Raw genomic sequence first — 56,074 nt, forward strand, 5'->3', positions numbered from 1 at the left:
ACGGCCAGTGCCCCCGGTTCCGGCAGTGCGCACAGTCCGGGCAGCACGGCCGGTCTCAGCAGCACGCCCAATCCCGGCAACGCGCACAGTCCAGGCAACGACGCGCCCGGTCTCGGCAATGCGCCCGGTCTCGGCAATGCACCAGGTCTGGACAGCGTGTCCAGTCTCGGCAGCACGCCCGGTCCCAGCAATGCGGCCAGCCCCAGCAGCATGCCCGATCCCGACAATGCGCGCGATCCTGGCAGCGCCGCCAGTCCCGACAGCACACCCGGTCCCGACAATGCACCTGGTCCTGGCCATTCGCCCGATTCTGGCAGCACGCCCAGTCTGAGCAGCATGCCCGATCCCGGTAGCACACCCAATCCCGGCAAGGCACCCAATCCCGGCAGCACGGTCAGTCCAAGCAACGACGCGCCCGGTCTCGGCGGTGCGCACAGTCTCGACAGCATGCCCGGTCCCGGCAGCACCGCTAGTCCCAGCAATGCGGCCAGTCCCAGCAGCACGTCCGACCCCGGCAACGCCGCCAGTCCCGCCAGTGCGCACAGTCTCGACAGCGCGGCCAGACCCGGCAGTGCGCCCGGTCTCGACAGCATCCCCGATCACGGCAGCACGGCTGGTCCCAGCAATGCGGCCAGTCCGAGCAGCGCGCCCGATCCCGACAACGCGCCCAATCCCGGCAGCACGGCCAGTCCCGGCAATACGGCCAGTCCCGGCAGCACGGCCAGTCCCGACAGTGCCCCCGTTTCCGGCAGTGCGCACAGTACCGACAGCACACCCGGTCCCGGCGATGCACCCGGTCCTGGCAATTCGCCCGATTCTGGCAGCACACCAAGTCTGAGCAGCATGCCCGATCCCGGCAGCGCCGCCGGTGCGGGCAGTGCGCCCAATCCGGACAGTGCGCAAAGTCTCGACAGTGCGGCCAGTCCCAGCAGTGCGCCCGGTCTCGACAGCATGCCCAGTCCCGGCAGCACCGCCGGTCCCACCAATGCGGCCAGTCCGAGCAGCACACCCGACCCCGACAACGCGCCCGATCCCGGCAGTGCGCACAGTAGCGATAGTGCGCGTCCTGGTGGGGCGGCGGATACTGGCGAGAGTCCGAGTCCTGGGCAGTCGGTGCACGGCACTACAGCGGGAGGGATGGCGGGGCAGTCGACGACTAGTACGTCGAGCGGGGTGGACGCGGCGGATAGCGCCGGATACTCGGGGGTGTTTCCGTCGGGCGCGCGAACCCGACGGGGCGAGGATGGTGAGCACAAGTCGGCCAGGTACCTGCGCACCGAGGAGCACGGTGCGGAGCTCATCGGCGAGGTGGAGAAGACCGTGCCGCCCGTACTCGGGGCGCAATGATGACGCAGTGGACCTTGTCCGCCGAGCAGTTCGCGGCGGCCTGGTTCGGCACCGGCCTGGATCGCATGCCCTTTCCGTTCCGTTTCACCAGCCGCTTTCCCGGACTCCACGAATATCGCGCCTACCAGCGGCAATTCCGCGCGGAGCTGGCCAGTGAAGACAATGCGCCGCTGCAGCGCGCGATCGGGGTGCTCGCCAAACCCGAGTGGCGCATCGAGCTGTTCGGCATCGATAACACGCGCGGCGCGATCGAACTGCGTGCCATCGGCTGCGCCACCCGCACCGGGCCAGGCGTCATCGCGCTACAGGCGCCCGCACCGGATGGCGGCAAGGTTCGGCTGCGTCGCGTCCGCGTCGACCAACTCGCCACCGAACTGATCCGCCTGCTCCCCGATCCCGCACCCGGCACCGCGGCCGAAAAGAGTTATCTCCTCGACGATCTCAACGACGACCGCCCCGACCTCTTCGGCAACTCCCCGGCCCGCGCCATCCAGGATCGCTACCGCCGCTTCTGGCGCCAACCCTGCGATACCAGCGGCGCCGTCACCGTCCTTGTCGGCCCCCGCAATGCCGAACCCCTGCGCACCGGAAAGCTTCGCTGGATCGACACCAAGACCGGCCGCTACTGCGAAGTCCCCGCCAACCGCGCCCTCATGATCCGCCCATGCACCGGCGCCGACATCACCCGCTACCTCGACGACTCCATCGTCCGAGCCAAAGCCCGCGTCGACCAATAGAACTCGGCGCATTCAGAGCTGTCGCATACCCAGTGACTACCTCGCACAGGCTATACCTTGTGCGAGGTAGTCGCTGGGTATGCGACAGCACCGGGGCGGGCGGCGGAGAGGTGGGCGGAGACGAGGGTGTGGAGGAGGGAGTCGAGGTCGAGCCAGGGGAAGCTGGGGCGGTCTTGGCGCAGGGTGATCAGGCCGTGCATGGCTGCCCAGAGGCAGGTCGCGGTGGCGGTGGGGTCGGTGCTGCCGCAGGCTTCGGCCGCATCGGCCAGGAGTCGGAAGAGCGGTAGGCCGGGCATTTGGGCATCGGTGGGCTCCCAACCCGGAGTGCCTGCCGTGCCGAACAGCACGCGGTAGTGGCCCGGATTCTGTAGGCCGTATTCGCAATAGGCGCGGCATATTTCGGCGAGGCGGGTGGGTCCGTCCGCCGACGAGGCGACCGACAGCGCCGCCGCCAATTCGGCGAAGCGGACTTCGTATACCGCGGTCAGCAACTCCCGTCGGTCGGCGAAGTGCAGGTACACACTCTGCGGCGCGATTCCCGCCGCCCGCGCGACCGCGCGCAGCGAGAGTGATTCCTGGCCGTCCAACGTTTCCAGCAGGCGGCTGGCCGCCGCCACGAGTTCCTCGCGCAGGCGGCCGCCTTCGCCGCGGCGGTTGCGATCTCGCGCGGTGGTTTTCTTCGCCGTCACCTTGACAGGTTAACAAGACAGGTGTCAACTGACAATTATCAGTAGACAACTGTCTTGTTAGGAAATCCCATGTCGGTCACCGTGACTCGCATCGTCCACGCCAGTGTCCTGCTCGACTTCGGCGGCGCCAGGATCCTCACCGATCCGTGGCTGTCCGAACGCCGCTTCTACTACCAGGGCGAGCCGCGCAGCATCGCCACCGCCGCCGATCTCCCGGAACTCGCTGGCATCGTGATCAGCCACGCCCACTACGATCACTGCGATCTCGGGGCGCTACAGAGCTACCCGGATAAGAATGTGCCCTTCGCCGTCGTGCGTGGCCTCGCAAAACAGATGCGAGCAGCGGGATTTCGCAATGTCGTCGAGTTGGACCCCTGGCAGACAACACATCTCGGCCCGGTCGAAGTGACAGCGACGCCCGCCAGCCATGGCATCCCGGAAGTGACCTTCGTGCTGCGCGCCGACGGCCACAGCGTCTTCTTCGGCGCGGACACCCTCCGCATCGCCGAACTCGACGAAATCGCCGATCACTACAAGGATTTGGATCTGGCCCTACTCCCCATCAACGGCCTGCGCATCCGCCCGGCCTTCAACCATCAGGTCGTCATGGACGCGACCGAAGCCGCCGACCTCACCCGCGCCCTACACCCCCGCCTCGCCGTACCCATCCACTACGCCTTCACCAGCGGCCCCCTCGGCGATCGTCTGATAACAAAGTCCATCCGCAACCGCCCCGACCTCTACCGCGACGCCACCGCCGACGTGGCCCCCGATACGACAGTCCACATACTCGAACCCGGCCAGCAGCTGCCCCTCTGAACCGAGCCGATCACTGGCCAAACAAGCCGAAACCAATCCAACTCGCCGAAGCGATCGGACGGTGGACGCACAGACAACCGAAGAAGAATCGGCACAGATACGTGATCGATTGCACGACAAGCTATTCGCGGCGGCGAACCCGTACCGACCGGTGTGCTGCCGATAACGTGCCGCTACGAAACACCGTGCGCACGCTCGGATAGCTTCGAGTACATCACCGACGGATGCATGCATGACTGGAAACTCCCCCAAGCGAATTCGCCTGGGAACCCGAGCGCACCGCGACCGAATTCCCAGGCGAACACAGGCTCAGCCGAGCAGATGCCAATCCTCGAGCCCGTTGTAGAGCGGCAGCTCCCGAGCCAGCTTGGTGACGCGAGCACGCAGCGCGTCGACATCGGAGCCGCCCGCCAGTGCGGTGGCGATGATGTCGGCGACCTCGGTGAATTCGGCATCTCCGAAGCCACGGGTGGCCAGCGCGGCGGTGCCGATGCGCAGTCCGGAGGTGACCATCGGCGGGCGCGGGTCGAACGGAACGGCATTGCGGTTCACCGTGATTCCGATTTCGTGCAGCAGATCCTCGCCCTGCTGACCGTCGATCTCGGAGTTGCGCAGGTCGACGAGCACCAGGTGCACGTCGGTGCCGCCGGTGAGCACGCTGATGCCCTTGTCCTTGACATCCGTGCCGCCGAGCCGCTCGGCCAGAATCTTCGCACCGGACAGGGTGCGCTCCTGGCGTTCCTTGAATTCGGCACTCGCCGCGATCTTGAATGCGACGGCCTTCGCGGCGATCACATGCATGAGCGGACCGCCCTGCTGGCCGGGGAACACCGAGCTGTTGAGCTTCTTGGCGTACTCCTGCTTGGCCAGGATCAAGCCGGAGCGCGGACCACCGAGGGTCTTGTGCACGGTGGAGGACACCACATCGGCGTAGGGCACCGGCGAAGGATGCAGACCGGCCGCGACCAGACCGGCGAAGTGCGCCATATCGACCCACAGCTTCGCGCCGACCTCATCGGCGATCTCCCGGAACGCCGCGAAGTCCTGGTGCCGCGGGTAGGCGGACCAACCGGCGACGATAACCTTCGGGCGCGAGCTGAGCGCGGTCTTGCGCAGCTCCTCCATATCGATGCGGTGGTCTTCCTTGCTGACCCCGTAGGAGTGCACCTCGTAGAGCTTGCCGGAGAAGTTCAGCCGCATGCCGTGGGTGAGGTGACCGCCGTGCGCGAGATCGAGGCCGAGCAGCCGGTCGCCTGGCTCCATCAGCGCCATCAGCACCGCGGCATTCGCTTGCGCGCCGGAATGCGGCTGCACATTGGCGAATTCGGCGCCGAAGAGTTCCTTGGCGCGATCGCGGGCGAGGGTCTCGACGACGTCGACGTGTTCGCAGCCACCGTAGTAGCGACGGCCGGGGTAGCCCTCGGCGTACTTGTTGGTGAGCACGCTGCCCTGCGCCTGCAGCACCGCGCGCGGCACGAAGTTCTCCGAGGCGATCATCTCGAGGGTGTCGCGTTCGCGGGCGAGTTCGCCTGCCATCGCGGCAGCGAGCTCCGGATCGAGCTCACCGAGGGATTGGGTATTGACAGAGGCGGTCGTCTGCGTCACCCGGTCGAGTCTATTGGCCGTCCGCGCCGCGCCGATCAGGGGGTTCTGTGTCTCGGTATGCATCGCAACCTCCGTGGTCCTGGTGCCAAGGAGTGCGCACCCCAAGGCCCATGAGCCCGGCACCCAGGCGCGCGGTGCGGGGCGAGGGTGCTTCCCGGTGGTTGCTTCCACCTCGAGTGCGCCAGTCGCGGTCCGATCATCTTATCCAGGGGTCTGTGACGAGCCGAGATCCGTCAAGCCCCGGGTACGGCGGACCGCAACAGGGCGGTGAGGTGGACTTGCGCATCGTCGAGCGGCCGGGTCGATTTCAGCGCCCGGGATTGAATGATGGCGCCCTCCAGCGCACTGATGACGAATCCGGCCAGCGACCGCGCCTGCTCGGCCGATAAACCGTTGTCGCGCAAGGCTTTTGCGAGCTGATCGGTCCAGTCGATGAATACGGTGCCCGCGGCCGCCTGCACCCGCGGTTCGGATTCGGCGAGTGCGGCGCCGACGATCGGGCAGCCCGTGGTGAACTCGGACTTTTCGAGTGTGCGCTGCCACCATCCGATGAGCGCGGCGATCCACTGCTCGGCGGTCCCTGAGCCGGTGATCTTGTCCATCACCGCGGCGAGACGCTCACCCGCCGTCTTGGTCGCGACCTCGACCAGCTCACCCTTGCCGGATGGAAAGTGCTGGTAGAGCGAGTTACGGGAGGCGCGGCCGCGTTCCAACAGGGCGGCGAGCCCGGCGGCGTGCACCCCCTGTTCGCGCACCAGATCGATGGCGCTCTCGATCAATCGGTCGCGCGGCCCCGGTGTCATGGCCATCCTCCTTTGCTTGCGTGAACCGATCGGTCCATGCTCCAATCATGACAGATGTGAACCGATCGGTTCATCGAAAGGACAGATTTTCATGAGTGCACCGACCGATCTGGCGCAGCTTTCTGGACTCGAACTGCTGCGCACCGCGATGACGACCGACGAGCGGCCACCGTTCATCGGCGACCTGCTCGGCATGGAGGTCGAGGAGCTCGACTTCGGCAAGGCGGTCTTCGGGCTGCGGACCAGGGCCGATTTCGCCAATCCACTCGGCACTACGCACGGCGGCATTTGCGCTACCCTGCTCGATTCGGTGATGGGTTGTGCGGTGCACACCACGCTCGATGCCGGTGTCGGCTACACCACCTTGGAACTGAAGATCAACTACATCCGCGCGGTACCGACCGACGGCCGTCGCCTGATCGCGACCGGCACCACCATCCACGTCGGCCGCACTACCGCGACCGCCGAGGGGCGCGTCGTGGACGAGCAGGGCAAGTTGGTCGCGCACGGCTCCACGACCTGCGTCATCTTCCGCTGAAGGAGCACAGCTATGGGTCGACGCAGCACTGAAGCCGCCGCGCGCAAGTTCCGTCGGGAACGATTCATCGGGCGCTACCTCGCCAATCCCGCTGTCGGACTGCTCGATCGGATCGGCATCCGCTCCTCGATGCTCGCCGAGTTGGAGACCATCGGCGCCAAATCCGGTCAGCCGCGTCGCGTGCCGGTCACCGTTTCGATCGACGACGAGGGCGCATGGCTGATCTCCCAGCACGGCCACCGCGCGGGCTGGGCCCGCAATATCGCGGCGAATCCGCAGGTCCGGCTGCGACAGGGCCAGCGCTGCTACACCGGCACCGCGGCCTTCGTCCCCGATGACGATGTGGTCGCCCGCGCACGGTCCTTCGCCAAGAGCAGCGCCGCCGAATCGGCCACGGCTTGGACGATCAAGGCGCTGGAATCCGACCCCATCTCGGTCCGCATCACCTTCACCGCAGGCTGAGGATGCATTCACGCTCGCCGAACGGGGCACGCGAGAGCGCAGTATCCAAGTGCACACCCGTTGTGGCGCACGGTGCGCGTTCCGCCCGGCTGCCGAGGCCGTCGCATTGCTGTCCGAGTTGGGGCCGCGGCCCGGTGACAGCACTCACCCCTGTACCGGGTGTTCACCGCGAACCGCTTGCCGACCCGGCGCGCGGCACCGTGCGCGAGCGCTCTGACGATCACTTCCGGCAGCAGCCGCAGGTCGAGCACGCCCACTGTGCCGGGGGCGCAAGTTCTTGGGGATAGACCGGCGTTAACGCCAGGGCCCGCGCCACCGGTTTCACTGGCGAGATTGTCCACGCCACGACCCCGAGGAAAAGCCATGCTGAACCTGGTCTCGATCCCCACCTCCCCGCTCGATGCCCTACTGCGCACCCTGTCCCAGTTGATCTGCACCATCTCGAGCGGTGGCGGCTGCGCCGTCATCCAGTAATCACATGGCCCGGAGCGCGCCGGGGGTGAGGGGTTCGTCGAGGAGGCGGCGGAAACGGTCGGCACGGTCGTCGGCGTCGACGGCGCGGTCCAACCAGCTACCGAGCAGGCGGTAACCCTCGACATAGGTGCTGATGTAGGCGCGCCAGAGCGGTGAGGACAGGAAGCGCAGGGATTGGCGGGCGCGTTCCTGGGTGGTCAGGCTCCAGCGCTGCAGGAATTCGGCCACTTCATCGGCATCGCGGCGCCGATCGTGCAGCAGCAGTGCGGCGTCCTGCCTGACCCCGAGCAACTTCGCCGAGGCAGTCGAAAGCTGTTCGGCGCGTTCGCCTTCGAAACGCAGACCGAGATCGGCGTAGATCTCCTGCGCCCACTTGCCCCAACCGGCTCCGACGATCGAGCGCAGCGCCAGATCCGCCAGCCCCTCCGCCATCAGGCACTGCGGGGTATTCACCAGGAACAGTGTCTGCTCGGCCTGGCCGTTCGCGACCAGACCGGCCTCCTTGCGGCAGTGTTCGGTGTGATGTCCCGGATAGGCCTCGTGCGCGATGAGGCCGGGCAGATGCGCCATATGCTGTTTGAGATCGGAGTTGATCGCCACCCGCGAGTGGTAGTTGCCCAGGTAGTAATTGAAGCCCGACCAGGGCTTATCCCCCACCACCTCATAGGTGACGTGCTCGTGGTCGGGCAGCGGATAGCGCTCGCGCACCCGTTCCCGCAACGCACTGGAGAACGCCTCGACGCACACACTCAACCGCTCCGGCGGAATCTCATCGGCCTTGCGGAATGCGGTCACCCGCTCGGCGAGCGGTCCGTCACCAGGCAGCACCTCGTCCATCAGGCGGTGCGCGTCGCGGTAGTCCTCGACATCACCGGGTGCGATATCGACATCGAAATACGCGCGCACCTCGTCGACGAACCCGATGTCGTCACCCGCGAACTTGCGACCCGAGCATTCCAGCGCGCGCAGGTGCACATCGAGGAATTCGGTCCGCTGCCGCGGCAATCCGGCCGCGGGCAGTTCCGCACGCAAGGCCGCCGCCCGCCGCGCCAACTCGCGCGGCTCGGGAGCGGGCGCGTTCTCCACCTCGCGACGCAGCGCCGGATCACCGGTATAGGCGTCGACGAAACCTTCCTCGAGCCGGTCGAATGCCAAGCCGAGCCGCAGGTACTCGGTCACGAGGGGATGCGCTTCCATGTCCGCCGACATTAGCCGCTGACGGCCATGTCATCGACCGGTTACCACCCCGTATCGGCACCCCGCGTTTCACACGATGTTGACGCAGAGCAGAATTCGGTTATGCGAGAGCTGGACCGAATCTCATACAGTCGGCGCGCGACGTATGCGTGTTTGTCTGAACGGAGTGTCGGGTAAGTGGCACGAATGAGCGAGCCGAGTCCCTATGTGGAATTCGACCGGAAACAGTGGCGGACCCTGCGTAAGTCGACTCCCCTGGTACTCACCGAGGAAGAACTGATCGGTCTTCGCGGCCTCGGCGAACAGATCGATCTGGAAGAGGTCGCCGAGGTCTACCTCCCGCTCGCTCGCCTCATTCACCTGCAGGTCGCCGCACGTCAGCGGCTATTCGCCGCGACCGCGACCTTTCTCGGGGAGACCCATCCCGATCAGCAGGTGCCATTCGTGATCGGTGTCGCGGGCAGTGTCGCGGTCGGTAAATCCACCACCGCCCGCGTACTCCAGGCCCTGCTCGCGCGATGGGATCACCATCCACGTGTGGATTTGGTCACAACAGACGGATTCCTATATCCGACCGCGGAACTGAATCGCCGCGGCATCATGCACCGCAAGGGTTTTCCGGAAAGTTACGACCGCCGCAAACTTCTGCGCTTCGTCACCGAAGTGAAATCCGGTGCGGCCGAAGTATGTGCGCCGGTGTATTCACATATCTCCTACGACATCGTGCCGGGCAAGTTCCACTGCGTGACTCAGCCCGACATTCTCATCGTGGAAGGTCTCAATGTGCTGCAGACCGGTCCGCGCTTGATGGTCTCGGATCTGTTCGACTTCTCGATCTACGTCGACGCGCGCATCGAGGACATCGAGAACTGGTATGTGCAACGGTTTCTCACCCTGCGCGAGACCGCCTTCGCCGATCCGAACGCGCATTTCCACCACTACGCGGGCTTCACCGACGACCAGGCGACGGCCGCCGCGAAAGAGATCTGGAACTCCACCAACCGGCCCAATCTGGTGGACAACATTCTGCCCACCCGTCCACGCGCGACGCTGGTGCTGCGCAAGGACGCCGACCACAGCATCAACCGGCTGCGGTTGCGCAAGCTCTAGCCGCAGCGTCACAGCTTCCAGGCGGCGTCCAACCGGGCGGCAACGTCGATATCGCGCACCGCGGCGATATGCGGTTTGCGGATTTCGGTGGCGAGATAGCGCGCGACGAAGCGTCGGATCTCGTGATCGACGCTGGCCAGGATGCGCAGCAGCTGTCCGCGTTTGGTGGCGATGGCCACATTGATGCGGACATCGCTCGGGCGCGGTTCGGCGATATCGATGATGACCCGCAGCGGTTCGGCCGTGCGCACGGTCAGATGCAGGTGGATATTGCCGTCGATGTGGAAGCGATGCCGGTCAACGGCGAGATCGAGCAGCAGATCGACATCGAGCGGAATGACCAGTTCGAAGGAGATGACCTCGTCGACGAACCGTTGCAGTTTCGGCTCCCCGAGTTGCACTTGGGCGGCGACCTTCGCCAACTTGGCCGGCCCGACGCCGATCGGGCCGAAATCAAAGGCGGCACCGGTCAACTGGGCGAACGCACCGGAGATGCGCTGCTCCGAGGCGGCGTATTCCAGGAAGCGCCGACCGAATTCCTCATAGCCGATGTACGCCCCCTTCGGGGCTGGTACGGCACTCGTCGACTCGTCCACAAACCGGACGGTACGCGAATGTCGTTGCCTCAGATACCGAACCGGCGATGTCGAGCGGCGTAGTCGCGCAAGGCGCGCAGGAAGTCCACCCGTCGGAATTCCGGCCAGTACGCCTCGGTGAACCATATTTCCGAGTATGCGCTCTGCCACAGCAGAAACCCGGAAAGCCGCTGCTCACCGGAGGTTCGGATGACCAGATCGGGATCCGGCTGACCGGAGGTGTAGAGGTGCTGGCCGATGGAGTTCACCGATATCGACTGGACCAGGTCCTCGCCGGTCTCCCCCGCCGCGATCTCCTGGCGGACCAGCTTGCGGACCGCGTCCGCGATCTCCTGTCTACCGCCGTAGCCGACGGCGACATTCACGTGCACACCGTCGCGTCCGATGGTGCGTTCGGCCGCGGTGCGCAGCCGCTTGGCGACGAGTTCCGGGAAGCCGTCGAGCGTGCCGACGATGCGCACGCTCCAGTCCTGTTCGGGCGCGGACAGTTCCTCGACGACATCGGTGATCACCTCGAACAGGGTCTCCAGTTCGTCGGGATCGCGCTGCAGATTCTCGGTGGACAGCAGATAGACGGTCACCATCTCGATGCCCTCGTCCGCGCACCAGCCGACCAGTTCGGCGATTTTCAGCGCGCCGACCCGATGTCCGTGGCTCACATCGGTGAAACCGTTTTCTCTGGCCCAGCGCCGATTACCATCGCACATCACCGCGACGTGCCGAGGATGTTGTTTGCCGGCCAGCTGCTTGGACAGCCGCGCCTCGTAGATGCGGTATGGCAAACCACGCACCTGACTCGGAAGCTCCACGGCGACCAACCCTACGCCTCAGCGGCGCGATCCCGGCATCGACTGTGTCCGATCGCCGCGTGACGAACCACCGCAACTTACGATACCGTAGGTTACTGACGGGTATCACTAGGAGGTAACTCGTGTCCGAAATGGTCGACGCGACCGATGCGACGCCGGTGGCGATCCCGGGCACCTCGGCACTGCTCAAGCCGCGGATGCGGGGCTGGATTCACACCTGGGCGGTCGGCATCGCGGCAATCGCGGTGCTCGTATTGGTCTCGACAGCGGCAAATGTGTCGGCGACGGCAGGGTGGTCCACCCTGGTCTACGGGCTGACCGTATGCGGGTTGTTCGGCATCAGCGCCGTCTACCACCGGGTGACCTGGGCGACCGCGAAGGCGCGCATCCAGATGAAGCGCGCCGATCATTCGATGATCTTCCTGTTCATCGCGGGCAGCTATACGCCGTTCGCATTACTCGGCCTGCCGGGACGCACCGGACAGATACTGCTGCTGGTGGTGTGGCTCGGCGCACTGGCCGGGGTGGCATTGAAGCTGTTGTGGCCGACCGCTCCACGCTGGGTCGGGGTGCCGCTGTATCTGCTGCTGGGATGGGCGATCGTGCCGGTGGCCGGGCAGCTCAATACGAATATCGGGATCGCGCCACTGATCCTGTTGCTCATCGGTGGTCTGGTCTACAGCGGCGGCGCGATCCTCTACGCGACCAAGTGGCCGAACCCTTGGCCCATGGTCTTCGGCCACCACGAGTTCTTCCATGCCGCGACCGTGCTCGCCGCGCTGTGCCACTACGCCGCGATCTGGTTGGTCGTACTGCGCTGAGAACGTCCGGACCGCCACATCGGGTGCCCGGCACCTCCAGCGGGCAGGCCTAACATCGTGGACGTGCCGAATTGCCCTTTGCGGCAATAGAGTTGGGGACGGATCCGGATCCGGAAGATGGCGGGGCGATATGGCACAGCAGAGGATCGAGACCAGTGGAACGCAGGCCGTGCGCGAACGGGGGATCGGCTACCGCTGGGGCGTTGCGATGGCACAGCACCGGCGGATCGTCGTCGCGACGTGGTTGCTGCTGATCGCCGCGTGCGCGGTCGCCTACCCGCAGCTCAACGGCCGCTTGGAGGCCATGGAATTCCATGCCGACAAGGCGGAATCGACGCGGATCACCGAAGTGCTCGCGGCGCACTATCCCGATCTGGGAGCCGAGCAGCTTGCGCTGGTCTTCGATTCGGAGCAGCGGACCGTCGACGATCCGGCCTACCGGGCGATCGTGGAGCGCGCGGTCGCCGAGCTGCGCGGCGTGCCCGGCGTCCGAGTCGCGGTGGGGCCGTTCCAAGGCGATCAGAAGTCGCAGATCTCGGTGAGCAGGCATGCGGCGCTCGCGGTCATCGGAATCAACGGCTCGATTCCGGCGCGCGCGGAATTGGCTGGTGACCTGCAGGAACGCGCGGGGCACTTCGCAGGTGACGGGGTGAGCGTCGGGCTCACCGGCTTCTCACCGGTGCTGCGCGATCTGATGGAGATCGAGGTGACCGATTCCGGACAGGCCGAGGCGCTCGGCCTGCCGGTGGCGTTCGTGCTGCTCATCCTCGCGCTCGGCACGGTTGTCGCGGCATTGGTGCCGGTCATGGTGGCGTTGAGCGGACTGTTGCTCGCGTTCGGCGGCCTGTTTCTGCTGTCGCATGTGATGGCAACCAGTTCGCTGCTGCTCGCGGTCGCGACCATGATCGGCACCGGTATCGGGCTGGACTACGCGATGTTCGTGGTCAGCCGGTTCCGCGAAGAGCTCGCGAAGCCGGGTGGCAGTTCCGCGGCCGGTGTGGCACATGCCTGTGGGATCGCGATCGCCACGGCGGGTAAGACGATCGTCGCGTCCGGCTTCATCGTGATGATCTCGCTGTGCTCACTGGTGGTGGTGCGTGCGCCGGTGTTCCGCGGTATCGCGGTCGGCGTCGCGATCGCGGTCGTTGCCACGCTGACGGTTGCGCTCACGCTGCTGCCCGCGGTGCTGGCAATGCTCGGGCCGCGGGTCAATCGCGGTGCGCTGCCTCGGCGATGGCAGCCGTTGGAGACCAGGCCGGGAGCGGATGCCGATCCGGCCAGCGGGCGCTGGGCGCGGTGGAGTCGGATCGTGATGGCGCGGCCGGTGGTATTCGGTATCGCGGCCACGCTGGTGTTGCTGGTGGCGGCCGCGCCGCTGACCGGAATTCGCTACGGCATGGATATGGGCACCGCGGCGATGGGCGATACCGCGTCCGGCAAGGCGAGCAAGGTCGCCTCGGAGAATTTCGCGCCCGGACTGCTCGCGCCGATCACGATCGTGGTGACCGGTGCCGGTGACATGCCGCTGCCTGCCGCGGCGACCGGCGAGGTACAGAACTTCCTCACCGCGCTGCGCTCGGATGAGCGCATCGAACAGGTGCTGCCGATCCAGCGGGACGGGCGGATCTTCGCGATGGTGGTGGCCGAGACCGCATTCGATTCCACCGAAGCCGATCAACTCGTCCGAGAGATCCGCGACCGAGCCACCGCACTGCCCGGCGATGTGCTGGTCGGCGGTGCGACGGCGGAGTTCGCGGATATGTCCGACGAGATCACCGGGAAACTGCCACTGGTGGTCGCGCTGGTTCTATGCTGCTCGTTCGTGTTCCTCATCGCTGCCTTCCGCAGCATCGCGCTGCCGATCAAGGCAATAGTGATGAATCTGCTGGCCACCGGCGCGGCCCTCGGTATCACGGTGGCGGTGTTCCAGTGGGGACTCGGCGAATCACTGCTCGGATTCCACAGCACCGGGTTCATCCAGGTATTCCTGCCGACCATGGTCTTCGCGATCCTGTTCGGGCTGTCGATGGACTACGAGGTGTTCCTGATCCGCCGGATCAAGGAATTCTGGGAGAACTCCCCGGGCACCACGGCCGATAACGAAAACGCCGTGGCGGCCGGGCTACAGCACACGGCCCGTCCGATCAGCGCAGCGGCGGCGATCATGGTGGTGATCTTCGGCAGCTTCCTGACCGCGAGCGTGCTGGAGCTTAAACAGATCGGGTTGGCGCTCGCGGTGGCCATCGCGATCGACGCGGCACTGGTGCGATTGGTCTTGGTGCCCGCGCTGATGAAACTGTTCGGGACCTGGAACTGGTGGCTGCCCGGCTCGGGTGCGCCCGTGCGGGTCGGGGTCTCGGTGCGCACGCAGGCACCGGCGCAGGCTGGTTCCGCTCCGGATGTCAGGGCACCGTGATCACCAAGCTGGTTGTTTGGGCGCTGAAGGCGCGGTGGGGGTTGGCGGCGGTGGTGATCGCCGCGAATCTCGGTGGCCTCGCGGTGATCGTGACCGAGCTGTGGCTCAGTGGATTTTTCGGCCGGATCGGGGGTGACTGGCGCCGCACCATCGGGTTGGCGTCGATCTATCCGGTGCTGGGTTTCCTCGCCGGGGTCGGCCTCGCCGTGCGCGATCGGACCGTGTATTTCGGCTGGCTCGATGACGGACGCAAGCCGACCGTCGATGAGGCGCGACGACTGCTGCGCCTACCGATCGCGATCACCACCCGGGCGCTGGCGATATGGCTGCCCGGCGTGATCGTGGCGGCCTCGATGCTCTCGCATCTATCCGAACACAACAGTGCGGCGGTGACCACGGCGCTGTTCACCCTGGGCGCGCTGCAATCGGCCGGATTCACCTTCCTGATCGTCGACAGGCTGATCCGCCCGACCATTCCGGTGGTGTCGAGGGTGCTCGGCCCCACCGCGCACTGGAGTTCCTCGGTGCTGATGCGGGTCGTGATGACCTGGGCGGTGGCCGGTGCGATGCCGCTGCTCATGCTGATCACGGTGCTCGCCGATCCGGCCTCCGGCGCACCGGACCGCGTCCGCGCCGCCATCTACCTCTCCATTGTCGGCATCGGATCCGGCGCGCTGGCGACCGCGATCCTGGCCCGTTCGGTCGCGACGCCGATGCTCACACTGCGCCGGGCGCTCGATCGGATCACGAAGGGCGAGTTCGATGTTCGGGTTCCGGTCGGCAGCACCAGCGAGATCGGGCGGCTGGAGAATTCGGTCAATGAACTCGCCGCCAATCTGCGCGAACGCGAGCGGATGCGCGATGTATTCGGCCGTCACGTCGGCGCGGAGGTGGCCGAGCGGGCATTGGCGGGCGGGGTCGATCTGACCGGCGATGTACGCGAAGTATCGGCGCTGTTCGTCGATGTCACCGGATCCGTAGAGTTGTCCAGCGGTCTGACGCCGCACGATTTCGTGGCCAAGCTCAATCGACTGCTCACGATCGTGGTCGCGGCGACCGAGGAGAACAACGGACTGGTCAACAAGTTCGAAGGCGATGCGGCGCTGTGCATCTTCGGTGCGCCGATCGCGTTGCGCGACAACGCGACACCTGCCCTGCGAGCAGCGCGGCGCATTCGCGACGAGGTCACCGCCACCGGCGAACTCGACATCGGCATCGGCGTCGCGCGCGGGCGGGTATTCGCGGGCGATATCGGCTCCGATACCCGGTTGGAGTACACGGTGATCGGCGATGCGGTCAATGAGGCGGCACGGCTTACCACCGAAGCGAAGGAGGTGCCACGCCGAATCCTGGTGAGCGGTGCGGTCATCGATGCGGCAGCCGAGCACGAGCGCGCGAAATGGGTTCTCTACGACAACATTCTGCTGCGCGGAATGCCCGAACCCACCGCCTGCTGGACCGATGTCGAAGCCGCCCCGACAGCCATCGGCACCGAGCCCGATACCGATGCGGGCGACATCAGTGCGATCGCCGAAGTACGGACCGCGACAACCGAATCCCCCTCGCAGAACCGCTGACCGCCGGATCGCGGTGACGCGCAGTGCCTGGGGCCGACTATCGCCTGACGCATACCAGACGATGTCCTTGCACGCCGCGCCCTGCGCGCGACGCGTAACCTCCGCCCGGCACGCAAACTGCCCTCGGCACGCAATCGGTGTGCGAAGAACTCGGTGCGCGGTCGCGCCGGGCTAGGGGCGGTTCAGGGCGGCGCGGAGGTCGGGTGGGGTTGTTACTGGGAGGTCGCAGACCGAGCCGCGGCAGACGTAGGCGGCGGGGGCGTCGTTGACTGTGGAGCGGTCGGTCAGGAGGGGGACCGAGTTGGTGGCGGCGGCGATTATGACAGTGCCGCCGGGGGCCTCGGTGCGCGCGGTGGAGATCAATTCTGTTGCAGCGGTGGCGTTGTCGGGTAGGGCGATGGCTACTTGTAGGGGGCCGCGGAGGGCAGCTTCGGCTACGGTCAGCCATTGGCCTGCCGAGCGGGGCGCGCGGGCGAGGACGACGGCACCGCGTTGGAGGGTTTGGTCGGCCAGTTCGCGGTAGCGCAGGGCGGGTTCGGGAGCGCTGGTGGCGGCGGCCGTGAGGAGGGCTTCGGCTAACGCGGATGAACCTGCGGGGGTCGCACCGTCGATGGGATCGCGGGGACGGGCGACGAGGGTTTCGGCGTCGTCGGCGGTATCGAACCAGCTGCCGGGCGCGGTGGGGTCGGCGAAGTGTTGGATTGCCCGGTCCAGCAGGCGTTGTGCGTGTTCGAGCCAGTCGAGTCCGCCGGTGGCCTGGTGTAGCGCGAGCAGGCCGGTGGCCAGCCAGGCGTAGTCCTCCAGAACGCCTGGAGACGCGCCGACCGCACCACCGAGCGAGGCACGGCGCACCCGGCCGTCGACCACATGCTCGGCCAGCAGGAAGCGAGCACAGCGGGCCGCGGCTTCCACCCAATCATCTTGCCGCAGTGCGGAACCCGCCTCGGCAAGCGCGGTAATGGCGATGCCGTTCCAGGCGGTCACAACCTTGTCATCGCGGTCGGGCTGTGGGCGTCGCGCGCGGGCCTCGCGCAGTGTGGCGCGGACGCGTTCGAAGCGTTCACTGGCATCCCCGTTGCCGGACAACGCATCAGGATCGACATATCGGGTGAGCACCGAGGTGCCCTGTTCGAAGTTCCCAGCGGTGGTTACCCCGAAAACCTCTGCGGCCCAAGCACCTTCGATCGGACCGAGTTCGCCGATCAACTCGGCGGGTGTCCAAACATAGGTCGCGCCTTCGACACCCGGCCCACCCGGCTCCAAGTGGGTGTCGGCATCCAGCGCGGATGCGAATCCGCCGTGCTCGGTACCGAGATCGTCGAGAATGAACTGCACCGTCTCACGAGTAACCCTGTGCGCCAAAGAGTCTCGCTCAGGACCGCGACGAGCGAGATGCGCGTAAGCGCGCAGCAATTGCGCGTTGTCGTAGAGCATCTTCTCGAAATGCGGCACCAGCCAGGCGGCATCGACGGAGTAGCGGGCGAACCCACCACGCAACTGGTCGTAGATGCCACCGCGCGCCATAGCTTCGGCCGCACGGTTCACCACATCGAAAGTCGCGGCATCACCGGTGCGCTCCCAACTGCGCAGCAACCCTTCCAGCAGTGCCGACGGCGGAAACTTCGGCGCACCACCGAATCCACCGTGCTTATGGTCTTCATCGCGCAGCACCGCCGCGACCGCGTGATCGAGCAGTTCGGCCGAAATCGTCACATCGGCCTCGGGCAGCCCGGCGGCCTGCGCACGCAATGCGTCGGCCACCTGCGCGGAGGCCTTGTCCACCTCATCACGACGGTTGTTCCAGGTTTCGGTGATGGCCGTGAGCAACTGCGTGAACGACGGCATCCCGCCGCGCGGCACCTTCGGGTAGTAGGTGCCGCAGTAGAACGGTTCGCCGTCCGGTGTGAGGAAGCACGTCATCGGCCAGCCACCCTGACCGGTCATCGCGACCGTGGCATTCATATAGACCGCGTCCAGATCCGGCCGCTCCTCGCGATCCACCTTGATGCAGACGAAGTCCTCGTTCATCTGCGCCGCCGTCCGCGCATCCTCGAACGATTCGTGCGCCATCACATGACACCAGTGGCAGCTCGCGTATCCGACCGACAGCAGAATCGGCACATCCCGCGCACGCGCCGCCGCCAGGGCCGCCGGATCCCACTCCCGCCAATGCACCGGATTATCCGCATGCTGTCGCAGATACGGTGACGTCGCGTTACCCAGCAGGTTCACCATCTCAGCCTCTCACGTCCGCTCGAATCGGCCAGTCGAGGAGGTACCCGATTCAGACCGGCCATCACACTCGAGGTGATTGTCGGCGCGGAACCGAGTTCGCGAGATAAGGGCACAGGGCAGATATCGTCGCAGCGTGGACTCCCTGCGTCAGCTGCGGTACTTCGTCGCCGTCGCCGAAGAATTGCACTTCGGACGGGCCGCCGAACGCCTCGGCATCGCACAACCACCGCTGAGCCAGCGCATTCGCAAACTCGAGCATGATCTCGGTGCGCGGCTGTTCGACCGGGACAGCCGACGTGTCGAGCTCACCGAGGCGGGCCAGATCCTGCTCGTGGAGGCCCGCGATCTGCTGGCCCGGTGGGATCGGGCGCAACGGCTGGTCGGCAAGGCGCACCGGGGTGAGATCGATGCACTGCGGGTCGGTGTCCCACCCGAACTGGCCGGACGGGTGCTCGCCGCGATACTCACGACATTCGAAAGCCGTGACATCCGAGTCGATCTACAGGAATTGACTACCGCCGAGCAGATCCGACTGCTCGCCGACCGCCAACTCGACGCCGGGCTGCTGCAACATCCGGTCGATGTGGTCGGCCTGGAGCTCGGCCCCGAGGTCGAGACGCCGCTCGGCGTCGTGCTGCCACGCGATTCGCCGCTGGCCACACGCTCCGCACTCACCCTCGCCGAGCTGGCCGGACTCGGTCTGGTGATCTTTCCGCGGGCCGCCGCGCCCGGACTCTATGACGCGATGCTGCGCATCTGCTGGGAGCACGGCTTCCGGCCCACCCGCGTCCAGCACGCCCGCAACCCCGAATTCGTGCTCGGCATGGTGCTTTCCGGCCGCGGCGTCGCCTTCGACCAGGGCATGGTCGCGCAAAAGGAACCACGTGTCGTCTGGCGACCGCTGACCGACGCACTGAGCTGGCGACTCTCGCTGGCCTGGCCCGCCGCGGCACCGCATCCGCTGGTGCGCGAACTGGCCGAGTTGATCGTGACGGTCATCCAGGGCGACGGCGCATCGCGGCCCGCGCCCGCTCAGGAGGTGGCGCAGCGGCCGTGGAATGTCGTATTCGGCAGATCGTGACGGATGCGGTGAATCGCCGACCTCGCGGCCGCGCCGATCGCATGATCCACCTCGGGCAACCGCTGGGCCAGCGTATCCGCCCTGGTGAAAACCGCTACGGCATAACGACTTCCGCCGGGATAGGCCACCAGGCCGATCTCATTGCGAATCGCGGGCAGTGATCCGGTCTTGCCCCACACCGAAACCTCTGGCGGGAAGGCCGCGGCGAGGCGGTGCCAGTTGAGTTGCTGGCCCATGAGTTCGCGCACCCACCGACAGGCGGCGGGATCGCCCGCGCGATCCTGGCCGAGCAGGGTGAGCAACCGGGTCATATCGCGGGGTGTGCTCGCGCTGGTGCGCAGCGGGTCCATGGCGCGGGTGCCGAGCACTTCCGACACGCTCAGGGTCGGGAAGCGCCGCGCGAATTCGGCGGTATCGGATGCGCCGATATCCTCCGCCATGGTCTGCAGGACATGTCTCGGCGAGCCGACGATCCGGGTCTCGGTGAGCCCCAATTCGCGCACCAGCGAGCGCACATTGTCCAGGCCGACGCGATCGAAGAGCAGGTCGGCGGCGGTGTTGTCGCTCACGGTCAGTGCGAAGAACGCCGCATCGCGCAGGCTGAATTCGACATCGTCCAGACATCCGGCGGTGCCGACGCCACCCAGCCGGTCCGCCGCGGTGGCCCGCACCCGATCGGTCGGGTCGAGCTGACCCGCGACCACCTGGCGGGCGAATTCCAGCACCAACGGCACCTTCACCACCGAGGCCAGAACCACCGGTTCATCGCTGCCGAGCCCCACCTCACCGGTGCAATCGAAACATCGGGCGTGCACCCAACCACGCACACCGGCCTTACCGAAGATCTCCTGCACGACTGCCAAGCTTCCATATGGGACAGCATCGAGTGGGCTTGACTCTCCCGTCGTTGGAGGGTCCACGCTCGGCACCGTCCGAGATTTCGATACCGAAAGGCTCACGATGAAACTCGATCTGGCCAAGAGCGACCGGCACTATTACGACGCCACCCCCGATCCCGAACTGCGCACCTTCGACACCTACGGCTACCTGACGGTCACCGGCTTCGGCGCGCCCGGCGGCGAGAATTACACCGAGGCGGTGCAGACGCTGTATCGAACCGCCTACGGCGCCAAGAAGATCGCCAAGGCGGACGGCCAGGATTTCGTGGTGCCGAAGCTGGAGGGCCAGTGGTGGGTGAACTCCGCTGAGCCGCCGCTGTCGGTGCCGCGCGAACAGTGGCAGTGGAGGCTGATGATTCGGATGCCCGAAGTGGTCACCGCCGCGATGGTGTCCGGCGCGACCTTCGAGCGGCTGAGCGAGGGGGACGCGATTCAGGCCATGCACATCGGACCGTATGCCACCGAACCGGAGACGCTGGCCAGGATGGAAGCGTTCATGGCCGCCGAGGGGTTGGTCATGAACGGCCGCCATCACGAGATCTACCTGTCGGATCCGCGCAGATCACCGGATGCGAAGACCCGCACGATCCTGCGTCATCCCGTGCGTCGCGCCTGAGATCGACTGTGCGGCAAGCGGTTACCAGGCCCGCCCGAGATAGCCGAGCAGCCGACGGTGCGCGGGCGCGTCCACGGGGACAGTGACCTCCTCGTCGAACATTCCCGGCTTGCGGAACCCGTCGAGCCCGCCAAGGGCGTGCATGGTGGTCAGCACTTCCGCGCATAATTCATCATCGGCGAGGTCGGGGCGGTCGATCGCAACGGCGATATCGATGCCGTGCGCGACGACCTCGGTGAGATGGACCATGGCGGCCGCCGGACCGGGCAGCTCACCGAGCGCCATGCGCACGGTGCCGGTCAGGGCGTCGGGGCGATGCCATGCGGCGCGGTCCACCTCGGCGGCCGCGGCGAAGGCGCCCTGCGGATCGATGCCGAGCCAGTCGTCCTCGATTCCGGCGCCCGCATCGGTCCCGCTGACCTCGGCCGCGAACCGGTGCATATTGCCGACGGCATGATTGAGCACCGCGTGCACATCCCAATCCTGACACGGCGTCGGGGCCGCGAGCCGATCGCCGTCGACGGCGGCGATCACGATCGCACCGGTCATATCCAGTGCGCGGTCGATCTGTCCGATCACATTGTCCATGGGCATCCTTCGCTCGAAGACTCAGCTGAAGAGGTAGCACAACGGGATGTCGACCAAACTCCATCGAACACCGCCGAACTCGATCCAACGCCACCGAGATCACGGAATCCAGCACGACCAGGACCCGAAACGGTTGCGCCGATCCCCTTCCGGAGCAGCACACGATCGAATGTCAACGCTCCTAGCGAGTTCCGCCCGACACCGCGGACCGCCAGCCGATAGGGCCGACGGTCCGCGGTCGAATATGCGAAATCCGTTATCCGAGAACCGGATAGTTCGCGCGGATCACCGACTGCGGGTCGCGCGCCCGCTTGATCGCCCGCAACCGCGCCAAAGTGGACGAGTCGAATGCCGCGGCCGCCGTCTCCTCCGGAGTGAGGAAGGTGTACGGCTTGAGCCCACTGATGTGCGCGCCGATCGCGTCGACGATCTCGGCCCGCCGGGACTTGACCGCCGCCGCGATATGCGGAAAGCCGAGTCCCAATGCGTAGAGCAGATAGGGCTCGGTGATCGGTCCGCGCGCGCCACCGTCCGCATCGGCCCGAGCGAACGCACCGCCGAGATGGCGGATCTGGATATCGGCAAGCGGCGCGACCGGCTCGTCGAGCAGGGTCTTCACCACCGCGTCGCCGAGGTCGGTGAGCAGTTCGGCACGCGACAGTGCCGGGCTGGGATCGGTTGGCTCCGCGGTGATTTCGCCGAGATTCGCCACCGATAGCGTGCCGCGCTTATCGGCGAGCGGCCCGTCGATCGCATCCAACCGGGTCAGCAGGGCCCGGCCGACCTCGGGATCGCCGAGGTATGCGACATCCAGCGCGACCATCGGCGGCGCATCCGGGAACTGGAGCCGGTGGAACCACACCGACAGTTCGTCGGGTGCGTCGGCGGTGATCTCCTGGAACGCCGCGAAGACCTCCGCCGTGCGCGCACCGTGCCACAACACCCGCCCGCCGTAGAGCCCCGGAGCCGGGAAGAGATCGAATTCGAGAGCGGTCACCACCCCGAAATCGCCGCCACCACCACGCAGTGCCCAGAACAGTTCCGGATCCTCGGCGCCAACTCGAGTCCGTGCGCCTTCGGCGTCCACGATCTCGAATGTGCGCACCGCATCCGAGGCCCAACCGTATTTGCGGCCGAACCAGCTCAGCCCGCCGCCGAGGGTGTATCCGGTGACGCCGACCACCGGATTGCTGCCCGCGAGTCCGGTCAGTCCGTGCGCCGCGGCGGCGGCCTGCACCGCACCCCAGTTCGCGCCCGCACCGACCTTCGCGACCCGACGCTCGGCATCGATCTCGACGCTGTCCAGTCCCCCGGTGCGCAGCAGAATCGCGTCCTCGATGCCGCCCGTGGCGCCGTGTCCGGTCGGTTGTGCGACCACCGGCACGCCCGCCCGGCGCGCATGCGCCACGACCGCCGCGACGTCATCCGCATCGCTGGCCCGGACAACCGCGGCGACTGGCTGGGTGACCGCCGAACTCCACGGCCGCGCCGCCGCCTCGAAGCCCTCGTCACCCGGCACCAGCACCCGGCCGGATAGTTCAGCGCGCAGGTCCTCGAATGTCATTGGTGTGTCCTCACTTCGCAGCTGTGCCCGAAAGCACCTGCGGCCCGTGGATCGTGCCGCGACTACCCCAATGACGAACCAGCGGCGGCGAATGTAACAGCGGCCGCCCGAAATTCTCGGACGGCCGCTGCGAAATCAGGTTTTATCAGGCCCTTTGTCGGACTCGGCGTCCTTCTTGTCGAGCCGGGCGACACCGGGCTCGGTACCCTCGTCCGCCGCCTGATCCGGTTCCGGATGTTCGGGCTCGAAGGTCGCGGGCAGGCCCTTGATATGCCGGTTCATCGACCGCACCAGCAGCACAGTCCCGGCCAGCAACACCAGAATGATCACCAGACCGAGCGGCGATGCCTTGCCGAATTCGGGTCCGGTCGGCGTGCCGGGAGATTGCGCGAGGAAAACCAACATCACCGGTGCTCGTCTTCGACACCGGCGAACAGATCGGTCTCGGGCAGCGTGGCGTCGACCCTGGACTTGGCCAGTTCGAACTCCTCGGTCGGCCACAGCCGCTGCTGCATCTCCATCGGAATCGCGAAGAACGCGCCGTTGGGATCGATCTGCGTCGCATGCGCGCGCAGGGCGTCATCGCGCTGCGGGAAGTACTTGGCGCACTCGATCTGGGTGGTAACCCTGGTCATGCCATCCGGGCGGCCCTGGCGGTAGGCGCGGGTGCGTTCCAGCCACTCCTGCAGCGGGAACGGCTCACCGATGCGCTCGTATTCGGCGGCGAACACATTCAGGCGCGCCATGGTGAAACCGTGGTCGTAGTAGATCTTCAGCGGCTCCCACGGCTCGCCCGCATCCGGGAAGCGCTCTGGATCGCCCGCTGCCTCGAAAGCGGCCATCGACACCTCATGGCAGCGGATGTGGTCCGGGTGCGGGTAGCCGCCGTTCTCGTCATAGGTGGTCATGACGTGCGGCTTGAACTCGCGCACCACGCGGACCAGCGCCTCGACGGCCTCCTCCAGCGGCACCAGCGCGAAGCAGCCCTCGGGTAGCGGCGGCAGCGGATCACCCTCGGGTAGGCCGGAGTCGACGAATCCGAGCCAGGTCTGGCGCACTCCGAGCGCGGCGGCCGCGGCCTCCATCTCCTCGCGCCGGATCTCATCGATCCGCTCCAACACGCCCGGGGTGTCCATTGCCGGGTTGAGGATGCTGCCGCGTTCGCCACCGGTCAGCGTGACGACGAGGACATCGTGGCCCTCGTCGGCATACCGTGCGGTCGTCGCGGCCCCCTTGCTGGATTCGTCGTCGGGGTGCGCATGAACCGCCATGAGCCGAAAGCCACTCACGTCTCGTTCACCTCATCAACCACCGTCATACCTCGTACTCTCCGCCGCCGGGGTCCGATCTGCCTGTCCCTATAGTTCCATTCGACAGACTTTTGTTCCGACGTACCCCCCGGAGTGAGACGGCATGAGTGAAACGCCCGGCGACACGCCGATCGAGCGACGTGCCGACCGGTACGGAACCACGCCACGCCCGAAGCGCCGCTGGATTCCGCTCGCACTGGGTGCGGTCGTGCTCGCCGCGGGTCTGGGGGTCGCCTACATCGGCTTTCAGAAATACGGACCGGAGGATATCGACGCCGAACAACTCGGCTACACCGTCGTCGACGACTCCACCATCTCGGTGCATCTCAAGGTCACCCGCAAGGATCCGCAGCAGCCGGTGGTGTGCTTCGTCCGCGCGATGGCAAGGGACGGGTCCGAAATCGGCCGCCGCGAGGTGCTGATCGAGCCGTCCGGCAGCGGCACCATCGAGCTGACGACCACCGTCCGCGCCTCCGCCCGGCCGGTATCGAGCAGTATCTACGGCTGCAGCGATGACGTGCCGAAGTATCTGCGGGCAGGTTGATTCCTGGCAATAAACCACCGAGGCGTCCACAAAATGAACGCCGACCTGCATGTTTGTGATTCATGCTAAAATGGCGTGATACACGGTTCCGGGGCTCGGAGCCGTGTTTGCTGCATTGGCGGCCAGCGCTGTCAGTTCCGGGTGTGTGAGTTTGCCGGATCTGAAGCCTGTCGGGGTTCGATGAACTTCCCCAGGATGGCACTAGCCGTCGGCTGGTGCGTGCCCGCCCCCTGTGGGCACTGCAGCGGATCAGGGAACCCGGCCTCGGCCGGGAACAACTACTAGGGAGTGATCGAGATGACTGAGACGCAAGTGACTTGGCTGACCCCGGAGTCGCACGACAGGCTCAAGGGTGAACTCGACGCGCTCATCGCCAATCGTCCGGTCATCGCCGCCGAGATCAACGAGCGCCGCGAAGAGGGCGACCTCAAGGAAAACGGCGGATATCACGCCGCTCGTGAAGAGCAGGGTCAGCAGGAGGCGCGCATCCGGCAGCTGCAGGAGCTGCTGAACAACGCCAAGGTCGGCGTTGCGCCCACCAAGTCCGGCGTCGCACTGCCGGGTTCGGTCGTCAAGGTCTACTACGACGGTGACGAATCCGACACCGAGACCTTCCTCATCGCGACCCGCGAAGAGGGTCTCAACGATTCCAAGCTCGAGACCTACTCGCCGAATTCGCCGCTCGGTGGCGCGCTCATCGACGCGAAGGTCGGCGATACCCGCGAGTACACGCTGCCCAACGGCAAGACCATGAAGGTGACGCTGGTCAGCGCCGAGCCGTACCACAGCTGATCGCGGGTCGGGGCGAGCACGGCCCGAGCCGACTCCGCCCGAAGCCGCCGCACAGCCAGACAGGAGCGGCCGCACCCGGACAGTCCGGATGCGGCCACTCTTTGTGCTGACAGCCGGGGACGTCGCATTCGCCGCGCCGCCCCGACCTGGTTCCATCAGTTCGCCAGTGCCTGCTCGACATCGGCCAGCAGATCGCTGACGTCCTCGATGCCGACCGAGAGCCGCACCAGATCGTCCGGCACCTCCAGCTGCGAGCCCGCGGTGGAGGCGTGCGTCATCGCGGCCGGATGTTCGATCAGCGATTCCACACCGCCGAGCGATTCGGCCAGGGTGAAGATCTTGGTGCGCGAGCAGAACTCGTGCGCCGCGTCCTTACCGCCGTTGAGCCGCACCGAGATCATGCCGCCGAAGCGCTTCATCTGCTTATCGGCGATGGCGTGGCCAGGATGCTCGGCCAGGCCGGGGTAGATGACCTGCGAGATGGCCGGATGCCTGGTCAGGAATTCGGCGATGGTCTCGGCGTTGTCGCAGTGCCGATCCATCCGCACGGCAAGGGTTTTGGTGCCGCGCAGGGTGAGATAGGCGTCGAACGGGCCGGGCACCGCACCCGCACCGTTCTGCAGGAAGGCGAATGCCGCGTCGAGTTCCGGATCGTTGGTGATCAACGCACCGCCCACGACATCGGAGTGTCCGCCGAGGTATTTGGTGGTCGAATGCGTGACGATGTCGGCGCCGAGCAGCAGCGGCTGCTGCAGGTACGGCGTGGCAAAGGTGTTGTCCACCACCAGTTTCGCCCCCGCGACGTGCGCGACCTCGGCCAGGGCCGGAATATCGCCGATGCTCAGCAGTGGGTTGGTGGGGGTTTCGATCCAGATCAGCTTGGTGTTCGGCCGGATCGCGGCGCGCATCTCGTCGACGTTGAAGACGTGCGCGGGCGAATGCTCGATGCCCCACTGGCTGAAGACCTTGTCGATCAGCCGGAAGGTGCCGCCGTAGGCGTCGTCGGGAATGACAATGTGGTCGCCCGGACGCAGCGTCGCCCGCAGCGCACAGTCGGTGGCGGCCATGCCGGAGGCGAATGCGCGTCCGTAGCGGCCCGATTCGAGCGCGGCGAGGTTGGCCTCGAGTGCGGTCCTGGTCGGGTTGCCGGTGCGGCCGTACTCGTAGCCATCACGCAACCCGCCCACCCCGTCCTGGGCGAACGTCGAACTCGCGTAGATGGGCACGTTCACCGCACCGGTCCGCGCTTCGGGTTCGTATCCGGCATGCACGGCTCTGGTGGAGAATCCCAGCTCGTTCATGGGGTCAGCCTAAACCCGGGCGATCGGCGGGCTATCGGCCGGATCATCGGTTGGGCCCGATCCCGGCTTTCGTCGCGGCGACAGCGGTAGGTTGAGCATATGCTGAGCGTTGATGAACTGTTCGCGATCGATGCCCTGTTGACCGAGGACGAGCGCGAGATCCGCGATACCGTCCGCACGTTCGCGAACCATCGGTTGCGCCCGCAGATCGCGGAATGGTTCGAGGCAGGGACGTTCCCGGCCCGTGAGCTCGCGCCGGAACTCGGCAATATCGGGTTGCTCGGTATGCACTTGGAGGGCTACGGATGCGCGGGTCTGTCGGCGACCGCCTACGGTCTGGCTTGTCAGGAGCTCGAGGCGGTCGATTCGGGTGTGCGCAGCATGGTTTCGGTGCAGGGTTCGCTCGCGATGACCGCGATCCACAAGTTCGGCTCCGAGGAGCAGAAGCAGCAGTGGCTGCCGGATATGGCGGCCGGACGCGCGCTCGGCTGCTTCGGACTCACCGAACCGGACTTCGGCTCGAATCCCGGCGGCATGCGGACCAGGGCCAAGCGCGACGGCGCCGACTGGGTGCTCAACGGCTCCAAAATGTGGATCACCAACGGGTCGGTGGCCGATATCGCGGTGGTGTGGGCGCAGACCGAGGACGAGGGCAAGCAGGTGGTGCGCGGCTTCCTTGTCCCGGCGGGTGCGCCCGGATTCACCGCGCGCGAGATGCGTCACAAGTTGTCGTTGCGCGCGTCGGTGACCGCGGAGCTGGACTTCGATGATGTGCGGCTGCCCGCCGATGCGGTGCTGCCGCAGTCGCGCGGCCTGAGTTCCCCGCTCGCCTGTCTGAGCGAGGCGCGATTCGGCATTATCTTCGGCGCGCTCGGCGCGGCACGCGACTGCCTGGCCGCGACCATCGAATACGCCCGGACCAGGGAGGTATTCGACAAGCCGCTGTCCGCCTACCAGCTGACCCAGGCGAAGCTCGCCGATATGGCGCTCGAGTACGGCAAGGGCCAACTGCTCGCATTGCAGGTCGCCAGGTTGAAGGATCGCGGCGAGGTGCTGGCGGAGCAGATCAGCGCGGGCAAGTTGAACAGCACCCGGGAGGCCATCGCCATCGCCCGCGAATGTCGGACCATTCTGGGCGCGAACGGCATCACCCTGGACTATCCGGTGCTGCGGCATGCGAACAATCTCGAGTCGGTGCTCACATACGAGGGCACAGCGGAGGTGCACCAGTTGGTGCTCGGAAAGGCGCTGACCGACTCGAATGCATTTCGGTGACATCGCGCCGGGCGCGCAGCACGGTGCATACCGGCTCGAGGTGAAAACGCACAGCCCGCCGCTGGATTTCGGTGACAGCGCCCATCTGCCGCCCGCGATCGACATGAACGACCGGATGTTCGAGATCATTTCGGCGGCGCCGACCTTTATCGGACCGGATCAGCAGGTGCTGGAATCGATGCTGGCGGCGTTCGAACCCTGATCCACCGAATCATGCTGGGCGACTGGCGTATTCGACGCATTACGGACTGGTCGGCATATTTCACACCGCCATTCGCATCAAGCGGAGAATATTGTTACTGCCTGTCATCACTGTGCCACCTATATGTCACCGATTCGCCAAAGCGAATGCGCAAGCTATATTCGCACTCGGTTTCGGGAAGGCCGCACCCCATGTGCGGCACAGCGTCCCGGATCAACGCGGCGAATCCGAGTGTACCGACCGCTTATTCGGAGGTGCACCATGTACATGCCGTCGCTCGATCTGGGGGCCCATCATGTTCGTGCTTGATCGCGCGCCGATCATCGAGGGCGCGAGAACTCTGCCGGACCAACGGGAATTGGTCGCCGCCTTCGGCGGACATCCGCCGGAACCCGGTCCGGAACATCCGCTCATTCCATTGGCGCGGGTACTCGCGCAGCTGCACAGGCAGCGGCACGGCGATCCGCTCAGCACCGCCGGAATAGACTGCCGCCGAGCCGAACTCGTCTCCGCCATCGACACCTGGGTGATCACCCGAGTGCCGCAGCGGCAGTCGACCGCGCATATCCGCGCCGAATCCATCGGCGCGACCATGGATCGAATGGCAGCCGCCTACGTCCACGCCAGCCACCTACTGCACACCGCCGAAAAGGTCTCCGACAATCGCGTACACGCGGCCTGGTACCGCCTGGCCCAACTCGCCGACAACTGGACCGACCTCATAATCGGTGCCCCCCAACACAACTCGCGCCCCCGCCGAACCGCGTAACTCTCGGGTGCGATCAAGATCAGGTGGCGCGGCCTTCTCGACCGATGCCGCCACGGATTCCACCTGATCTTGATTCGACCCTAGATGGAGCCGGTGCTGAGGAAGCCGAGGAGGTCGTGGCGGGTGATTACGCCGACGGGTTTGCCGTCCTCGACGACCATGAGGGCGTCGGTGTCGGAGAGGGCCTTGGTGGCGGCCGAGATCGGCTCGCCGGAGCCGATCAGCGGGAAGGACGGGCTCATGTGCTGGGCGACCGAATCGGTCAGCTGCGCACGGCCTTCGAAGACGGCCGAGAGCAGGTCCCGCTCGGTCACGCTGCCCGCGACCTCGCCCGCCATTACCGGGGGTTCGGCGCCGACGACCGGCATCTGCGAAACCCCGTACTCACGCAGGATCTCGATCGCATCGCGCAGCGTCTCCGACGGATGGGTGTGCACCAGATCCGGCAGCGCACCCGACTTACCGCGCAGCACATCGCCGACCAGGGGCTCCGCCGCGCCGTCCATCCGATCGCGCAGGAAGCCGTAGGAGCTCATCCACTGGTCGTTGAAGATCTTGGACAGGTAGCCGCGGCCACCGTCGGGCAGCAGGACGACCACGAGCGCATCCGGATCGCGGCGGGCGACCTCGATGGCCGCGATCACCGCCATACCGCACGAGCCACCGACCAGCAGGCCCTCCTCGCGCGCGAGCCTGCGGGTCATATCGAAGGAGTCGGCATCGGAGACGGCGATGATCTCGTCGGGCACGGCGGGGTCGTAGGCCGAGGGCCAGAAGTCCTCACCGACGCCCTCGACCAGGTACGGCCGACCGGTGCCGCCGGAGTACACCGAACCCTCCGGGTCGGCACCGACGATCTGTACCCTGCCGCCGGAGACCTCCTTCAGATACCGTCCGGCGCCGGTGATGGTGCCGCCGGTACCGACGCCCGCCACGAAGTGGGTGACCTTGCCTTCGGTATCGCGCCAGATCTCCGGTCCGGTGGTCTCGTAGTGGCTGTCCGGTCCGCCCGGGTTGGAGTACTGATCCGGCTTCCAGGCGCCGTCGATCTCGCGGACCAGCCGGTCGGAGACGCTGTAGTAGCTGTCCGGGTGGTCCGGGGGCACCGCGGTCGGGCACACCACGACTTCGGCGCCATAGGCGCGCAGCACGTTGCGCTTGTCCTCGCTGACTTTGTCCGGGCAGACAAAGACGCACTTGTAGCCACGCTGTTGCGCGACCAGTGCGAGTCCGACTCCGGTATTACCGGAGGTCGGCTCGACAATGGTGCCGCCGGGCCGCAGCGCTCCGGAGGCCTCGGCCGCCTCGATCATCTTCACGGCGATGCGGTCCTTGGAGCTACCGCCCGGATTCAGATATTCGATCTTGGCCGCGACAATGCCCGCATTGGAGCCCACCACCGAGTTCAATCGAACCAGCGGCGTATTGCCGATGAGGTCAACGACGTGATCAGCGATGCGCATGCCCCTATCGTTGCAGAAGGGGTTGGTATACGTGCGCGCGCGTCTCGCGCGACAAATCGCGCATGACGGTGATCACTTCCCTAGGATCGCAAATATGAAGCAGCCGAACATCGCTCGCGCCGCGACAGTTCTGGCCGGAGCGGCAGTGGCCGCCGGAGTCGTCGGGGCAGCGCCCGCCAAGGCCGGGACCGTGCAATTCCCGCAGGTGCCGACGCTGGCGCACGGAGGACTCTGCTGGACGACCATTCGCACCTGGGCCGATACCAGCGCGCAGTGGCCGGGCCGGGCCGTACTCAATGTGCGCGCGGATCCGGCGGTGGGTCTCGGCCCCGGTGACTATCCGCTGGCTCCGCTGTGTGAGGTCTACACCACCGTCGCCTGGCGCAATCTGACCACCGGTGCGACGGGCCGCTACGAGAACAACGTGGTCACCGGCCTCTACGGCAGCATTCAATACGCCCTGTTCCAAGACACCGGTCCGGGCCGCGTCGAGGTCACCGTCACCACCGACACCGCGAGCGTCCCCGCGCACGCATGGTTCGACGTTCCCGGCGACCCGCCCGCCTGAACCGCGCCACGAAGTTCGCCGCCTACGTCGCAAGGCGGCATCGTCTCGTGTTGCCCGGAACCGCAACAACTGATTTCGTAGACACATGGGTAACTCATCGGGTACGCCCAGAAGCGGTGGCGCACCCAGCCGCCAGCCCGGAACGCAACTGCCGTGACTCCAAACAACCAGCAAAAGGCGCGGGGAGGCCGGGGAGCGTGGAAGACCGCGGCAGTGGCGGGTGCCGCAACCGTATTGGCAGGTTCCGGCGCCGGGACCGCATGGTGGGCGACCTATCGGCTGCTCATGGCACAGGCCGGGGTCGCGCGCGGGGTCATCGGGCGCGATACCTCGAAACCGCCCGAGGCCGACGGCATCTACACCGCGGGCTGCCTCGCGCCGCAGCTGTGGCGCACCGGTCTGCATGCCGACGTGCATCTGATGATCTTCGGCGATTCGACCGCGGCCGGGGTCGGCTGCGTATCACCCGAGGAAGTTCCCGGCGTGCGCATCGCCCGCGGTCTCGCCGAGGCCACCGGACAGCGAATCCGGTTGAGCACCAAGGCCATATCCGGTGCGACCTCGAAGGGGCTGGCCGGACAGGTCGATGCCATGTTCGTCGCCGGACCGCCGCCGGATGCCGCGGTCATCCTCATCGGCGCCAACGATGTCACCAAGAAGCACTCCATCCGCGCCTCCGCGCATCGGCTCGCCGCCGCGGTGGCCCGGTTGCGCCGCGCCGACAGCATCGTGGTGGTCGGCACCTGTCCGAATCTCGGCACCGTCGTGGCAATTCCGCAGCCGCTGCGCACCGTGGTGCGGAACTGGAGCGTCCGCCTGGCCCGGGCTCAATCGGTCGCGACCACGATGGCCGGTGGCATCCCGGTGGCAATGGGTGACCGGCTCGCCTCGGAGTTCCGTGCCGCCCCCGAGCAACTGTTCTCCGAGGACGGATTCCACCCGTCGGCGGCGGGCTACCGACTGGCGGCCGCGCTGTTGCTCCCGGTCCTGATCGAGGCACTCGCGGAGGCGACCCCGGGTTCCCGCCCATCAGGACGCGACGTAGATTCGATTCGAACGCACAAGTAACAAACGGTTCGAAGACCGCGTTTCGGACACCGTCCCGGCGCGCCATGACCGTCCAACAAAGGAGTCCTCATGCCCGAGGCCGTCATCGTTTCCTACGCTCGCTCGCCGATCGGCCGCGCCGGAAAGGGCTCGCTGGTGAGCATGCGGCCGGATGACCTCGCGGCCCAGATGGTCCGCGCGGCCCTGGACAAGGTTCCCGGCCTCGACCCCACCCAGATCGACGATCTGATCCTGGGCTGCGGCCAGCCCGCCGGTGAGGGCGGTTTCAATATGGCCCGCAGCGTCGCGGTACAACTCGGCTACGACACCCTGCCCGGCGTCACCCTGAACCGGTACTGCTCCTCCTCGCTGCAGACCACCCGGATGGCCTTCCACGCCATCAAGGCCGGTGAGGGCGATGTGTTCATCTCCGCAGGTGTCGAGACCGTATCGCGGTTCCCGAAGGGCACCGCCGACGGCTGGCCGGACACCCACAACCCGGAGTTCGCCGATGCCGAGGCCCGCACCGCCAAGCGCGCCGAAGGCGGCGCGGATGTGTGGACCGATCCGCGAGCAGCCGGGATCCTGCCCGATATCTACATCGCGATGGGCCAGACCGCCGAGAACGTCGCCCAGTTCACCGGCATCAGCCGGGAAGATCAGGACCATTGGGGCGTGCGCTCGCAGAACCGCGCCGAGGAGGCCATCAAGTCCGGTTTCTTCGAACGCGAGATCACCCCGGTGACCCTGCCCGACGGCACTATCGTCACCACCGACGACGGCCCGCGCGCCGGAACGACATACGAGAAGATCTCGCAGCTCAAGCCGGTCTTCCGCCCGGACGGCACCATTACCGCCGGTAATGCCTGCCCGCTCAACGACGGTGCTGCCGCGCTGGTCGTCATGAGCGACACCAAGGCCAAGGAGCTGGGCCTGACCCCGCTGGCGCGCATCGTCGCCACCGGCGTCTCGGGCCTGTCCCCCGAGATCATGGGTCTCGGCCCGATCGAGGCGGTCCGCAAGACCCTGAAGACCGCCAAGATGAGCATCGACGACCTCGACCTGTACGAGATCAACGAGGCATTCGCCGTCCAGGTCCTCGGTTCCGCCCGCGAGCTGAACATGGACCACGACAAGCTGAATGTGTCCGGTGGCGCCATCGCCCTCGGCCACCCGTTCGGCATGACCGGCGCCCGCATCACCGCCACCCTCATCAACAACCTCCAGACCCACGACAAGCAGTTCGGCCTGGAGACCATGTGTGTCGGCGGCGGCCAGGGCATGGCCATGGTCATCGAGCGCCTGAGCTAGTTCTCGCGAAACACGAAGGCGGCCACCGGGATTCCGGTGGCCGCCTTTGCGTTGGTCGGACTAGTCGTTATTGAAATAGCTCAGCAGCCGCAGGATTTCGATGTAGAGCCAGACCAGGGTGACGGTCAGGCCGAGGGCGACGCCCCAGGCGGCCTTCTCCGGCGCCTGGGCGCGGATGAGCTGGTCGGCGGCATCGAAGTCGAGCAGGAAGCTGAAGGCGGCGACCGCGATCACGACCAGGCTGAAGACGATGGCGAGCGGGCCGCCGTCACGCAGGCCGAGGCCGCCGTCGATGAAGAAGCTGGCGATCAGGTTGCCGACGATCAGTACCAGAATGCCGATCATGGCGCCGAAGATCATCCGGGTGAAGCGCGGGGTGACGCGGATCGCGCCGGTCTTGTAGACCACGAGCATGCCCGCGAAGACGCCGAAGGTGCCGAGCACCGCCTGCGCGATCATGGCACTGCCGCCGACGCCGCCGAATTCGATATTCGTGAACATGAACGAAAGTGCGCCGACGAACAGACCCTCGAAGACCGCGTAGGAGAGCACGAGGACGGGGTTGTCCATCTTCCGCGCGAAGGTCGCGATCAGCACCAGCACGAAGCCGACCAGACCACCGCCGACGACGAACAACGGCGCCAGCGAGGTGTTCGCGTTGGTCAGGCCGTAGGAGACGATCGCCGAGAGCGCGAGCACACCGAGTGTGATGGCGGTCTTGGTGACCACATCGTCGATGGTCATGGCCCGGGTGGTCGGGGCCTGCTGATACTGGGGGTACTGCGGGTACTGGCCGTACTGCTGGGGCATCTGGCCCGCGCCCGTCACCCCTGACCCGAAGCTGGCATAGCCACTGCCCTCTTGTCGAGGGAGCTGTCTGAAAACAGGATTGCTAGTGGTGCGCACCGTGAATGCCTTTCTGCCAGTCGTGGCTCACGTCGCCGTGGCCGTCAGTCCCGAGCCGTCTCGTTGCGAGCCGGTCGCTCGATATCCAACTAGGTTGTCCAACGTGTATCGGCCCGGTGGAGTTCCCGAGCAACCCTTCGGTACGGACAAATCGGACTCTACTACCGCTGGACGTCGCGCAGCCCACGCACGGATCGCGTCACCGTGAATTTCCGATTGCGTCCGATCACCTCGGTCTGCCCGACCATCCGCTGGACCACGCCCCGATAGTTCAGATGTGAGTTGTAAACCGTCCACAACTCGCCGCCGGGGCGAAGTACCCGACCGGTTTCGGCGAACATCTTTATCGCCGAACCGGTGTGCACGGCGGCACCGACATGGAACGGCGGATTGCACAGCACCAGATCGGCGCTGTTGTCGGCGGCCGATGACATCGCGTCATCGCGCACCACACTCACCCGATCGGCGACCTCGTTGACCTCCGCCGTCGCCCGCGCCGATGCGACCGCTGCGGCCGACTGATCGGTGCCGACCACGCGGATGCCGGGTCGGGCCTTGGCCAGCGCGACCGCCAGAATGCCGGTGCCGCAACCGAGGTCGATGGCATCGCGGGCATCGGGTTTCATCCACTTGAAGTGCTGCAACAGGAATCGGGTTCCGATGTCCAATTTGGCGCCGGAGAACGCGGCGCCGTGCGCGACCACATCGATATCGATATCGTCGATTCGCTCGCGCACCGGAAACGGCGGCGCGGCAACGGGTTTCGGCCCGCTCACCAATATCGTTCGGGACTTCTGCCGTCCCCGGCTCGCACGAACCTCGGAGAATGTTTCGGCCAGTACATCGTTCATGGACTTGGTCAGATATTTATCGCGGCCGCCCGCGAATACGGCCACCTCCGGATCCGCATAGCGGGCGATCGCGTCGGCGACCTCGGTGAGTCCGGCGAGCATGCGCGGTAGTCGCAGCAGCACGACCTTGGCGTCGGCGAGCAACTCCTTGGAAAGTGGGTGTGCGGCATAGCGATCCGCGAGACCGAGCGCGCGGGCGTTGTTGGCCAACGCGAGTTCGCCGGTGAGCAGGTCCTGATGGACCCGGATATCGCGCAGATCGTGCCCGGCGATCGCGCCGAGGGTGAGCGCGCCGTAGGCGTCGCCGATCACGGCGATCCGGCCGCTGCCAGCGGCATCGATCGCCTCGGCGGCGACATCGAGAATCAGCCGGTCGGCGGCATCGACGGCGTAGAGGTTCAGTGCCTCCACATCCGGATACCGCCGCAGTCGGCCAAGTACGTACTCGACATCTCCCACACCTCAAGTGTGCTAGATCGTTGCCGATGGATCGCGGCCACCCCGGCATGTGGGCGACACTCCGATGCCAAACACCGGGTCATCGCAAATACCCGACGGCGCCGAGGGCGGCCAATACCATCAGCCACATGCGTAACAGGATGCTGCTGTTGGTCGCCGCCGCGGCGACGGTGCTCGTCGGCTGCGGCGACGGCGGATCCAGCCCGAACACCACGACCGCCGCGCCGAGCACGACCGGCACATTCACCGATGCGCCCGACACCGCGCCGCGGGATGCGATGCCCAAGCGCGGGACTCCGTCCCGCGACGCGGGCGTGACCGTGACCGATATCCGGATCGGGCACCACGCAGGCTTCGATCGGGTGGTCTACGAACTCGGCGGCGCGGGCACACCCGGCTGGATCGTGCAGTACACCGGACAGGCCATCCAGGACGCCAGCGGCAAGGTCGTCGATGTCGCGGGCCGCTCGATTCTGGAGGTGCAGATCACTGGGTCGGCGTATCCGTTCGACAATGGCGTGACGCCGTATTCGGGTCCCGATCCGGCCACCGATCCCAGCGCGCCGGTAGTCGCGGGGGTGTATCGAAGTGGCGTCTTCGAGGGCACGACCCAATCGTTCGTCGGGGTGAATGCCGATCGCCCGGCCTTCGAGGTCAGCACCCTGACCAATCCCACTCGGGTGGTCATCGATATCGCGAACACTTAGCCGGTGCCCGATACGGCGAGGGGGTATCGAGGATCGGCCGCTGCCGGGGCACTCTAGAATGACGACGTGGTCCAACACTATCCACCTGCGCGCGCCACCGGACTTGTCCGGGTGCTCGGTGTGGTGGTGTTGCTCGCCGGGATCGTGGCCATGCACGCCGGGGTTTTCAGTGTCACCAGCACGCACGCTGAGCACGCCGCGAAGGCCGATGACCACACCATGATGGCAATGCCGACAACGCCGATGGCCACCGAAAACAACAACGCCATCGCGGAATCGGATTGCACCGACGACGGTTGCGGCGCCGCACATGGCGGCATGCACACCTGCGTTTTCATCCTGACCGCCGTCGCGGTTGCCCTGATGCTCGTCCTGCTCTACTGGATCACCCTCGATCGACCGGGTGGCGGTCTGTCGAAACCGCGCCAGTGGCGGCCGATGCGCGAACGCGCACCACCGTGGACCGTGCTCTCCCTGGCCGAATTGTCGATTCTGCGGATCTGACAGACCCACCGCGCCCGACCCCGGACGCGGCTGCTGCCTGCCCTAAAACCGTCATTCGCAATTCCACAGGAGCACAGACATGTCCATCACCCGTAGCCGAATCACCATCGCCATTGCCGCAACGACCACCGCCGCAGCGCTTTTCGCCGGAGGTTGTAGCGATGACAACTCCATGCCCGGTATGAATCACGGCTCGTCGTCGAGCCAGATCAGCTCCGGAAAGCCCGCTGCCCGAAGTGATTTCAACGACGCCGACGTGACCTTCCTGCAGATGATGTACCCACACCACGCGCAGGCGGTCGAGATGGCGCGGTTGGTCCCGAGCCGCACTCAGAACGAGCAGGTGCGCGCGCTCGCCGCCGGTATCGAGCAGGCGCAGGCCCCGGAGATGGAGCAGATCACCAAGCTGCTGGAAAGCTTTGGTAAGCCCGCACCGAGCACTGCCGGGCACGGCGGTCACAGCATGGAGATGCCGAGCACGACCAGCACCATGAACATGCCCGGCATGACATCGATGCCGACCACGGCCATGCCGAGCACGTCGAATATGCCGGGCATGATGTCGAATGAGCAGATGAACGCGCTGGCAGCGGCTTCCGGCGCCGATTTCGACCGACAGTGGCTGGAGATGATGATCGAGCATCACAACGGCGCTATCACCATGGCGAACACCGAACTCGCCAGCGGCACCAATCCGGATGCCAAGGCTCTCGCCGCCGCCATCGTCGGGGCCCAGCAGTCCGAAATCGGCACCATGCGTGGGCTGCTCGGCCAGCGCTGACCCGAGGTCGCCGAGCACGCCGGAACCATCAACGTTCCGGCGTGCTCCGCACCGAACGCGCGGTCCTGACCAGTGGTTTTCCGGCCGTTCGATATCGGTTGGTCATCGATATCGGTCCGGTCGGCTTACGTCGGCGGTCGCGAACAAGTACGGTCTTTACGTCCGGCTTCCCACGCGCCTCCAGCGGCCGGATGTTCGGAGGGGAGAGAGGGGAAACCGACATGCGACGACTAGAGCGGACCGGCCTCGTCGCCGCGGCGGCAGCCACCGCGGTAGGTGTCCTGACCATCGGCGCGTGCTCGAAGCAGATCAACGGCAGCGCGCAGGTCAACCAGACCGAACTGGCCGCCTACGCCTCCGAGGTGACGGCGTCGTCGGTGGCCGCATCCTCCTCGCGCGCCGCGGCGGCCGAACGCGCCGCTGGCACCGCCTGCGACGCCTTCACCACCGCGAACACCAGCTCGATCCACAGCTTCAACGCCTACATCGACGCGAGCAATGACAAGGGCGCCAACGATCCGGAGGCCAACGCCAAGGCCAATGACGCCGTCACCGCGCTGCGTAATAATGCGCGCACCATCGACTCGAAGGTGACCTCCGAGGTGCCGCTGGCCGTCGCGGGTCCGCTGCGCAGCTACCGCGACGACACCAACGCGCTGGCCGACACCCTCGATCGGCGTGCGCCGACCGATACGCTCAATGCCGCGATCGATAAGTTCAACGCCACCAAGAACGTCGCTGAGGATGCGTGTAAAGCCTACTGACGCAGGCTATTTCGCGTTCTATATCGGGGAATGAATCAGGCGCCCGGCGGGACGGTCGGTTGCCAGGGTGCGGGCTGGTCCGGGGTGCGCGGCTGCGGGCGGCGCCGTTCGACGAGCACGACGGCGATACCGGTCAGGGAGGCGGCGATGGCGACCAGCGCGAAGATGAACGCGGTGCCGGGAAAGCCGACCGCACCGATCACCGCGGCGGCGATCGCGACGAGTCCGCCGATGATCAGCAGGACGAATCCGGGCCAATTTCTGGCGTCCGCCAACGTGATTCCCGGTTGGGGCTCGGTCGCGCGGGCGATATCCGGAGCGTCGTCGAGCGGGGGAATTTCCCACGGCCCTTCCGCTGTCATAGTGGTACCTCACATTTCGATGTCAGGCTGGGTGGCTTATGCCTGATGTCTATAAGGTGCCCCCGACATGGCGATCCGAAACAGGCAGGTCGCGCTGGGCGACGGTGCGGCCGAGCACTTGTGCGAGCGCGCGTGTCAGGTCGTCGGCCGGATCCGCCGGGGTGGTCGGCGCACGCCAGGCGACGATCTGATCGGGACGCACGAGAAGTGCACCGCGGTCGGTGATTCCGACCCGCTGCGGCCAGTCCCGCGCTTCGATAACCACCACGGGAAGGGGTACGAGCAGACGGTCGGCAACCTGCTGTGCGGCGCGCGGCCATGCCACGCTGTCGCGACCGACCAGCAGCGTGAAACGGGACCGGACAAGGTCGAGTGTGGAGTGCCGGTTGCCGTTTCGCGCCACCCAGGCGTGCGGGAGCCGGGATCCCGGGGTGCCGTCGAGGACGAGTTCGATGTCCTCGGTCGAGGGCAGTTTCGGCTGCGGTTCGATGACCGCGGCGGAGTCGTAGCGGTAGCCCATGTGCACGATCGGTGCGTCGAGGATGCCCATCGCGGCCCGCTCGGCAGCCGCGACCGGGCTCGAATCCCAATGCAGACGTGGGGCTTTCAATCGAAGCAATGCCTGGGTCAAGGTATTCGCCGCGACCGGTCGTCGCTCGGCGTCGTAGGTGTCGAGCAGTGCCGGATCGGCGGCTCCGACCAGCACCGCGGCCAGTTTCCAGGCGAGATTATGCGCGTCGGCGGCACCGGTGTTCAGGCCGAATGCGCCGAGCGGCGGTACCGCATGGGCGGCGTCACCGACCAGGAAAACCCGGCCATGCCGGAACCTTTCGGCGACCGATCCCCTGGCCCGCCAGGACAATCTGCTGACTATCCGCGGATCGAGCTCGGGGTCACCGATCGCGGCGCGGATCAGTTCGCGGCACCGGTCGATGGTGTAGTCGTCGGCCGATTCGCCACGCTCCGGGTGGTAATCACTATGGAACACCCATTCTTTCGCGCCGTCGACGGTCATCAGGATGCCCGGCGCATCGGGGGTGGTGATATCACACGCGACGAACTGTCGTCCCTGGGTATACGGGCGCAGATCGGCGTGGAAGAGGATATTCATCTTCGGATTGCCCAGCGCCCCAGGGCCGGTCGTGTCGATATCCAGTGCCTTGCGCACACCGCTGTGCACACCGTCCGCGGCGACCAGATAGTCCGCGCGAATCGTCTGCCCGTCATCGAGGTGCGCGGTGACACCATCGGCGTCCTGCTCGAAGGACAGCAGCCGGGTGCCGTATCGAACGGTGGCTCCGCCCTGCGTCGCAGCGGGCAACAGTACCGAGTCGAGCCGATGCTGCGGACAGGTGCCGCGGATCGCGGCCGGGGTGACCGGATCCGAACGCCGATGTGATCGCGCGGGTGCGGCCTCGGGCAGCCCGGCCAGATTCGCCGAGGCGAGGTTCACCGCCGACAGCTTGCCGAGATTGCCCTCGGACATATCGACCGCCACGGCATCGACGGCGGCGAGGACACCGGCCTCCCGCAGGAATTCCAGTGTGCGCGGGCCGAGGCCGGTGGCGCGAGGGTGCACCGATGGCTCGGGCTGCGCCTCCACAACCAGCGCCTCGATCCCGTGCCGGGCGAGAAATAACGCCGTGAACAGTCCCACCGAGCCGCCGCCGACGATCAGAACCTTGGTGCGCAACATGACAACTCCTCTATGGCTACAGCGTTCTCGCTACGGATACACCGTAGCCATACTGCTACGATGTTCGCAACGGCCCGAAGGAGCAGCAGTGACGAATCCGGCGAAGACCCCCGCGCTGGTCTGGAGCAAGGAGCGGCGCACCCCGCGCCGCCAGGCCCCCGGCGTGGAGCAGATCGTCCGCACCGCCATCGGACTGGCCGACAGCGAGGGGGCCGATGCGGTCTCAATGCGCCGCATCGCCACCGAACTCGAATCCGGCACCGCATCGCTGTACCGCTATGTCGCCAGTCGTGACGATCTGTTGGATCTGATGATCGATGCGGTCCGCGGCGAGATCGCGCCACCCGAGCTCACCGGAGACTGGCGTACCGACCTCAGCGCGGTCGCGGAGCACCTGCGCGACACCATGATTCGCCACCCGTGGCTGGCCTCCGAACTCACCGGCCGCCCGACGCTCGGCGCGAATTCGCTTCGCCTGCAAGACACTGCACTCGCCGCCGCCGCCGAGCTGACCGCCGATGTCACCGAGGCGGCCGCGATCGCGGATACCGTGCACGCCTATGTCTTCGGCGTCACCGCCGCCCAACTCGCCGAGGAACAGGCGCAACGTCGCACCGGACTCACCAGGGATCAGTGGCGCGAAACCGTCGCGCCGTATATTCGCGAAGTGATCGAGAGCAACGAGTACCCGAATTTCGCTCGCCGCGTGCGCGATGCCGCCGACGCCGACGCGGATCAGCGCTTCGAATTCGGGCTGGGATGTGTGCTCGACGGGATTGCCGCGCGCGTGCGCGATTAGCCGCAGCGGTCGAACGTCGGGTCAGCGGCCCTGGAAGGCGGTTCGGTAGTTGTGCGGGCTGGTGCCGACCACCCGTTTGAAGCGGTCACGGAAGGCGGTGGGCGACCCGAAGCCGACTTTGGCCGCGATGCGGTCGACCGGATGGTCGGTGGCTTCGAGGAGGTATTGGGCCTGGCGGATGCGGGCGCGGTGCAGCCACTGCAGCGGCGTGGTACCGGTTTGTTCACGGAAGCGGCGGTTGAGCGTGCGCGGGCTCATACCGGCTTGGGCCGCAACGTCTTCCAGGGTGAGTGCGTTCGCGGCATGCTCTTCCAGCCAGCGCAGCAGCGGCTCCATCGACGCACCCTGTGGCGTCGGCGGCTGGTCGTGCACGATGAATTGCGCCTGTCCTCCTTCGCGTTCCAATGGCATGACCGCGAGGCGGGCGGCGTCGGCGGCAACGGCGGAACCATGGTCGCGCCGAATCATGTGCAGGCACAGGTCGATTCCGGCGGCAGCACCGGCGGAGGTGAGGAATTGACCGTTGTCGACGTAGAGCACATCGGGGTCGACATCGATGGCGGGATATTTGGCGGCGAGGGTCGGGGCGGCCAGCCAGTGCGTGGTGGCGCGCAGCCCGTCGAGCAGACCGGTGGCGGCGAGAATGAATGCGCCGACGCAGATCGATGCGATGCGGGTGCCGTCGGCCGCGGCCGCGCGCAGGGCGTCGATGACCTCGTCGGGGACCGCAACGGTGGGGTCCGCGCATCCGGGCAGCACGATGGTGTCGGCCTCGGCCAGTGCCTCCAGACCCCAGCGAGCCTCGATGGTGAACATCTCGGTTTCGACGGTCGGCGTTGCGGCGCAGACGCGAACCCGGTAGGCGGGGCGGCCGTCGGGTAGGCGGCTGCGGGTGAAGGATTCGATCGGCGTGGAAAGGTCGAAGGGCAGGACCTGGTCCAGTGCGAGGACGGCCACGGTGTGCATGCCGATACCGTAGGGGATCGGTAGGTTTCCGCCAACGCGTGTGACCTGCGCCATTCAGTGTCTTTGCAGATCAGCATGGTTGGCGAGAATCCGTTGACATATGGCAATTCCGCCAGTTCCCGCACCGCTCGAAGATCATTACCGTCAGCAGCACCGACAAGATGAAGGAGCTGACACGGTGCTCGCCCAGTTCGTACTATTCGACGGATTCGACCCGCTGGATGTCACCGCACCGTTCGAGGTGCTCGATGCCGGACGTCTGCTCACCGACGGCGAATCGACGGTCGAATTGGTCTGCGCCGAGGGCGCGCCGGGTGCCCAGCGGCATGCCCGCGATCTCGCTCGAAGCCACCGCCCGATTGGATCCGGATCGCGCGGACCTCGTCGTGGTCCCCGGCGCGCTCGGCAAGCTGCCGGATGGGCCGAATGATCAACGGCCGGACACCATTCCGATGATTCTCGCCCGCAGCCTCGGCACCGATCTCCGCGCGCTGCTGCGGGCAGCGGTCGAGCGCACGGATACGACCGTGGCCACGGTATGCGGCGGGTCACTGCTGCTCGCGATGGCGGGCTTGATCAAAGGGCGTTCCGCGACAACGCATCGCTTGGCAATGGACACCCTCACCGCCACCGGCGTCAATGCCATCGATGCCCGCGTGGTCGACGACGGGGACCTGATCTCCGGCGCCAGCGTCACCTCCGGTCTCGACCTCGGCCTCTACTTGTTGGAACGCGAACTGGGTCCGCGCGTCGCCAACGCGGTGGAGAAACTCATCGCCCACGAGCGCCGCGGCACCGTTTGGCGCAACACCGGCCACACCCCAGCCATCGCCATCTGAGCGCCCGTGACGAAACTTCTACTTTCCCTGCATGTTCTGGCGGCCATTATCGCCATCGGCCCGGTAACGGTGGCGGCCAGCATGTTCCCCGCCACCGTCCGTCAGGTTCAGACCGACCCGCACCGCCTGGCCATCGCACGCAATCTGCACCGCATCTGTCGCGTCTACGCCACCATCGGCCTCGCCGTCCCGGTCTTCGGCCTGGCCACCGCAGCCAGTCTCGGTGTTCTCAGCGATATCTGGCTCACCGTATCCATCGCGCTGACCGGTGTGGCCGCCGGAATCCTCGCGCTGGCGATTCTGCCCGACCAATCCCGTATTCTCGCCGCCCTGCCGCAAACCATCCCCGCGACCGCCCAATTGGCCATGCTCACCGGCATTTTCAACCTCCTGTGGGCAGTAGTCACCGTCCTGATGATCGTCCGTCCCGGTTCGACAACCGGCGCGTGAGGCAAAGTTCGACGGTTCCTCAGTTCGGTGTCGCCGCCAGGTCGTAGACCGCGACATTGCCGATGTGCACGGGCTGATAGTGCGCGGCGACCCAGTCGGAGATGTCCTTGTGGCCGATGGGTCGCCACGGCTCGTCTTCCTGGGCCGGTGGCGCGGTATCACCTCGATCGCGCACCCGCCAGGAATCGGGCAGTTGCACTTCCTGCGCCAGGTAATAGCGGACCTGGTGGGTGCGGACCAGTTCCTGGAACTGATCGAGGGTGGGCACCGGATCCTCGGAGGTGAAGCCGCCGATCGCGATAACCGCTGTGCGGCTGGCCAATTCGAGGGTGGCCGCGGTCGAGGAGCGGTCGACGGCCGCCGACCAGCGGGTGGTGGTGTCGCTCAGCATGCGCACCACTTGCGGCTCCGCGACGTTGCCGCCCATGATCCGGCCCACCGCGGATTGCTGCTGGGAATCGCGCTTGCGCGCCTTCGCCGGACCGACCGTCGGGCCGCCGCCGGTATGCGACTGCGGCAGCGTCGCCACCGCGTACGCCGTCGAACCACCCAGACCGGCGATGACGCCCGCGATCACCAGTACCGAGGTCACCCGATCCCGCAGGCGCCGCCGCCCGGCGGCCGGAACCGATGTGACGAGCAGACCGACCGCCGCGAGCACCGATATCACGATAATCGTCCATCGCAGCCACGGCTGCCAATCCGAATTCCGCTGCAACACAACGAATGCCCACACACCGGCGGTGAGAACGAGTGCGGCAGAGCCGATTCGGCCGAATGTGTCGGCGCGGCGACGCCACATTTCGTGCACGCCGAGTGCGAACATTCCGGCCACCGCTGGCCCGATCGCCAAGGTGTAGTACGCGTGCATGCCGCCCTTCATAGTGGAGAAGGCGATGCCGTCGATGATCAGCCACAAGCCGAAGGTCAATGCCGCGCCACGGACCAGATCGGTGCGCGGTGCGCGCCACCGGGATGCCAGCACCAATACGAAGGCGAGCATCGCCGCGGGCAGCAACCAGGAGATCTCATAGGCGATTTCACCGGTGAACAGCCGGTCCGGTCCCGAACCGAACCCGCCGAAGCCCGGTCCGCCGCCGACATTGTGCGGCATTTCGTAGCCGGGTGGCAGTTCGAAGCGGTTGCCGCCCTTGTGGTTACGGCCGAGGAAGCGAGCGAAGCCGTTGTAGCCGAGCACCAGATCCATGAAGGTGTTATTCGTCGATCCAGCCAGGTACGGCCGCGAGGATTCCGGCCACAGTATGGTCAGCAGCACGTACCAGCCGGACGAGACGACCAGCGCGGCCGCCGCCGCCAGCAGATGCCACAGCCGCGTGCGCAGTGCGGTCGGCGCGACGATGAGATAAGCGATGCCCAATGCGGGCAGCACCATCAATCCCTCGAGCATCTTCGCCAGGAATGCGAAGCCGAGCGCCACACCGGCCAGCATCAGCCAGCGCACACTCGCCTGCCGCAGCGCTCGGATCGTGCAGTATGCGCCCGCCGTCATAAGCAGGACCATCACCGCATCGGGATTGTTGAACCGGAACATCAACGCGACCACCGGTGTCACCGCGAAGACGGCACCGGCGAGCAGTCCGGCACCGCGGCTGCGCGCCGCCCTGGTCACCGCGCCGTAGATCAGCGCGACCGTCGCGACGGCCATGAGCGCCTGCGGGATCAGCATGCTGGCACTGCTGAACCCGAACAGCTGACCGGAAAGTCCCATCACCCACTGCGATACCGGCGGCTTGTCGACCGTGATGAAATTCCCGGGATCCAGCGAGCCGAACAGCAGCGCCTTCCAGTCCCGCGAGCCCGACCAGGCTGCCGCGGCGTAGAAGCCATTGCCCATGGCATTGACCGTGATATTCCACAGATAGGCCACCGCCGTCCCGATCAGCAGCACCGCCAACCCGAGGCGCTCCCAGCGCCGGATCGGTGGCAACTCCGTCGCGGGCGCTGGCACGGTCGTATCAGGTGGTGTCGTATCGGGCGGGGCCGTTTCGGGCAGGGACGTCGGGGCACTGGTCACTGTCACCTGGGGAGTATCACAGCCGTCCCGGTGGACCCCCTTTGCGTTTCCTGTCAGTCCGCTGTGAGCCTGGACCTAACCCTGTGACCATGGGATTTGTGCTCTCGGCCGTCAGGTGGCCGGAATTTCGCGTTGGAACCAGTCGAGGATCTGCGGGAGCGCGACGCGCACGGTGGCGGAGTGGTCGATATCGCCGAGATCGGTGAGGGTGGCCCGGTCGGTGCGCATGGCCTGCCGACAGTGTTCGGCATTGGCGTAGAGCACACTTCGATCGCCGGTGGCAGCGTAGAGGCGCACCGGAATGCGCGGGGTCCAGTCGCAGGTGCCGTCGCTGGCCGCCACCGCTTCGCGTGCGGTTCCGGTCGGATCTTGCGCCAGGGCAAGGAATTTCGGCGTCAGCAAGAGTTCAGGGCGCACCGGTAGCGCGGTGCCGATGGTGATCTCGTTCTGCTGTCCGTCGAAGAGCCGCTCGATGCGATCGGCGATGGGTTCCTGGAAGGCGTCGGCGGGCCGATCGTAGAGGTGGTAGATCCGGTTCATCGCGGTGATCCAGTAGGAGAGATAGAAGACCGCGGCCGCCGGGAGCACCCGCCCCTCGATCGCGCCGGGCGTCTCGACGTGCTGCACGTCGTAGGGGCCACTGATCGGTGCCAGCGCGGCAAGTCCGAACCCGGGCGCGTCACCGCCCTGTAGCGCCTTGCCCAGCGCCGTCGCGGCCTGGCCGCCCTGGGAGAAACCGGTGACGAGAATATCCGGGTCGAGATCGTGCTGCTGTCCGGCGGCCATGGTGCGAGCGGCACGCAGCAGATCCACCGAGGCGCTGACCTCCGAGGGCGCGTGGGTGTAGGGATGTGCGCCGGGGCCCTCGCCGAGGCCGAGATAGTCCGGCGCGACGGCCGCGTAGCCCGCCGCGGCGAACATGATGGTGCGGGCCCGATCGGGGCGTGTGTCGTTCACCGAGGGCGCGTCACTCTTCAGCACCAGCGTGCCGTGCTCATAGGTGACGACGCGCAGCCGTCGAGAATCGGTGCGCGGCAGGACGACCAGCCCGCTCGCCGTTGTCGGATCGCCCTCCGGAGTGACCGTTCGGTAGACGACCCGGTAGGCATCGACGCCATTGCGTGCGGGAGTGCCGATTTTCGCGTCGGCCAGATAGGTCGTGGTCTGTTCCGCCGACAGCTGTGCGACCGGGGTCGTGCTGACGACCTCGCCGCGCGCGACCACGGGTGTGTTACGAGATCCGCAAGCCGGGGCCACCAGGATGGCCGCGGCCAGCAGTGCGATCAGCGAATGCGGTGTGCTGCGCATGGATTCGGTTCCTCTCGAGCGACCACACCGACCATCGTGCCACCGGCGGTTCCGCGACTCGCCAGCCGACCGAGCATATTTGCTACCCATTCGCCGCCATGTTATTAACCAGGCGATTATCAGCCGTTTCGGCCCAGATCACCGAGCCGATGGTGCGTTCGTTTGCAGGTCCTGATTTGTGAGCGAAGGAGCGTTGCGGTGTTTGCGAAAAGTTCGCGTCTTCTCCTACCGATTATCGTGCCAGCGGTACTCATCGGCACCCTCTTCGGCGTGCGCGCCCCGGCGCACGCCGACCTTGCCCATCCGGACGGGAGCGTGCCACCGGCCGGTGCCAATGATTGGACCTGCCGCCCGTCGGCGGAGCATCCACAACCCGTTGTGCTTGTGCACGGCACCTGGGGGAATCAGAACTCATGGGATGTGCTCGCGCCACAGCTGAAAGCGCAGGGCTACTGCGTATTTTCGCTCAGTTACGGGCGCGCGATCTACAGCATGCGAGGTGCGCAACCCGGTGTCTACGGCACCGCGGATATTCGCAACTCGGCAAGGGAAATCGCGGGATTCGTCGACAAAGTGCGCGCGGCCACCGGTGCGTCGAAGGTGGATATCGTCGCGCATTCTCAGGGCGGTCCGCTGGTGCGGCAGTTCATGCGCTTCGAGGGCGGCGCGGATCAGCGGAATCCGGCCGACAACAAGGTGGACCATCTGGTCACCATCGCGGCGACCAATCATGGCACCACCGCGGAAGGGCTCGGTTATCTGCTGCCGACCGGAAGTGCGCAGGCGCCGATTCTCGGCCTGATCGCGAGGTATCTGGGGATAGCCGCGTCGCAACAACTGATCGATAGTGAATTCCTGCGCAGCCTCAATGCCGGGGGCGATACCGAGCCAGGAATCAACTACACGGTTATCGCCAGCCGAGTCGATCGGGTCGTCACCCCACCCGAGGCCACGTTTCTCACCGCCGGAATCGGGGCCACCGTCGACAATGTCTGGGTCCAGGACCTGTGCCCGGACGATGAGTTCGACCACGGCGCGCTGCCGGAATCCCCGACCGTCGGCTATGTCGTCCAGAAAGCACTCGATCCGTCCTATCGCGGACTCCCATGCCAGGGCTGACCTGCGAACCGACGCAGTTGGGTTAACGCTGTTATCGTCGATAGCGCCCATGGTGCTCCGGTGGTGGGACCGTGCGCCGCAGCGTCCCCCCGCGAGGAATGAACATCCGTGAAATACGTTCCGCGTATCGTCCTGTTTCTGGCGATTCCCGCCCTGCTTTTCCTGGTGCCATGGTGGACCTTGATCGGCGCCACGACCGACGGTCCGCTGTTCTGGCTCGGCTCGGCGGTTTTCCTGGCCGGTTTCGTATGCCTGCCCGCATCGATGTTTCTCGGCCATGGACCGAGGCAGCATGACGGCGCGTCCATTGTCGGCGACACATTGCTCGGCCTGATGTGGATCGTTTTCAGCTGGTCGGTGATCGGCAATATCGTCGGGCTCGGATTGGCCGTCGCCGGTGTGGACGATCCGGCGCGGTCCGGGATCGTCGCCGCCGGGGTTTTCGTGATCGCCGCCGCGCTGTCGGTCTGGGGCGTGCTCGAGGCGCGCCGGGTCCCTCGGGTGCGCACCCTCGATGTCGCTATCCGCGGACTCGGACCCGCACTGGACGGACTGCGCATGGTGGTCATCACCGATACCCATTACGCCGCGCTGAACCGGTTGCGCTGGTCGGAGAAGGTTGTCGATGTGGTGAACGCCGAGCAGCCCGATATCGCTTGCCACGCGGGCGATCTCGCCGACGGTTCGGTCGAGAAGCGGCATCGGCAGGTCGATCCGCTCGGCAAGATCGAGGCTCCGCTCGGCCGGTTCTACATCACCGGCAATCACGAATACTTCGGCGACGCGCCGGGCTGGATCGAGCATATGACCTCGATCGGCTGGCAGCCGCTGCGCAACCAACACGAGACCATCACCCGCGGCGGCGACCGGCTGGTGCTGGCGGGCATCGACGACCCCACCGGTGTCAGCGTGCCAGGTCACGGACCCGACCTGCGCGCCGCCCTCGCGGGCGCGGACCAGGAGGCACCGGTCGTCCTGCTGGCCCACCAACCCAGGCAAGTTACCGAGGCCGCCGCGGCGGGGGTCGCGCTACAGATCTCGGGCCACACGCACGGCGGCCAGATCTGGCCGTTCCACTATCTGGTCCGCCTCGAACAACCCGTGGTCGCCGGTCTCAGCCGCCACGGCGATCACACCCAGCTCTACACCAGCCGGGGCACCGGGTTCTGGGGCCCGCAATTCCGCGTCTTCGCGCCCAGCGAAATTACGGTCCTCGTCTTGCGCAGCGCCTGAACGATACGGGTATAGCTTCGCGTTGTGAACGCTATCTGGCACGCACTGACACTTGCTGGGTCGATGACCTGGGAGATCCTCTGGGCTCTTGTTCTCGGCTTCGCCCTGTCGGCCATTGTGCAAGCGGTGGTACGCAAGTCGACCATTCTGCGGCTGATGGGCGACGATCGGCCACGCACCCTCGCCATTGCCGCCGGGCTCGGCGCGGCCTCGTCGTCGTGCTCGTATGCGGCCGTGGCGCTGGCGCGTTCGCTATTCCGCAAGGGTGCGAACTTCACCGCAGCGATGGCATTCGAAATCGGATCAACCAATCTCGTCATCGAACTCGGCGTCATTCTGGCGCTGCTGATGGGCTGGCAGTTCACCGCGGCCGAATTCGTCGGCGGGCCGATCATGATCGTGCTGCTCGCGGTGCTCTTCCGATTGTTCGTGCGGGCCGAACTCGTCGAGCGGGCCCGTCGCCAAGCCGACCGCGGACTCGCCGGATCGATGGAGGGCCATGCCGCCATGGATATGGCAGTCGCCGCCGAAGGCTCGTTCCCACGCAGGCTGCTGTCGCGGGCTGGGCTTACCGCGGTTTCGCATGTGTTCGTGATGGAATGGGCCGCGATACTGCGTGATCTCGTCATCGGTCTGCTGATTGCGGGCGCGATCGGCGCGTGGGTGCCGGAGACCTTCTGGCAGAACTTCTTCCTCACCGATCATCCACTGCTGTCTGCCATTTGGGGTCCGATCGTCGGCCCGCTGGTGGCGATCCTGTCCTTCGTCTGCTCGATCGGCAACGTGCCGCTGGCCGCGGTGCTGTGGAACGGCGGCATCAGCTTCGGCGGCGTCATCGCCTTCATCTACGCCGACCTGCTGATCCTCCCGATCCTCAATATCTACCGCAAGTACTACGGCGCCCGCACGACCCTCATCCTGCTCGGCACCTTCTACGCCGCCATGGTCGGCGCCGGATATCTCGTCGAAATACTCTTCGGCACAACCAATCTCATACCCACCGAACGCAATGCCATGGTGATGGCGGAAGGCATCCGCTGGAACTACACCACCTGGCTGAATATCGCCTTCCTCATGCTCGCCGCCGTGCTGGTCACCATCTTCATGCGCACCGGCGGAATCCCGATGCTGCGCATGATGGGCGGCTCTCCGGACACCGAGCACGATCACATGACGTAGCGCCGCCGGCCAGCTGCACCGACCCGGTCACCGTTCCGGGCTGAACGCGGTCGGGAAACGGCTCTTCAGCAGGGCGGCGGTAACCGCACTGTAGGCGTGACTGGCTTCCTCCGGACGCAGGGTCGGGTAGTTCGACCGATGGGTGACGATCACGCCGTTCGGGAGGGTTACGGTGCGATCCGGGACGGTGGCAACGCAATTGCCGCCGGATTTGGCGACGAGATCGACGATCACCGTCCCGGAGCGGAGTGTGTCGAGCACCGTGGCGTCCAGCAGCAGTGGGCCGTGGGAGCCGCGGTGCACGGCCGCACAGACGATGAGGGCGGGCGGATCGGCGGCGAGGTGACCGAGAAGTCCATCCGGATGAGGCAGAAATGCCTTGGCACCGTGCCGGATTGCCGCGGATTCTTGTTCCCTCCGGTTGCCCATCGCGGTCGGCTCGTCGCCCTTGGCGACCGCAGCCGCGATCGCGGAGAGTCCGGCCTGTCCGCAGCCGAGGATCAAGGCGGGCACCGGCCCCTCGGTCGACAGGAGTTGTCGCGCTTGCCCGTAGGCGACCTCGCCCGCTATCCGGCTCATCGCGGAGAGCGCATCGATATCGGGGCGGGAGTGCGGAACGGTTTCGTAACCGACTGATTCGATGCCACGTTCCCGCAGTGCCGCAATCACGTCGTGGCGGTGCAGCGGGTCCTGGAATCCGATCAGAGTCGTACCTGGGCGTACCGAATCCAATTGGTACGCAGGCGGTTTCACCCACACCACCACATCGGAGCGCGCGAAGATCTCCGCGCGCTCGCCCAGCTGCGCCCCGGCCGCTACATAGTCCGCATCATCGAACCCGATGGACCGGCCCGCATCGTGCTCCACGACGACCCGCACGTCCGCGAGCCCGCGCACATCCTCCGGTATCAACGCGACCCGCCGCTCTTCAGCAGCGGTCTCCTTCAGCACGCCGATAATCATTGTGCCGCAGCAGGTTCGATGACGGGCAGACCGCGCTCGGCCAGCACCTTGGGATAGGTCAGCCCATTCCGGATCGCATGCAGAAGCTGTTCGAGCCGGTCGAACAATTCGTCCACCAGATCCGCCGACTCCTGCCCCGGCGCCTTGCGCGGCGCGAGCACATTGAATCGGACACCGAGTCGCTCGGATCCGGTCCGATCCAACGCGACAGTATCGATCCCGGCACCGGCGAGCAGCAGATCCGCTATCTCCGCGCTGGTTTCGACGCCAGCCCGGTCGAGGACCGCATCGTCGAAAACCACAGTGAGGAACATACCCTGCCGACTGCCCAGCGGCCGAATGACTTTCGCACCGAACCGAGCATTGATCGCATCGATGTGGCCGTGCGCGCGATCCAGCTGGTCGAGCATCCGTACCCGATTCTGCGCGAAGTAGCTCTCGGGCGTGTGCTCGACAATCGCCCGCGCCAGATGTGTCGACTCACGCTGGAACGAGATGGTGAGCCGCTCGCGAATCCTGGCCAGCCATTCGGTGTCGCCCGAGCAGGCGGCGCCCAGTTTGCAGGGTCCGAAGGCGTTGTAGCCCTTGGAGTTTCCGGTAATGGTGAGCACCTGGTCGTACAGCCGACGCACGCCGTCGTCGGTCGCGATCTGCACTGCGGCGATCGGAATGTGCTGTTCCACCATGCAATCGAAGGCCATATCGCAGATGACCGGCACCCCACTGGCAACCAGCACCCGGCCGATTGCCAGCAACTCCTCGGCCGAATAGTCGGTGAATACCGGATTGCCGGGCAGGGTGAGCAGCACCCCGCACAGTTCATCACGTTCGGCGAAGTAGTCCAGGCAGGATGCCAGCAGGACCGGGTCGATCTTGAAGGAATCGTCCGGTGCGACCGGGCACGCCTGCATCCGCAGACCGTACTTCTCCACGTGAATGCCCGAACTCTTGTACAGGCCTTCGGGATACACGATCACACCACCGGGGCGGGCGAGCGTCGCGACCGCTTCCTCGAGCAGCATGGTGCTCGAATACGGGCAGACGATGACCTCCTCGGGTGATACCCGAACTCCCGGCAGACTGTCGACCGGCACCGCCAATCGCCCGAACAGCTTGTGCGCTGCCAACTCTCGCAATACCAGCGGCTGCCGCTTGTGATACAGCGTGCCGTCACCATATTCGTCAGGTGGTTGGGTGTGCATCAGTTCGTGCCATGCCAGGTCCAGTGCGGCTACCGCATTTTCGGCCAGCGGCAGCCCGGTCTCGCCGTGGTATGCGTCCAGTACATCCGAATACGTCCGGTCGCCTGTCCCCGCGAACTGCGGCCGCGCACCCAGATGTCGCCGCAAGTCCCGCTTGCGCTCCTCGGAGCGATTGGTGCGGGCGGCCAGGCTGGGTGCCGGTGTCCGCCAAGGCAGCCGATCGATATCAGCCTGCCGAGTCACGACACCTCACCTTCGAAGGACGGCTCTCCCGGCGCGGTTATCTCGCGCCAACTCCGTTCCAGCGCCGCACGGAACAGATCGCGACAATCGCCCTCGGTGAGACGTTCGTAACCGGCCAGCGCCGGTGACGCGACAATATCGTTCACGACAATGCCGGAACCGGCGACCTTGAGCTCATACAGGCGCTCGAATCGCCGCACGGCGAATGCGACATCGTGCTTCAAGGCCGAGAACCGGGTCGCCACGCGCGCCTGCCGTGAATAGTCGTATTCCCCAACGGCGACATACTTTTCGTCCACGATGAGCATGCTCTGCGCATTGCGCGCGTGCTCGCGCTTGACCAGCACGCTCTCCACGCCGGAACGCGCCTGTTTCCACAGTTTGTCGTCATAGGGCCACACATCCTCGATGGTGTCGAGGACATACATTCGTCTCACATCGATTCGGGGCGGATGGGTGGTATCGGCCAGGCGCAGGATCGCGGCGTGATAGTCGTCGCCGACATCGCCGCCGATGGTGCCCAGATCGGCGGTGTGGATCGCGCGGACGGACGCCTTGGCTTGCTCGAGGATGATCAACCAGTCGCTGACGGTATTCCATTCCCAGACGGTCGCGCTGCACGAGGGGATCTGGGCCAGGATTTCCTCGGCACGATCCAGCTGTCGATCCGCGATCATGCGTAGCGGTTCGATCTCCTCCCGCGCGGAGGTCGCATCGATCAGGCTGCCCGCGATGCCGAGCGCCCGCTCGACGAGTTCAGGGTCCTTGCCGAGCAGCACGTTGAAGCGCATGCGCAGATCGTGATACGCGCCGCTCGTCAGATCGTCTGCGATACCGTCGGTCCTGGGCAATTCCTGGCCGAGCGCCAAGCTGAGCCGTTCGCGCAGCGGTAGCGGTGGCACCCGAGTTCCGTTCTCGATCTGCTGGATCAGGCTGCGCGAACAACCCGTCTTGGCCGCGAGGGCGGCCTGGGTGAACCCGCGTTCGGTGCGGAGCCGACGGACCAGATCCCCGACCTGCTCACCGTCCGGTCCTGAGCCAGCCATTCCGCGCCCTCCATCCCTGCGCTCGGATTCGAATGCTCACGATGTGTCATCCGACGACATCATAGCCACGTTACGTCGCAAATCGGCGATAGCAATGTTGGAAGTTTTCTGGCCGATCGCTGGAATCCACACCGGTGGGCGGATATTGCGCGAAGCGGCACCAATATCCACGACGTCGATTGCGCGCCGTTCCACTCAAAGCTGCCCTTATGGAACAGATTCCAGATATATGCGGCTGAACTTGCCTGAATATAAGCAATATTGATTTAGAAATATCATCAGATAGCTTCTATGCTTAGTTGACATCCAGAAGTGGCGATCCATAGCATTGTTGTCAGCGTCACATCTGATCCGGCGATCGCTTTCCGGCACAGATGGTTTCGACCGACCAAGGGAGGGGTCATGACACTGAGGCTGACCGACTGGTTGATCACCAGCGACATCACCCCCGAAACCGCCCGCTACACCGGCAGCGGCTGGGTCCTCAGCTGGCTGCCCGGCCGACTGCTGACACGGGAGCAGGCCGAGACCGGCATGGTGCTCGACGAGACACTGAGCGATCCGGATCCCGAAGATTACCTGCTCGCCATGGAAATCGCCGCCATCCGGGCGGCCGACCTCGGTCTCGAATTGGCCACGGCGGTCGTACTGCTGCACGCCCGCATCGTCGAACGAGACCGACGCCGGACCGACGCCAACTGCCGCATCGCGGTACCGACCACACCGGCCGCGTAACGGCAGTTGGCGCCGCGGAGGGGTCGGCGCCACCTGACGTCGCGCCGAGACAGGGTCCGGCGAGCACCGTTCGCCGGGCCCTGTTTTGCTCGTCATAGCGTCGAAGACGCCTGGCGGAGCACAACTTTCGCGCAGTACGCCCGATTCGAGGATCCTCGGCTACATGCAGTCCCAGAAGCGCCTATACGGTGGCGGTCGCCGGAATGGTAAGCAGCGCAGCGAATTCGGGGTCAGGAACCGCTGCGAAGCCCGGCGCGCTCCGGCGCCGAACCGAATGTCTGCTTGAAGTCGGGGCACTCGACCAGCGGTCGGTGAGTGCAGGTGGTGGCATGGCGGAGGCTGTCGCGCATGCGGGTGAGTCGGGCGATGTCCTCGTCCAACTGCCGCGCCTTCTCCGCCATATGACGACGAAGTTCGGTATCCGCTGGCGTGGCCACCAGGAATCGCGCGATCTGCGCGAGTGTGAAACCGGCTGCGCGAGCACAGGACACGAGCGCCAGGCGGTCGAGCACATCGGGCCGATAGGTGCGCCGCAGACCGTTGCGACCGTCGGATTCGATGAGACCGCGCTTCTCGTAGTACCGCAGCGCCGATGGCGCCAATCCGGACCGCGCGGCCACCTCCGCGATATCGAGCATCATCACTCCTTGACTTGAAGCTTGCTTCAAGTCACACGATAGGCCCATGACCGAAACAAGAGAAGAGCTGCACCCCCAAGTTCAGGCATATCTGGACCGTCTCGCCCGCGCCGATTTCGGCTCGGTGCACACCTTTACCCCGGAGCAGGCACGGGAGGGATGGCGACGACAGATCCCACTACTCGGCGAACCGGAGCCCATTGCCGACATCGAGAACCGCAGCATCCCGGGCATCGGCGGGCTCCGGATCTATACCCCGGATGGCGAGGGTCCCTTTCCGGCGTTGGTGTTCTTCCACGGCGGCGGCTTCATGCTCGGCGATCTGGACACGCATGACGGACTGTGCCGCAGTCTGGCCAACGGCGCCGAATGCGTCGTGGTCTCCGTCGACTATCCCCTGGCTCCGGAACACAAGTTTCCGGCAGCACCCGACGCTTGCTACCGCGCGACACAGTGGGTCGCCGAGCATGCGGCAAGCATCGGTGTCGATACCACTCGCATTGCCGTCGGCGGCGACAGTGCGGGCGGTAATCTGGCGGCCGTTGTCGCCCGGATGGCACGCGACGACAGCGGACCGGCGCTGACCTTCCAACTGCTGATCTATCCAGATCTCGATTTCCGCAGAACGAATTTCAGCATCACGGAGTTCGCCGGCAAGTACGGAAATATCAGCCGCGCGGCCCAGCACTGGTTCATGGACGGCTACCTGAACAGTGCCGAGGAG

At 66.1% G+C, this 56,074-nt stretch carries 56 protein-coding genes, 2 pseudogenes and 1 riboswitch (1 of these 59 cut by a window edge); of the genes and pseudogenes, 31 read left to right on the forward strand and 27 right to left on the reverse strand.

Annotated features, from left to right (window positions below):
- Window positions 1–593: pseudogene (locus NA5_RS15205) on the reverse strand (hypothetical protein); the annotation flags it as partial.
- Between the two features lie 6 nt (window positions 594–599).
- Window positions 600–1,022, reverse strand: a complete 423-nt coding sequence (locus tag NA5_RS15210) for a hypothetical protein (RefSeq protein ID WP_157110432.1) — start codon at window positions 1,020–1,022, stop codon at window positions 600–602.
- Between the two features lie 115 nt (window positions 1,023–1,137).
- Here NA5_RS15210 and NA5_RS40390 point away from each other — a divergent pair, with 115 nt between their 5' ends.
- On the forward strand, window positions 1,138–1,347 hold the full coding sequence (locus NA5_RS40390) for a hypothetical protein (protein ID WP_157110433.1): 210 nt from the start codon (window positions 1,138–1,140) through the stop codon (window positions 1,345–1,347).
- Window positions 1,347–2,084, forward strand: a complete 738-nt coding sequence (locus tag NA5_RS15215) for an ESX secretion-associated protein EspG (RefSeq protein WP_062986303.1) — start codon at window positions 1,347–1,349, stop codon at window positions 2,082–2,084. The genes NA5_RS40390 and NA5_RS15215 overlap by 1 nt, the downstream gene beginning before the upstream one ends.
- 50 nt (window positions 2,085–2,134) lie before the next feature.
- Here NA5_RS15215 and NA5_RS15220 read toward each other — a convergent pair whose 3' ends face one another.
- Window positions 2,135–2,773: a TetR/AcrR family transcriptional regulator gene (locus NA5_RS15220; RefSeq protein ID WP_062986305.1), complete on the reverse strand. Its 639-nt coding sequence runs from the start codon at window positions 2,771–2,773 to the stop codon at window positions 2,135–2,137.
- A 69-nt stretch (window positions 2,774–2,842) separates the two neighbouring features.
- Here NA5_RS15220 and NA5_RS15225 point away from each other — a divergent pair, with 69 nt between their 5' ends.
- Window positions 2,843–3,592, forward strand: coding sequence for an MBL fold metallo-hydrolase (locus tag NA5_RS15225; protein WP_062986308.1), 750 nt, complete (start codon window positions 2,843–2,845; stop codon window positions 3,590–3,592).
- A gap of 309 nt (window positions 3,593–3,901) precedes the next feature.
- On the opposite strand, the gene glyA is transcribed toward NA5_RS15225, so the two are convergent.
- Window positions 3,902–5,197 carry a serine hydroxymethyltransferase gene (glyA, locus tag NA5_RS15230; RefSeq protein ID WP_062986574.1) on the reverse strand — a complete coding sequence of 432 codons (1,296 nt, stop codon included), beginning with the start codon at window positions 5,195–5,197 and terminating at the stop codon, window positions 3,902–3,904.
- Between the two features lie 114 nt (window positions 5,198–5,311).
- Window positions 5,312–5,396: riboswitch (ZMP/ZTP riboswitch) on the reverse strand.
- 34 nt (window positions 5,397–5,430) lie between these two features.
- A complete protein-coding gene (locus NA5_RS15235; protein ID WP_062986309.1) occupies window positions 5,431–6,000 on the reverse strand; it encodes a TetR/AcrR family transcriptional regulator in 570 nt (189 codons plus the stop codon).
- Between the two features lie 91 nt (window positions 6,001–6,091).
- Between NA5_RS15235 and NA5_RS15240 the strand changes: the two genes are divergently transcribed.
- Both NA5_RS15240 and NA5_RS15245 read left to right on the forward strand, forming a co-directional pair.
- Entirely contained in the window at window positions 6,092–6,538 is a 447-nt protein-coding gene (locus NA5_RS15240) for a PaaI family thioesterase (RefSeq protein ID WP_062986576.1), read from the forward strand.
- Window positions 6,539–6,550: 12 nt separating this feature from the next.
- A complete protein-coding gene (locus tag NA5_RS15245; RefSeq protein ID WP_062986312.1) occupies window positions 6,551–7,000 on the forward strand; it encodes a nitroreductase family deazaflavin-dependent oxidoreductase in 450 nt (149 codons plus the stop codon).
- Window positions 7,001–7,474: 474 nt separating this feature from the next.
- On the opposite strand, the gene NA5_RS15250 is transcribed toward NA5_RS15245, so the two are convergent.
- Complete coding sequence (locus tag NA5_RS15250; protein ID WP_062986578.1) at window positions 7,475–8,671, reverse strand: hypothetical protein; 1,197 nt, start codon at window positions 8,669–8,671, stop codon at window positions 7,475–7,477.
- 177 nt (window positions 8,672–8,848) lie between these two features.
- On the opposite strand from NA5_RS15250, the gene coaA reads away from it, so the two are divergent.
- Window positions 8,849–9,781, forward strand: a complete 933-nt coding sequence (gene coaA, locus NA5_RS15255) for a type I pantothenate kinase (RefSeq protein WP_062986313.1) — start codon at window positions 8,849–8,851, stop codon at window positions 9,779–9,781.
- An 8-nt stretch (window positions 9,782–9,789) separates the two neighbouring features.
- Here coaA and NA5_RS15260 read toward each other — a convergent pair whose 3' ends face one another.
- Together NA5_RS15260 and NA5_RS15265 are read right to left on the reverse strand one after the other, a co-directional pair.
- Window positions 9,790–10,377 (reverse strand): hypothetical protein, encoded by a 588-nt coding sequence (locus tag NA5_RS15260; RefSeq protein WP_062986314.1) that lies wholly within the window; start codon window positions 10,375–10,377, stop codon window positions 9,790–9,792.
- 29 nt (window positions 10,378–10,406) lie between these two features.
- Window positions 10,407–11,195: an isoprenyl transferase gene (locus tag NA5_RS15265; protein ID WP_084484156.1), complete on the reverse strand. Its 789-nt coding sequence runs from the start codon at window positions 11,193–11,195 to the stop codon at window positions 10,407–10,409.
- 122 nt (window positions 11,196–11,317) lie between these two features.
- Here NA5_RS15265 and trhA point away from each other — a divergent pair, with 122 nt between their 5' ends.
- From trhA to NA5_RS15280, 3 genes are all read left to right on the forward strand, one after another.
- Window positions 11,318–12,007, forward strand: a complete 690-nt coding sequence (gene trhA, locus NA5_RS15270; protein WP_062986316.1) for a PAQR family membrane homeostasis protein TrhA — start codon at window positions 11,318–11,320, stop codon at window positions 12,005–12,007.
- A 130-nt stretch (window positions 12,008–12,137) separates the two neighbouring features.
- Window positions 12,138–14,423: an MMPL family transporter gene (locus NA5_RS15275; protein WP_063813412.1), complete on the forward strand. Its 2,286-nt coding sequence runs from the start codon at window positions 12,138–12,140 to the stop codon at window positions 14,421–14,423.
- Complete coding sequence (locus NA5_RS15280; RefSeq protein ID WP_084484175.1) at window positions 14,420–16,000, forward strand: adenylate/guanylate cyclase domain-containing protein; 1,581 nt, start codon at window positions 14,420–14,422, stop codon at window positions 15,998–16,000. Before NA5_RS15275 ends, NA5_RS15280 begins: the two co-directional genes overlap by 4 nt.
- Before the next feature lie 171 nt (window positions 16,001–16,171).
- On the opposite strand, the gene NA5_RS15285 is transcribed toward NA5_RS15280, so the two are convergent.
- Complete coding sequence (locus tag NA5_RS15285) at window positions 16,172–18,232, reverse strand: thioredoxin domain-containing protein (protein ID WP_371856422.1); 2,061 nt, start codon at window positions 18,230–18,232, stop codon at window positions 16,172–16,174.
- A 136-nt stretch (window positions 18,233–18,368) separates the two neighbouring features.
- Between NA5_RS15285 and NA5_RS15290 the strand changes: the two genes are divergently transcribed.
- On the forward strand, window positions 18,369–19,316 hold the full coding sequence (locus NA5_RS15290; RefSeq protein ID WP_062986321.1) for a LysR substrate-binding domain-containing protein: 948 nt from the start codon (window positions 18,369–18,371) through the stop codon (window positions 19,314–19,316).
- On the opposite strand, the gene NA5_RS15295 is transcribed toward NA5_RS15290, so the two are convergent.
- Complete coding sequence (locus NA5_RS15295) at window positions 19,268–20,170, reverse strand: serine hydrolase (protein ID WP_062986322.1); 903 nt, start codon at window positions 20,168–20,170, stop codon at window positions 19,268–19,270. The genes NA5_RS15290 and NA5_RS15295 overlap by 49 nt on opposite strands.
- Window positions 20,171–20,276: 106 nt before the next feature.
- On the opposite strand from NA5_RS15295, the gene NA5_RS15300 reads away from it, so the two are divergent.
- Complete coding sequence (locus tag NA5_RS15300) at window positions 20,277–20,831, forward strand: GyrI-like domain-containing protein (RefSeq protein WP_062986324.1); 555 nt, start codon at window positions 20,277–20,279, stop codon at window positions 20,829–20,831.
- A 21-nt stretch (window positions 20,832–20,852) separates the two neighbouring features.
- Here NA5_RS15300 and NA5_RS15305 read toward each other — a convergent pair whose 3' ends face one another.
- The 4 genes from NA5_RS15305 to mca all read right to left on the reverse strand — a co-directional run bounded on the left by NA5_RS15305 (window position 20,853) and on the right by mca (window position 24,272).
- Window positions 20,853–21,419 carry a TIGR03086 family metal-binding protein gene (locus NA5_RS15305; protein ID WP_062986326.1) on the reverse strand — a complete coding sequence of 189 codons (567 nt, stop codon included), beginning with the start codon at window positions 21,417–21,419 and terminating at the stop codon, window positions 20,853–20,855.
- Window positions 21,420–21,675: 256 nt separating this feature from the next.
- Entirely contained in the window at window positions 21,676–22,983 is a 1,308-nt protein-coding gene (locus NA5_RS15310; protein WP_062986328.1) for an FAD-binding oxidoreductase, read from the reverse strand.
- Window positions 22,984–23,118: 135 nt separating this feature from the next.
- Window positions 23,119–23,388: a hypothetical protein gene (locus NA5_RS15315; RefSeq protein ID WP_062986330.1), complete on the reverse strand. Its 270-nt coding sequence runs from the start codon at window positions 23,386–23,388 to the stop codon at window positions 23,119–23,121.
- Window positions 23,388–24,272, reverse strand: coding sequence for a mycothiol conjugate amidase Mca (gene mca, locus NA5_RS15320; RefSeq protein ID WP_245672245.1), 885 nt, complete (start codon window positions 24,270–24,272; stop codon window positions 23,388–23,390). Before mca ends, NA5_RS15315 begins: the two co-directional genes overlap by 1 nt.
- A gap of 124 nt (window positions 24,273–24,396) precedes the next feature.
- On the opposite strand from mca, the gene NA5_RS15325 reads away from it, so the two are divergent.
- Together NA5_RS15325 and greA are read left to right on the forward strand one after the other, a co-directional pair.
- Complete coding sequence (locus NA5_RS15325; protein WP_062986335.1) at window positions 24,397–24,837, forward strand: DUF4307 domain-containing protein; 441 nt, start codon at window positions 24,397–24,399, stop codon at window positions 24,835–24,837.
- Window positions 24,838–25,134: 297 nt separating this feature from the next.
- Window positions 25,135–25,629: a transcription elongation factor GreA gene (gene greA / locus NA5_RS15330; RefSeq protein ID WP_040695247.1), complete on the forward strand. Its 495-nt coding sequence runs from the start codon at window positions 25,135–25,137 to the stop codon at window positions 25,627–25,629.
- 155 nt (window positions 25,630–25,784) lie between these two features.
- Here the strand turns inward: greA and NA5_RS15335 are convergent, their stop codons facing one another.
- Window positions 25,785–26,930 carry a cystathionine gamma-synthase gene (locus tag NA5_RS15335; protein WP_062986337.1) on the reverse strand — a complete coding sequence of 382 codons (1,146 nt, stop codon included), beginning with the start codon at window positions 26,928–26,930 and terminating at the stop codon, window positions 25,785–25,787.
- Between the two features lie 99 nt (window positions 26,931–27,029).
- Between NA5_RS15335 and NA5_RS15340 the strand changes: the two genes are divergently transcribed.
- The 3 genes from NA5_RS15340 to NA5_RS15350 all read left to right on the forward strand — a co-directional run bounded on the left by NA5_RS15340 (window position 27,030) and on the right by NA5_RS15350 (window position 29,176).
- Window positions 27,030–28,205, forward strand: coding sequence for an acyl-CoA dehydrogenase family protein (locus NA5_RS15340; protein WP_062986339.1), 1,176 nt, complete (start codon window positions 27,030–27,032; stop codon window positions 28,203–28,205).
- Window positions 28,192–28,407 carry a hypothetical protein gene (locus tag NA5_RS15345; protein ID WP_062986341.1) on the forward strand — a complete coding sequence of 72 codons (216 nt, stop codon included), beginning with the start codon at window positions 28,192–28,194 and terminating at the stop codon, window positions 28,405–28,407. The genes NA5_RS15340 and NA5_RS15345 overlap by 14 nt, the downstream gene beginning before the upstream one ends.
- 295 nt (window positions 28,408–28,702) lie before the next feature.
- A complete protein-coding gene (locus NA5_RS15350; RefSeq protein WP_062986342.1) occupies window positions 28,703–29,176 on the forward strand; it encodes a DUF4254 domain-containing protein in 474 nt (157 codons plus the stop codon).
- Window positions 29,177–29,256: 80 nt separating this feature from the next.
- Here NA5_RS15350 and NA5_RS15355 read toward each other — a convergent pair whose 3' ends face one another.
- Complete coding sequence (locus NA5_RS15355; RefSeq protein WP_062986343.1) at window positions 29,257–30,639, reverse strand: cystathionine beta-synthase; 1,383 nt, start codon at window positions 30,637–30,639, stop codon at window positions 29,257–29,259.
- A gap of 94 nt (window positions 30,640–30,733) precedes the next feature.
- Between NA5_RS15355 and NA5_RS15360 the strand changes: the two genes are divergently transcribed.
- The 3 genes from NA5_RS15360 to NA5_RS15370 all read left to right on the forward strand — a co-directional run bounded on the left by NA5_RS15360 (window position 30,734) and on the right by NA5_RS15370 (window position 33,565).
- Entirely contained in the window at window positions 30,734–31,207 is a 474-nt protein-coding gene (locus NA5_RS15360) for a hypothetical protein (RefSeq protein WP_062986344.1), read from the forward strand.
- Between the two features lie 153 nt (window positions 31,208–31,360).
- Window positions 31,361–32,275, forward strand: a complete 915-nt coding sequence (locus tag NA5_RS15365) for an SGNH/GDSL hydrolase family protein (protein ID WP_157110434.1) — start codon at window positions 31,361–31,363, stop codon at window positions 32,273–32,275.
- Between the two features lie 69 nt (window positions 32,276–32,344).
- Window positions 32,345–33,565: an acetyl-CoA C-acetyltransferase gene (locus NA5_RS15370; RefSeq protein WP_062986346.1), complete on the forward strand. Its 1,221-nt coding sequence runs from the start codon at window positions 32,345–32,347 to the stop codon at window positions 33,563–33,565.
- A gap of 60 nt (window positions 33,566–33,625) precedes the next feature.
- Here the strand turns inward: NA5_RS15370 and NA5_RS15375 are convergent, their stop codons facing one another.
- The gene (locus tag NA5_RS15375) at window positions 33,626–34,471 is read right to left on the reverse strand and encodes a Bax inhibitor-1/YccA family protein (protein WP_062986347.1); all 846 of its coding nucleotides are present in this window, start codon (window positions 34,469–34,471) and stop codon (window positions 33,626–33,628) included.
- Window positions 34,472–34,632: 161 nt separating this feature from the next.
- Window positions 34,633–35,781, reverse strand: a complete 1,149-nt coding sequence (locus NA5_RS15380; RefSeq protein ID WP_062986348.1) for a class I SAM-dependent methyltransferase — start codon at window positions 35,779–35,781, stop codon at window positions 34,633–34,635.
- A 128-nt stretch (window positions 35,782–35,909) separates the two neighbouring features.
- Between NA5_RS15380 and NA5_RS15385 the strand changes: the two genes are divergently transcribed.
- From NA5_RS15385 to NA5_RS15400, 4 genes are all read left to right on the forward strand, one after another.
- Window positions 35,910–36,488 (forward strand): AMIN-like domain-containing (lipo)protein, encoded by a 579-nt coding sequence (locus NA5_RS15385; RefSeq protein WP_062986582.1) that lies wholly within the window; start codon window positions 35,910–35,912, stop codon window positions 36,486–36,488.
- A gap of 66 nt (window positions 36,489–36,554) precedes the next feature.
- On the forward strand, window positions 36,555–36,992 hold the full coding sequence (locus NA5_RS15390; RefSeq protein WP_062986350.1) for a DUF6153 family protein: 438 nt from the start codon (window positions 36,555–36,557) through the stop codon (window positions 36,990–36,992).
- Window positions 36,993–37,071: 79 nt separating this feature from the next.
- The gene (locus NA5_RS15395; RefSeq protein WP_062986351.1) at window positions 37,072–37,773 is read left to right on the forward strand and encodes a DUF305 domain-containing protein; all 702 of its coding nucleotides are present in this window, start codon (window positions 37,072–37,074) and stop codon (window positions 37,771–37,773) included.
- 221 nt (window positions 37,774–37,994) lie between these two features.
- Window positions 37,995–38,537: an Rv2240c family protein gene (locus NA5_RS15400; protein WP_062986353.1), complete on the forward strand. Its 543-nt coding sequence runs from the start codon at window positions 37,995–37,997 to the stop codon at window positions 38,535–38,537.
- Between the two features lie 35 nt (window positions 38,538–38,572).
- Here NA5_RS15400 and NA5_RS15405 read toward each other — a convergent pair whose 3' ends face one another.
- Both NA5_RS15405 and NA5_RS15410 read right to left on the reverse strand, forming a co-directional pair.
- Window positions 38,573–38,899 carry a hypothetical protein gene (locus NA5_RS15405; RefSeq protein WP_062986356.1) on the reverse strand — a complete coding sequence of 109 codons (327 nt, stop codon included), beginning with the start codon at window positions 38,897–38,899 and terminating at the stop codon, window positions 38,573–38,575.
- 49 nt (window positions 38,900–38,948) lie between these two features.
- On the reverse strand, window positions 38,949–40,595 hold the full coding sequence (locus NA5_RS15410) for an FAD-dependent oxidoreductase (RefSeq protein ID WP_062986358.1): 1,647 nt from the start codon (window positions 40,593–40,595) through the stop codon (window positions 38,949–38,951).
- 88 nt (window positions 40,596–40,683) lie between these two features.
- Between NA5_RS15410 and NA5_RS15415 the strand changes: the two genes are divergently transcribed.
- Complete coding sequence (locus NA5_RS15415; RefSeq protein WP_245672246.1) at window positions 40,684–41,394, forward strand: TetR/AcrR family transcriptional regulator; 711 nt, start codon at window positions 40,684–40,686, stop codon at window positions 41,392–41,394.
- A gap of 21 nt (window positions 41,395–41,415) precedes the next feature.
- Here NA5_RS15415 and NA5_RS15420 read toward each other — a convergent pair whose 3' ends face one another.
- Window positions 41,416–42,360: a GlxA family transcriptional regulator gene (locus NA5_RS15420; RefSeq protein WP_062986585.1), complete on the reverse strand. Its 945-nt coding sequence runs from the start codon at window positions 42,358–42,360 to the stop codon at window positions 41,416–41,418.
- Between the two features lie 178 nt (window positions 42,361–42,538).
- On the opposite strand from NA5_RS15420, the pseudogene NA5_RS15425 reads away from it, so the two are divergent.
- Both NA5_RS15425 and NA5_RS15430 read left to right on the forward strand, forming a co-directional pair.
- A pseudogene (locus NA5_RS15425) lies at window positions 42,539–43,199 on the forward strand (DJ-1/PfpI family protein).
- A 6-nt stretch (window positions 43,200–43,205) separates the two neighbouring features.
- Window positions 43,206–43,649, forward strand: coding sequence for a hypothetical protein (locus tag NA5_RS15430; RefSeq protein ID WP_062986360.1), 444 nt, complete (start codon window positions 43,206–43,208; stop codon window positions 43,647–43,649).
- 19 nt (window positions 43,650–43,668) lie between these two features.
- On the opposite strand, the gene NA5_RS15435 is transcribed toward NA5_RS15430, so the two are convergent.
- Together NA5_RS15435 and NA5_RS15440 are read right to left on the reverse strand one after the other, a co-directional pair.
- Window positions 43,669–45,690: a glycosyltransferase family 39 protein gene (locus tag NA5_RS15435; protein WP_062986362.1), complete on the reverse strand. Its 2,022-nt coding sequence runs from the start codon at window positions 45,688–45,690 to the stop codon at window positions 43,669–43,671.
- Window positions 45,691–45,795: 105 nt separating this feature from the next.
- On the reverse strand, window positions 45,796–46,992 hold the full coding sequence (locus NA5_RS15440; RefSeq protein WP_062986364.1) for a lipase family protein: 1,197 nt from the start codon (window positions 46,990–46,992) through the stop codon (window positions 45,796–45,798).
- A 198-nt stretch (window positions 46,993–47,190) separates the two neighbouring features.
- On the opposite strand from NA5_RS15440, the gene NA5_RS15445 reads away from it, so the two are divergent.
- The 3 genes from NA5_RS15445 to NA5_RS15455 all read left to right on the forward strand — a co-directional run bounded on the left by NA5_RS15445 (window position 47,191) and on the right by NA5_RS15455 (window position 50,523).
- On the forward strand, window positions 47,191–48,111 hold the full coding sequence (locus tag NA5_RS15445; protein ID WP_169811308.1) for an esterase/lipase family protein: 921 nt from the start codon (window positions 47,191–47,193) through the stop codon (window positions 48,109–48,111).
- A gap of 108 nt (window positions 48,112–48,219) precedes the next feature.
- Window positions 48,220–49,344 (forward strand): metallophosphoesterase, encoded by a 1,125-nt coding sequence (locus NA5_RS15450; RefSeq protein WP_062986366.1) that lies wholly within the window; start codon window positions 48,220–48,222, stop codon window positions 49,342–49,344.
- A 24-nt stretch (window positions 49,345–49,368) separates the two neighbouring features.
- Window positions 49,369–50,523, forward strand: coding sequence for a permease (locus NA5_RS15455; RefSeq protein WP_062986368.1), 1,155 nt, complete (start codon window positions 49,369–49,371; stop codon window positions 50,521–50,523).
- A gap of 27 nt (window positions 50,524–50,550) precedes the next feature.
- On the opposite strand, the gene NA5_RS15460 is transcribed toward NA5_RS15455, so the two are convergent.
- From NA5_RS15460 to NA5_RS15470, 3 genes are read right to left on the reverse strand one after another with little or no spacing between them, the layout of a single operon-like run.
- On the reverse strand, window positions 50,551–51,474 hold the full coding sequence (locus NA5_RS15460; protein ID WP_169811309.1) for a Rossmann-fold NAD(P)-binding domain-containing protein: 924 nt from the start codon (window positions 51,472–51,474) through the stop codon (window positions 50,551–50,553).
- 8 nt (window positions 51,475–51,482) lie between these two features.
- Window positions 51,483–52,931, reverse strand: a complete 1,449-nt coding sequence (locus tag NA5_RS15465) for a pyridoxal phosphate-dependent aminotransferase (RefSeq protein WP_062986372.1) — start codon at window positions 52,929–52,931, stop codon at window positions 51,483–51,485.
- Window positions 52,928–53,977, reverse strand: coding sequence for a helix-turn-helix domain-containing protein (locus NA5_RS15470; protein WP_062986373.1), 1,050 nt, complete (start codon window positions 53,975–53,977; stop codon window positions 52,928–52,930). The genes NA5_RS15465 and NA5_RS15470 overlap by 4 nt, the downstream gene beginning before the upstream one ends.
- A gap of 402 nt (window positions 53,978–54,379) precedes the next feature.
- On the opposite strand from NA5_RS15470, the gene NA5_RS15475 reads away from it, so the two are divergent.
- Window positions 54,380–54,712 carry a hypothetical protein gene (locus NA5_RS15475; RefSeq protein WP_062986374.1) on the forward strand — a complete coding sequence of 111 codons (333 nt, stop codon included), beginning with the start codon at window positions 54,380–54,382 and terminating at the stop codon, window positions 54,710–54,712.
- Window positions 54,713–54,942: 230 nt separating this feature from the next.
- Here the strand turns inward: NA5_RS15475 and NA5_RS15480 are convergent, their stop codons facing one another.
- Window positions 54,943–55,350, reverse strand: a complete 408-nt coding sequence (locus NA5_RS15480; protein WP_062986590.1) for a MerR family transcriptional regulator — start codon at window positions 55,348–55,350, stop codon at window positions 54,943–54,945.
- A 46-nt stretch (window positions 55,351–55,396) separates the two neighbouring features.
- Here NA5_RS15480 and lipP1 point away from each other — a divergent pair, with 46 nt between their 5' ends.
- A protein-coding gene (gene lipP1 / locus NA5_RS15485) for a LipP1 family hormone-sensitive lipase (RefSeq protein WP_062986375.1) crosses the window boundary here: on the forward strand, window positions 55,397–56,074 show its 5' portion. It continues 258 nt past the right edge of the window; only the first 678 of its 936 coding nucleotides appear in the window; the start codon lies at window positions 55,397–55,399; the stop codon falls past the right edge of the window.

This window comes from Nocardia anaemiae NBRC 100462 (assembly GCF_001612725.1).
Classification (GTDB): domain Bacteria; phylum Actinomycetota; class Actinomycetes; order Mycobacteriales; family Mycobacteriaceae; genus Nocardia; species Nocardia anaemiae.

What these genes read in the sequence shown, in the direction of transcription:
- NA5_RS15410 (WP_062986358.1), bottom strand. Translation starts at nt 40,595, where the DNA reads ATGTTGCGCACCAAGGTTCTGATCGTCGGCGGCGGCTCGGTGGGACTG.
- NA5_RS15300 (WP_062986324.1), top strand. Translation starts at nt 20,277, where the DNA reads ATGAAACTCGATCTGGCCAAGAGCGACCGGCACTATTACGACGCCACC.
- NA5_RS15395 (WP_062986351.1), top strand. Translation starts at nt 37,072, where the DNA reads ATGTCCATCACCCGTAGCCGAATCACCATCGCCATTGCCGCAACGACC.
- NA5_RS15385 (WP_062986582.1), top strand. Translation starts at nt 35,910, where the DNA reads ATGCGTAACAGGATGCTGCTGTTGGTCGCCGCCGCGGCGACGGTGCTC.
- NA5_RS15480 (WP_062986590.1), bottom strand. Translation starts at nt 55,350, where the DNA reads ATGCTCGATATCGCGGAGGTGGCCGCGCGGTCCGGATTGGCGCCATCG.
- NA5_RS15420 (WP_062986585.1), bottom strand. Translation starts at nt 42,360, where the DNA reads ATGCACACCGTGGCCGTCCTCGCACTGGACCAGGTCCTGCCCTTCGAC.
- NA5_RS15245 (WP_062986312.1), top strand. Translation starts at nt 6,551, where the DNA reads ATGGGTCGACGCAGCACTGAAGCCGCCGCGCGCAAGTTCCGTCGGGAA.
- NA5_RS15315 (WP_062986330.1), bottom strand. Translation starts at nt 23,388, where the DNA reads ATGTTGGTTTTCCTCGCGCAATCTCCCGGCACGCCGACCGGACCCGAA.
- NA5_RS15440 (WP_062986364.1), bottom strand. Translation starts at nt 46,992, where the DNA reads ATGCGCAGCACACCGCATTCGCTGATCGCACTGCTGGCCGCGGCCATC.
- NA5_RS15250 (WP_062986578.1), bottom strand. Translation starts at nt 8,671, where the DNA reads ATGGAAGCGCATCCCCTCGTGACCGAGTACCTGCGGCTCGGCTTGGCA.
- greA (WP_040695247.1), top strand. Translation starts at nt 25,135, where the DNA reads ATGACTGAGACGCAAGTGACTTGGCTGACCCCGGAGTCGCACGACAGG.
- NA5_RS15400 (WP_062986353.1), top strand. Translation starts at nt 37,995, where the DNA reads ATGCGACGACTAGAGCGGACCGGCCTCGTCGCCGCGGCGGCAGCCACC.
- NA5_RS15275 (WP_063813412.1), top strand. Translation starts at nt 12,138, where the DNA reads ATGGCACAGCAGAGGATCGAGACCAGTGGAACGCAGGCCGTGCGCGAA.
- NA5_RS15340 (WP_062986339.1), top strand. Translation starts at nt 27,030, where the DNA reads ATGCTGAGCGTTGATGAACTGTTCGCGATCGATGCCCTGTTGACCGAG.
- NA5_RS15235 (WP_062986309.1), bottom strand. Translation starts at nt 6,000, where the DNA reads ATGACACCGGGGCCGCGCGACCGATTGATCGAGAGCGCCATCGATCTG.
- trhA (WP_062986316.1), top strand. Translation starts at nt 11,318, where the DNA reads ATGGTCGACGCGACCGATGCGACGCCGGTGGCGATCCCGGGCACCTCG.
- NA5_RS15370 (WP_062986346.1), top strand. Translation starts at nt 32,345, where the DNA reads ATGCCCGAGGCCGTCATCGTTTCCTACGCTCGCTCGCCGATCGGCCGC.
- NA5_RS15470 (WP_062986373.1), bottom strand. Translation starts at nt 53,977, where the DNA reads ATGGCTGGCTCAGGACCGGACGGTGAGCAGGTCGGGGATCTGGTCCGT.
- NA5_RS15325 (WP_062986335.1), top strand. Translation starts at nt 24,397, where the DNA reads ATGAGTGAAACGCCCGGCGACACGCCGATCGAGCGACGTGCCGACCGG.
- NA5_RS15240 (WP_062986576.1), top strand. Translation starts at nt 6,092, where the DNA reads ATGAGTGCACCGACCGATCTGGCGCAGCTTTCTGGACTCGAACTGCTG.
- NA5_RS15335 (WP_062986337.1), bottom strand. Translation starts at nt 26,930, where the DNA reads ATGAACGAGCTGGGATTCTCCACCAGAGCCGTGCATGCCGGATACGAA.
- NA5_RS15305 (WP_062986326.1), bottom strand. Translation starts at nt 21,419, where the DNA reads ATGGACAATGTGATCGGACAGATCGACCGCGCACTGGATATGACCGGT.
- NA5_RS15345 (WP_062986341.1), top strand. Translation starts at nt 28,192, where the DNA reads ATGCATTTCGGTGACATCGCGCCGGGCGCGCAGCACGGTGCATACCGG.
- NA5_RS15215 (WP_062986303.1), top strand. Translation starts at nt 1,347, where the DNA reads ATGACGCAGTGGACCTTGTCCGCCGAGCAGTTCGCGGCGGCCTGGTTC.
- NA5_RS15355 (WP_062986343.1), bottom strand. Translation starts at nt 30,639, where the DNA reads ATGCGCATCGCTGATCACGTCGTTGACCTCATCGGCAATACGCCGCTG.
- NA5_RS40390 (WP_157110433.1), top strand. Translation starts at nt 1,138, where the DNA reads ATGGCGGGGCAGTCGACGACTAGTACGTCGAGCGGGGTGGACGCGGCG.
- NA5_RS15405 (WP_062986356.1), bottom strand. Translation starts at nt 38,899, where the DNA reads ATGACAGCGGAAGGGCCGTGGGAAATTCCCCCGCTCGACGACGCTCCG.
- NA5_RS15225 (WP_062986308.1), top strand. Translation starts at nt 2,843, where the DNA reads ATGTCGGTCACCGTGACTCGCATCGTCCACGCCAGTGTCCTGCTCGAC.
- NA5_RS15360 (WP_062986344.1), top strand. Translation starts at nt 30,734, where the DNA reads ATGAAGCAGCCGAACATCGCTCGCGCCGCGACAGTTCTGGCCGGAGCG.
- NA5_RS15310 (WP_062986328.1), bottom strand. Translation starts at nt 22,983, where the DNA reads ATGACATTCGAGGACCTGCGCGCTGAACTATCCGGCCGGGTGCTGGTG.
- NA5_RS15350 (WP_062986342.1), top strand. Translation starts at nt 28,703, where the DNA reads ATGTTCGTGCTTGATCGCGCGCCGATCATCGAGGGCGCGAGAACTCTG.
- NA5_RS15475 (WP_062986374.1), top strand. Translation starts at nt 54,380, where the DNA reads ATGACACTGAGGCTGACCGACTGGTTGATCACCAGCGACATCACCCCC.